The organism is Janthinobacterium sp. GW823-FHT06H09 (assembly GCF_058794735.1).
Window position 1 is genome coordinate 112,720 of sequence record NZ_JBXAHC010000002.1, and the last position, 57,671, is coordinate 170,390.

At 64.0% G+C, this 57,671-nt stretch carries 46 protein-coding genes (2 of these 46 only partly in view); 20 read left to right on the forward strand and 26 right to left on the reverse strand.

The window, feature by feature from the left end:
- Both AC1Q6X_RS03105 and AC1Q6X_RS03110 read right to left on the reverse strand, forming a co-directional pair.
- Positions 1–675: the 5' end (the start) of a hybrid sensor histidine kinase/response regulator gene (locus tag AC1Q6X_RS03105; RefSeq protein ID WP_492495025.1), read on the reverse strand. 861 nt of this gene lie to the left of the window's left edge; only the first 675 of its 1,536 coding nucleotides appear in the window; the start codon lies at positions 673–675; its stop codon lies beyond the left edge, outside the window.
- 11 nt (positions 676–686) lie between these two features.
- The gene (locus AC1Q6X_RS03110) at positions 687–1,517 is read right to left on the reverse strand and encodes an alpha/beta fold hydrolase (RefSeq protein ID WP_492495026.1); all 831 of its coding nucleotides are present in this window, start codon (positions 1,515–1,517) and stop codon (positions 687–689) included.
- Between the two features lie 238 nt (positions 1,518–1,755).
- Between AC1Q6X_RS03110 and AC1Q6X_RS03115 the strand changes: the two genes are divergently transcribed.
- Both AC1Q6X_RS03115 and AC1Q6X_RS03120 read left to right on the forward strand, forming a co-directional pair.
- Positions 1,756–3,003: a PepSY-associated TM helix domain-containing protein gene (locus tag AC1Q6X_RS03115; protein WP_492495028.1), complete on the forward strand. Its 1,248-nt coding sequence runs from the start codon at positions 1,756–1,758 to the stop codon at positions 3,001–3,003.
- 313 nt (positions 3,004–3,316) lie between these two features.
- Positions 3,317–5,647 (forward strand): TonB-dependent receptor, encoded by a 2,331-nt coding sequence (locus AC1Q6X_RS03120; protein ID WP_492495030.1) that lies wholly within the window; start codon positions 3,317–3,319, stop codon positions 5,645–5,647.
- Here the strand turns inward: AC1Q6X_RS03120 and mdcH are convergent.
- From mdcH to mdcA, 9 genes are read right to left on the reverse strand one after another with little or no spacing between them, the layout of a single operon-like run.
- Positions 5,644–6,582: a malonate decarboxylase subunit epsilon gene (gene mdcH / locus AC1Q6X_RS03125; RefSeq protein ID WP_492495032.1), complete on the reverse strand. Its 939-nt coding sequence runs from the start codon at positions 6,580–6,582 to the stop codon at positions 5,644–5,646. The two genes, AC1Q6X_RS03120 and mdcH, sit on opposite strands and share 4 nt — an antisense overlap.
- Positions 6,579–7,187 carry a malonate decarboxylase holo-ACP synthase gene (locus AC1Q6X_RS03130; protein ID WP_492495034.1) on the reverse strand — a complete coding sequence of 203 codons (609 nt, stop codon included), beginning with the start codon at positions 7,185–7,187 and terminating at the stop codon, positions 6,579–6,581. Before AC1Q6X_RS03130 ends, mdcH begins: the two co-directional genes overlap by 4 nt.
- Positions 7,187–7,951, reverse strand: coding sequence for a malonate transporter subunit MadM (gene madM, locus AC1Q6X_RS03135; protein ID WP_099408301.1), 765 nt, complete (start codon positions 7,949–7,951; stop codon positions 7,187–7,189). The genes AC1Q6X_RS03130 and madM overlap by 1 nt, the downstream gene beginning before the upstream one ends.
- Complete coding sequence (gene madL / locus AC1Q6X_RS03140; protein WP_070288196.1) at positions 7,944–8,372, reverse strand: malonate transporter subunit MadL; 429 nt, start codon at positions 8,370–8,372, stop codon at positions 7,944–7,946. Before madL ends, madM begins: the two co-directional genes overlap by 8 nt.
- Before the next feature lie 54 nt (positions 8,373–8,426).
- On the reverse strand, positions 8,427–9,239 hold the full coding sequence (gene mdcE / locus AC1Q6X_RS03145; protein ID WP_492495037.1) for a biotin-independent malonate decarboxylase subunit gamma: 813 nt from the start codon (positions 9,237–9,239) through the stop codon (positions 8,427–8,429).
- Positions 9,236–10,090, reverse strand: a complete 855-nt coding sequence (locus AC1Q6X_RS03150) for a biotin-independent malonate decarboxylase subunit beta (RefSeq protein WP_492495039.1) — start codon at positions 10,088–10,090, stop codon at positions 9,236–9,238. The genes mdcE and AC1Q6X_RS03150 overlap by 4 nt, the downstream gene beginning before the upstream one ends.
- Positions 10,087–10,395, reverse strand: coding sequence for a malonate decarboxylase subunit delta (locus AC1Q6X_RS03155; protein WP_492495040.1), 309 nt, complete (start codon positions 10,393–10,395; stop codon positions 10,087–10,089). The genes AC1Q6X_RS03150 and AC1Q6X_RS03155 overlap by 4 nt, the downstream gene beginning before the upstream one ends.
- Positions 10,382–11,269, reverse strand: a complete 888-nt coding sequence (locus tag AC1Q6X_RS03160) for a triphosphoribosyl-dephospho-CoA synthase (RefSeq protein ID WP_492495042.1) — start codon at positions 11,267–11,269, stop codon at positions 10,382–10,384. Before AC1Q6X_RS03160 ends, AC1Q6X_RS03155 begins: the two co-directional genes overlap by 14 nt.
- Positions 11,269–12,945 carry a malonate decarboxylase subunit alpha gene (mdcA, locus tag AC1Q6X_RS03165; RefSeq protein ID WP_492495044.1) on the reverse strand — a complete coding sequence of 559 codons (1,677 nt, stop codon included), beginning with the start codon at positions 12,943–12,945 and terminating at the stop codon, positions 11,269–11,271. Before mdcA ends, AC1Q6X_RS03160 begins: the two co-directional genes overlap by 1 nt.
- 116 nt (positions 12,946–13,061) lie before the next feature.
- Between mdcA and AC1Q6X_RS03170 the strand changes: the two genes are divergently transcribed.
- Entirely contained in the window at positions 13,062–13,979 is a 918-nt protein-coding gene (locus AC1Q6X_RS03170) for a LysR family transcriptional regulator (protein ID WP_492495046.1), read from the forward strand.
- A 293-nt stretch (positions 13,980–14,272) separates the two neighbouring features.
- On the opposite strand, the gene AC1Q6X_RS03175 is transcribed toward AC1Q6X_RS03170, so the two are convergent.
- The 5 genes from AC1Q6X_RS03175 to AC1Q6X_RS03195 all read right to left on the reverse strand — a co-directional run bounded on the left by AC1Q6X_RS03175 (position 14,273) and on the right by AC1Q6X_RS03195 (position 21,718).
- The gene (locus AC1Q6X_RS03175; protein WP_492495048.1) at positions 14,273–14,785 is read right to left on the reverse strand and encodes a hypothetical protein; all 513 of its coding nucleotides are present in this window, start codon (positions 14,783–14,785) and stop codon (positions 14,273–14,275) included.
- Entirely contained in the window at positions 14,775–15,707 is a 933-nt protein-coding gene (locus tag AC1Q6X_RS03180) for a DUF4747 family protein (protein WP_492495050.1), read from the reverse strand. The genes AC1Q6X_RS03175 and AC1Q6X_RS03180 overlap by 11 nt, the downstream gene beginning before the upstream one ends.
- A 1,146-nt stretch (positions 15,708–16,853) precedes the next feature.
- Positions 16,854–18,674 (reverse strand): glycoside hydrolase family 15 protein, encoded by a 1,821-nt coding sequence (locus tag AC1Q6X_RS03185; RefSeq protein WP_492495052.1) that lies wholly within the window; start codon positions 18,672–18,674, stop codon positions 16,854–16,856.
- Positions 18,675–18,677: 3 nt separating this feature from the next.
- On the reverse strand, positions 18,678–19,442 hold the full coding sequence (gene otsB / locus AC1Q6X_RS03190; RefSeq protein WP_492495054.1) for a trehalose-phosphatase: 765 nt from the start codon (positions 19,440–19,442) through the stop codon (positions 18,678–18,680).
- The gene (locus AC1Q6X_RS03195; protein WP_139142900.1) at positions 19,442–21,718 is read right to left on the reverse strand and encodes an alpha,alpha-trehalose-phosphate synthase (UDP-forming); all 2,277 of its coding nucleotides are present in this window, start codon (positions 21,716–21,718) and stop codon (positions 19,442–19,444) included. Before AC1Q6X_RS03195 ends, otsB begins: the two co-directional genes overlap by 1 nt.
- Positions 21,719–21,978: 260 nt before the next feature.
- Here AC1Q6X_RS03195 and AC1Q6X_RS03200 point away from each other — a divergent pair, with 260 nt between their 5' ends.
- From AC1Q6X_RS03200 to AC1Q6X_RS03215, 4 genes are all read left to right on the forward strand, one after another.
- Positions 21,979–23,094 carry a mechanosensitive ion channel family protein gene (locus AC1Q6X_RS03200; RefSeq protein ID WP_070218622.1) on the forward strand — a complete coding sequence of 372 codons (1,116 nt, stop codon included), beginning with the start codon at positions 21,979–21,981 and terminating at the stop codon, positions 23,092–23,094.
- 49 nt (positions 23,095–23,143) lie between these two features.
- The gene (locus tag AC1Q6X_RS03205) at positions 23,144–24,439 is read left to right on the forward strand and encodes a cation:proton antiporter domain-containing protein (protein WP_070218621.1); all 1,296 of its coding nucleotides are present in this window, start codon (positions 23,144–23,146) and stop codon (positions 24,437–24,439) included.
- Positions 24,440–24,559: 120 nt separating this feature from the next.
- Positions 24,560–25,741 (forward strand): serine hydrolase domain-containing protein, encoded by a 1,182-nt coding sequence (locus AC1Q6X_RS03210; protein WP_492495057.1) that lies wholly within the window; start codon positions 24,560–24,562, stop codon positions 25,739–25,741.
- Positions 25,742–25,832: 91 nt separating this feature from the next.
- Complete coding sequence (locus AC1Q6X_RS03215) at positions 25,833–26,003, forward strand: hypothetical protein (RefSeq protein WP_162995635.1); 171 nt, start codon at positions 25,833–25,835, stop codon at positions 26,001–26,003.
- On the opposite strand, the gene AC1Q6X_RS03220 is transcribed toward AC1Q6X_RS03215, so the two are convergent.
- The gene (locus AC1Q6X_RS03220) at positions 26,000–26,383 is read right to left on the reverse strand and encodes a YkvA family protein (protein WP_046685558.1); all 384 of its coding nucleotides are present in this window, start codon (positions 26,381–26,383) and stop codon (positions 26,000–26,002) included. The genes AC1Q6X_RS03215 and AC1Q6X_RS03220 overlap by 4 nt on opposite strands.
- Before the next feature lie 92 nt (positions 26,384–26,475).
- Between AC1Q6X_RS03220 and AC1Q6X_RS03225 the strand changes: the two genes are divergently transcribed.
- A complete protein-coding gene (locus AC1Q6X_RS03225; RefSeq protein ID WP_492495059.1) occupies positions 26,476–27,573 on the forward strand; it encodes a DNA topoisomerase IB in 1,098 nt (365 codons plus the stop codon).
- Here AC1Q6X_RS03225 and AC1Q6X_RS03230 read toward each other — a convergent pair.
- Positions 27,527–27,793, reverse strand: a complete 267-nt coding sequence (locus tag AC1Q6X_RS03230; protein WP_139142899.1) for a hypothetical protein — start codon at positions 27,791–27,793, stop codon at positions 27,527–27,529. The two genes, AC1Q6X_RS03225 and AC1Q6X_RS03230, sit on opposite strands and share 47 nt — an antisense overlap.
- A 228-nt stretch (positions 27,794–28,021) precedes the next feature.
- On the opposite strand from AC1Q6X_RS03230, the gene AC1Q6X_RS03235 reads away from it, so the two are divergent.
- Positions 28,022–31,396 carry a hypothetical protein gene (locus tag AC1Q6X_RS03235; RefSeq protein ID WP_492495062.1) on the forward strand — a complete coding sequence of 1,125 codons (3,375 nt, stop codon included), beginning with the start codon at positions 28,022–28,024 and terminating at the stop codon, positions 31,394–31,396.
- A 6-nt stretch (positions 31,397–31,402) separates the two neighbouring features.
- Here the strand turns inward: AC1Q6X_RS03235 and AC1Q6X_RS03240 are convergent, their stop codons facing one another.
- The 3 genes from AC1Q6X_RS03240 to dsdA are packed head-to-tail and all read right to left on the reverse strand — an operon-like array spanning position 31,403 to position 34,505.
- Positions 31,403–32,224: a ferritin-like domain-containing protein gene (locus AC1Q6X_RS03240; RefSeq protein WP_492495064.1), complete on the reverse strand. Its 822-nt coding sequence runs from the start codon at positions 32,222–32,224 to the stop codon at positions 31,403–31,405.
- A 41-nt stretch (positions 32,225–32,265) separates the two neighbouring features.
- Positions 32,266–33,165: a DNA-binding transcriptional regulator DsdC gene (gene dsdC / locus AC1Q6X_RS03245; RefSeq protein ID WP_492495066.1), complete on the reverse strand. Its 900-nt coding sequence runs from the start codon at positions 33,163–33,165 to the stop codon at positions 32,266–32,268.
- A gap of 20 nt (positions 33,166–33,185) precedes the next feature.
- The gene (dsdA, locus tag AC1Q6X_RS03250; protein ID WP_492495068.1) at positions 33,186–34,505 is read right to left on the reverse strand and encodes a D-serine ammonia-lyase; all 1,320 of its coding nucleotides are present in this window, start codon (positions 34,503–34,505) and stop codon (positions 33,186–33,188) included.
- 288 nt (positions 34,506–34,793) lie between these two features.
- Between dsdA and AC1Q6X_RS03255 the strand changes: the two genes are divergently transcribed.
- Positions 34,794–34,982: a hypothetical protein gene (locus tag AC1Q6X_RS03255; RefSeq protein ID WP_139142897.1), complete on the forward strand. Its 189-nt coding sequence runs from the start codon at positions 34,794–34,796 to the stop codon at positions 34,980–34,982.
- Between the two features lie 43 nt (positions 34,983–35,025).
- On the opposite strand, the gene AC1Q6X_RS03260 is transcribed toward AC1Q6X_RS03255, so the two are convergent.
- The 4 genes from AC1Q6X_RS03260 to AC1Q6X_RS03275 all read right to left on the reverse strand — a co-directional run bounded on the left by AC1Q6X_RS03260 (position 35,026) and on the right by AC1Q6X_RS03275 (position 40,376).
- The gene (locus AC1Q6X_RS03260; RefSeq protein ID WP_139142896.1) at positions 35,026–35,247 is read right to left on the reverse strand and encodes a hypothetical protein; all 222 of its coding nucleotides are present in this window, start codon (positions 35,245–35,247) and stop codon (positions 35,026–35,028) included.
- A gap of 227 nt (positions 35,248–35,474) precedes the next feature.
- Positions 35,475–37,562 (reverse strand): TonB-dependent receptor, encoded by a 2,088-nt coding sequence (locus AC1Q6X_RS03265; RefSeq protein WP_492495071.1) that lies wholly within the window; start codon positions 37,560–37,562, stop codon positions 35,475–35,477.
- An 89-nt stretch (positions 37,563–37,651) separates the two neighbouring features.
- Positions 37,652–38,047: a DUF2946 domain-containing protein gene (locus tag AC1Q6X_RS03270; RefSeq protein WP_492495073.1), complete on the reverse strand. Its 396-nt coding sequence runs from the start codon at positions 38,045–38,047 to the stop codon at positions 37,652–37,654.
- A 193-nt stretch (positions 38,048–38,240) separates the two neighbouring features.
- Positions 38,241–40,376 carry a TonB-dependent siderophore receptor gene (locus AC1Q6X_RS03275; protein ID WP_492495075.1) on the reverse strand — a complete coding sequence of 712 codons (2,136 nt, stop codon included), beginning with the start codon at positions 40,374–40,376 and terminating at the stop codon, positions 38,241–38,243.
- Between the two features lie 245 nt (positions 40,377–40,621).
- Between AC1Q6X_RS03275 and AC1Q6X_RS03280 the strand changes: the two genes are divergently transcribed.
- Positions 40,622–44,083, forward strand: a complete 3,462-nt coding sequence (locus tag AC1Q6X_RS03280; protein WP_492495077.1) for a DUF748 domain-containing protein — start codon at positions 40,622–40,624, stop codon at positions 44,081–44,083.
- Between the two features lie 21 nt (positions 44,084–44,104).
- A complete protein-coding gene (locus AC1Q6X_RS03285; RefSeq protein WP_492495079.1) occupies positions 44,105–45,196 on the forward strand; it encodes a hypothetical protein in 1,092 nt (363 codons plus the stop codon).
- A gap of 76 nt (positions 45,197–45,272) precedes the next feature.
- Here the strand turns inward: AC1Q6X_RS03285 and AC1Q6X_RS03290 are convergent, their stop codons facing one another.
- Positions 45,273–47,723, reverse strand: coding sequence for a membrane-bound PQQ-dependent dehydrogenase, glucose/quinate/shikimate family (locus AC1Q6X_RS03290; RefSeq protein WP_492495081.1), 2,451 nt, complete (start codon positions 47,721–47,723; stop codon positions 45,273–45,275).
- A gap of 312 nt (positions 47,724–48,035) precedes the next feature.
- Between AC1Q6X_RS03290 and AC1Q6X_RS03295 the strand changes: the two genes are divergently transcribed.
- From AC1Q6X_RS03295 to AC1Q6X_RS03330, 8 genes are all read left to right on the forward strand, one after another.
- A complete protein-coding gene (locus AC1Q6X_RS03295; protein WP_492495083.1) occupies positions 48,036–49,715 on the forward strand; it encodes a methyl-accepting chemotaxis protein in 1,680 nt (559 codons plus the stop codon).
- Between the two features lie 53 nt (positions 49,716–49,768).
- A complete protein-coding gene (locus AC1Q6X_RS03300) occupies positions 49,769–50,398 on the forward strand; it encodes a hypothetical protein (RefSeq protein ID WP_492495085.1) in 630 nt (209 codons plus the stop codon).
- Complete coding sequence (locus tag AC1Q6X_RS03305) at positions 50,395–51,309, forward strand: HDOD domain-containing protein (RefSeq protein WP_070288177.1); 915 nt, start codon at positions 50,395–50,397, stop codon at positions 51,307–51,309. The genes AC1Q6X_RS03300 and AC1Q6X_RS03305 overlap by 4 nt, the downstream gene beginning before the upstream one ends.
- 74 nt (positions 51,310–51,383) lie before the next feature.
- Complete coding sequence (locus AC1Q6X_RS03310; RefSeq protein ID WP_070223600.1) at positions 51,384–52,010, forward strand: response regulator; 627 nt, start codon at positions 51,384–51,386, stop codon at positions 52,008–52,010.
- Between the two features lie 45 nt (positions 52,011–52,055).
- A complete protein-coding gene (locus tag AC1Q6X_RS03315; RefSeq protein WP_492495088.1) occupies positions 52,056–52,418 on the forward strand; it encodes an Hpt domain-containing protein in 363 nt (120 codons plus the stop codon).
- Positions 52,415–54,664: a hybrid sensor histidine kinase/response regulator gene (locus AC1Q6X_RS03320; protein WP_492495090.1), complete on the forward strand. Its 2,250-nt coding sequence runs from the start codon at positions 52,415–52,417 to the stop codon at positions 54,662–54,664. Before AC1Q6X_RS03315 ends, AC1Q6X_RS03320 begins: the two co-directional genes overlap by 4 nt.
- Positions 54,665–54,952: 288 nt before the next feature.
- Positions 54,953–56,650 carry a sensor histidine kinase gene (locus AC1Q6X_RS03325; protein WP_492495092.1) on the forward strand — a complete coding sequence of 566 codons (1,698 nt, stop codon included), beginning with the start codon at positions 54,953–54,955 and terminating at the stop codon, positions 56,648–56,650.
- A 48-nt stretch (positions 56,651–56,698) separates the two neighbouring features.
- On the forward strand, positions 56,699–57,671 hold the beginning of the coding sequence (locus AC1Q6X_RS03330; protein WP_492495094.1) for a response regulator. The gene runs 2,465 nt beyond the window's last position; only the first 973 of its 3,438 coding nucleotides appear in the window; its start codon is at positions 56,699–56,701; its stop codon lies beyond the right edge, outside the window.

The following is a 57,671-nucleotide window of genomic DNA, read 5'->3' on the forward strand; positions in this document are numbered from 1 at the left end:
GGGCGCCAGCTCCACGCTGGCGCGGCGCAATTCCAGGCGCCCCCGCGTGATGCGCGACACTTCCATCAGATCGTCGACCAGGTGCGTCATGTGCCCCACTTGCCGCCCCAGCACGTCGCGGGCCCAGCGCAGCTGCGGATCGTCCAGCTGCGCCAGGCGCAGCACTTCCAGCACGTTGCGGATCGGCGCCAGCGGATTGCGCAACTCGTGCGCCAGGGTCGCCAGGAACTCGTCCTTGCGCCGGTCGGCGGCCGCCAGTTGTTCGTTGAGCTCGCCTGCTTCCTTGCGCGCCAACTGCAGCTGCTGCTCGTATTTGCGGCGGTCGCTGGCGACAAAGACGGCGATCTCGTCATAACGCACGCCCTCGTGCACGCGCCGCACGGCGTTGAACAGCATGGGGATGGATTGCCCGTGGCGCTGGCGCATGTCGAGCAGGATTTCCGACACGCTGCCCTGCACCTGCATCAGCGGCAGCCAGTGCGTCTGATGGAACACGCGCCCGCCGATGGTCAGCAAGTCCTGCAGTTTCTTTTTCCCGAGCAATTCCCCGGCGCCATAACCGAGCCAGCCGCAAAAGGTGGCGTTCGCCTGCACGATGGTCCCGTCGGCCGTGCACAGCAACAAGCCGCAGGCCGCGTGCTGGAACAAGGTACTGGTATCAGGCAAGGAAGGCATCGCGTCCCGCATTACAGGTGCAGGCCGTCGAGAAAGTGGCGGATGGCGTGGTAGCTGGCATCGGGCACGCTCATGTGCGGGCAATGGCCTATATTCTCGACCACGTGCAGGCTGCTGTGCGGCAGCGTTTCGCGCAAGTACACGCCCACGGGCGGCGGCGCGATGAAGTCGTCGCTGCATTGCACGATCAGGGCCGGCGTGCGGTTGTGCGGCAAGCTGGCGCGGTGATCGGACAAAAACGTGGCTTGCGCGAAATGCCGGGCGATGGCGGGGTCGGTGCGGCAAAAGCTGCTTGCCAGGTCCTCGCCCAGCGCCGGCTGGCCGGGTGCACCCATGATGGCCGGCGCCATGCCGGCGGACCAGCCCAGGTAATTGCTGTCCATGGCATCGAGCAAGTCGTCGATATCGGCACGGCTGAAGCCGCCCCGATAGCCGGCCGCCGCATCGTCGACATAGCACGGCGACGGCGCCAGCATGACTTGCGCGGCGAACAGCTCCGGCTCGGCGATGCTGGCCAGCAAGGCGCTCATGGCGCTGACGGAATGGCCCACGCAAATGACGGGGCCGCCGCCGACGGCATGGATGATCTGGCACAAATCGGCGCCATGCGCGTCGAGCCGCGCATAGCGATCGAAATCATAGGCGCCCAGATCCGAAGCGCCGCTGCCGACCAGATCGAACAGCACCGTGCGGTAGCGGGGACGGAACAGCGGCTCCAGGTAGCGCCACATGGTCTGGTCGCAGCCAAAACCGTGCATGAATACCATGGTGGCTGCCGCGCCCGCCTGCGATGCACCGCTGCGTTCGCTTACGCGGACATTGTTCCGATCTTCTATACGCATGCCGCTTCAGCCTTGGATATTTCCATGTGGAATGTAAATTAATTTATTGCTAGCATCTTAACATGCGCGATTTGACCTTGGGCAACACCATTGGCGCTGGACAAACGCCACGTCGCGATGGATAATGAGAACGATTCCCATTATCAAACTACCAGGCGTGTGCCTGGCGTTTTCCTGTGCGCCGCTCTGGCGCCCGCTGGCGGCAACAAGCCGGTTTCATGTTGAAGGTTTGTACCGCATGCGCGCTTTCTGGACTGTCATACACCGCTGGGCCGGCCTGACCATCGCCCTCTTCCTCATCGTCGCGGGACTCACGGGCGCCGTCACCTCGTGGGACCATGAACTCGATGAATGGCTCAACGCCGACATCATGGACACCCCGGGCCGCGGCCCCCTGCAGGCGCCGTTCGCGCTGGCGCACAAGGTGGCGGCCGCCGATTCGCGCGTGGAAGTCAATTACATGACCCTGGGCCTGGAAGAAGGCCATGCGGCCGCCTTCATGGTGCGCCCGCTGACCGATACGGCCACGGGCAAACCGTTCGTGCTCGACTACAACACCGTTTACATCGACCCCGTCACGGCGCAGATCACGGGCACGCGCGATTCGACGGCCATTTCCCTGTCGCGCCGCAGCCTGATGCCGTTCTTGCGCCATCTGCACTACAGCCTGCACGTGCCCGCCTTCTGGGGCACGGACCGCTGGGGTTACTGGCTGATGGGGAGCGTGGCCCTCATCTGGCTGCTCGACAGCATGGTGGCGTTCTATCTGACCACGCCGCGCCGTTTGCGCCAGCGCGCCCCGGACGAGGCGCCGCGCCACCGCGACGCCGCCAGCTGGTGGCAGCGGTGGAAACCGTCGTGGGTGGTGCGCTGGGCGGCCGGCGGCTACAAGCTCAATTTCGATCTGCACCGCGCGGGCGGCCTGTGGGTGTGGGGCGTCATCATCGTCGTCGCGTTCACGTCGTTCTCGCTGAACCTGTACCGCGAAGTGTTTTACCCCGTCATGTCGCTCGTCTCCACCACCACGCCGGGACCGTATGAAACGCAGACGCCGGCGCCGTACGGCAGCTACATCACGCCCGTCATCGGCTTCGAGCAGGCGGTGGACATTGCGAAAAAGCAGGCCGTGCAGCGCGGCATCACGGCGCCCATCGGCGGCATTTATTATGGCGGCAATTATTCGTTCTACAACGTCTCGTTCTTCGACCCGGCCGATGAATTCGGCACGGCCGGCATGGGCTTGTCGAACCTGTACGTCGACGGCATGGACGGCAGCATCATCGGCCAGCACAAGCCATGGGAAGGCACGGCCGCCGACGTCTTCGTGCAACTGCAATTCCCCCTGCACTCGGGCCGCATCCTCGGCTTGCCGGGGCGTATTTTGATGTCCTGCATGGGGCTGATGGTCGCCATGCTGTCCGCGACGGGCATCGTCATCTGGGAAAGAAAGCGCCGCGCACGCCGGCTGCAGGCGAAAAGCCGCTGACACCCACCTCAAGTAGCCACTTCATAAGGGCGCAGGCGGACTGACTCAGCCTGCGCCGCACGCATTGCCACCGGCACGATCATGCGCAACGCGCAACGCCCCTCGCACCTCCGCACTTTGCACCACAGTCGCCGGCACATGCCGGCCGTCTGCGCTGCGCGCTTGCCGTGCGCCAGCCATCCCAAACCCTCAAATGCAGTTTACTTGCATTAGTATGACGTGCCGTCTATTATTGCAACTCGATTGCATCTATGCCATCGCGCTGCGCCTGCATCCCGCGCCAGCACCCCATTCCGCCTTTTTAGAGAGATCCATGCGCCATCACGTATTCGCAGCTGCCATACTGTCCACCGCCCCACTCGCTTATGCGGCAGACGACGTCACCCTGCAAACCATCAAGGTCCGGGCAGACAAGCCTTCAAACATCGACAGCGTCGTTCTGGTCGAGAATACGCAAGCCCAGAACAGGACGCTGGGCGGCATGCTCGAGCATGTCTCGGGCGTGCAAAGCAGCGCCTTCGGGCCGAATGCGGGCGCACCGGTGATCCGCAGCCTGAGCGGCAGCCGCGTGCAGATCCTCGAAGACGGCCAGTCCATCCTCGGCATGAATGCGCTCAGCGGCGACATCAACATCCCGTTCGATCCCCTGTTTGCGCGCAGCGTCACCGTGAACAAATCGTCCGATAGCGTGCGTTTCGGCGGCAATGCGATCGGCGGCAGCGTCGACGTCGATTCCGGCCTCGTTTCCCGCAAGATGGAGAGCACGCGGAAGGATGTGGAACTGGTGCTGCGCAAGGGCTTCAACGATGCCGATGCGCAAGGCTTGCGCGCGAACTTCAACGACGGGCAGCGCTTTTCGACGAATCTGCAGCTGTCATTCCAGAAGATCGGCAATTACGCTATTCCCGGCAACAGCAAGGCCGGCGTGTGCAACAGCCAGCTGTTCCCTGTGAAAGGCGGCGTGAATACGTTTTTGGCCGACAGTTGCCAGAAAGAAGCGCGGATCCAGCAGGTCTACAACAAGGCGTCGCAGCCGTTTATCGACCAGTTCATGAAGGAAAATCCGGACTGGGCGGACGGTGATTTTTCCTTCTACACCAATAATCCGACCTCCGTCTGGCAGCGCAAGACCTACGTCAATCCGGCCAACCCCGCCTACGTGCCGGGCACGCCATCGATGACCCAGAACAAGATCAACAAGGACGTGACGCCCGATTACCACGGCACCCTGGGCAACAGCCACGCCAGCAATGCCCACTTTGGCGTCGGCAGCACCTACTTTTTCGATCGTGGCTACGTGGCCGTCAGCCTCGATGCGAAGGAAAGCGAATATGGCGTGCCGGGCTTTTCCATGGAAAACAAGTCGTTCGGGGCGAACTATGACGAGGGGCTGCCCGTCGGCGTGATCATCAAGCAGGATAAATATGCGCTGGAAGCGCATCTGCGCGACCCCGTCGCGTACATTGAAAGCGCGCAATTGCGCGTGTCCCGCTTGAACAATACGTCGGGAGAACGCCTCGGTGCCGCCAAGGCGAATGACTACCGGTTTGACACGAATCAAGCCGAGCTCCTGCTGGCGCAGCGGCGCGCCGGTCCCTTGAGCGGCTTGCTTGGCCTCAGCTACAAGGCCAGGGATATCACCGGCAGCGGGACGCAACTTTACCTGCCCGACGCCAGCACGCTCAGCCGCGCCCTGTTCGTCAAGCAAAACCTGGAATTCGACTGGGCCACCTTCGATGCGGGCTTTCGCCATGAAAACGTGGAGCACGACATCCGCAAGAGCGGATTCAGGACGTCGAGGAATGCGAGCAACTCCACACTCGAGGACAAGTCGTTCAGCCTGAACAGCTACAGCCTGGGCGCTTCAACCAGGCTTGGCCAGCTGTTCGGCGCAAAGCTGCGCTACTCGGCGTCGGAAAGAGCGCCCGACGTCAATGAGTTGTATGCGAGCAACCGCCACTATTCGATCATGACCCAGGAAGAGGGAAACCAGGACTTGAAGGCCGAGCGCACGCGCAATACCGAACTGACCGCCCTGTTCGCCAATCGCGGCTTCCAGCTGTCCGCGACGGGCTACGTCATGAAATACGAGAACTATCTCTACCTTGGCCATTCGGGCGCCCAGATGGCCAATCGCCTGCCATTAAAATACTGGAAGCAGACGGATACGACGGTCAAGGGATTCGAGATCGATGCCTCACAGACCGTTCAACTCGGCGCCTACGGCAAGCTGAACCTCTCCGCATTTGCCGACTTGGTCAAGAACAAGGCGGACTATCCCGACAAGCTGCGCGCGCACAATGACGGCGCCTACCTGCCCAACATGCCCACCAGCCGCTACGGCGCCAATCTGCAGTGGGAAAACCGGGGCTGGAAGACGCGGTTGTCAGGCACCCGCTACGACAAGCAGAAGTACCTGGGCAAGAGCGTCAGCGAGGAAGTGCCGCTCGACGGCTACACCATGGTGAACTTCCAGGTAAGCCGTGCACTGCAGGTGCCGGATTCGCCGTTTGCCAGCGTCGAGGTGTTCATCAGTGGCAGCAACCTGCTCGACGCGGATGCCAGGCCGCACAATTCCCCGCTGAAATACATCGCGCCCTTGCCGGGCCGTGGCTTCCAAGTTGGCCTGAGCGCCAGGCTTTAAGGCACGCTGCCGTTGCGCTCCCGCCGCACCAGCGCCAGCAGGCTGTCGCCCCGGTTGCCGTCGCAGCAGACGGCCACGCCATCCGTGAAGTCAGGGGACGTCAGGCGCGTCAGCACGCTGCCCGGGGGCATTTCCAGCGCCAGCCGGGCGCCCCGCTCCCACGCCAGGCGCGCGGTAGCGGCCCACTGCACGCGTTGCGCCATGTTGGCGGCCAGGCTGTCGCGGATGCGGGCCGGGTCGAACAGCGCACGCGCCGCACTGCTGCTCAGGTAGACGAGCGACGGCCGGCGCATGGCCACGCCGTCGAAAGCCGCGCGCAAGTCCAGCGCGGCGCCGTCCAGCAGCGGGCAGTGCGACGGCACGCTGACGGCCAGGCGCTTGGCCTTGCCGGCGCCGTGCGCGAGGGCCAGCGCCATCACGGCCTCCAAGGCAGGTTCGCTGCCGGCAATGGCGGTCTGGCGCGGCGCATTCAGGTTGGCGATATACACGGGCGTGGCGGCGCCGTGCACCCGGGCCAGCAAGGGTTCGAGTTGCGCCAGATCCAGGCCGACGATGGCCGCCATGCCGTAACCGGTGGGATACGCCTGCTCCATCAACTGTCCGCGCCGCGCCACTAGGCGCACGGCATCGCCGTAATCGAGCGCGCCGGCGACGACGGCGGCCGCATACTCGCCGATGGAAAAGCCGGCCACCATGTCGGGCGGCGCCCCGCGCGCGGCCAGGGAGCGCGCCATGGCCACGCCCGCGATCAGCAAGCACAGTTGCACGGCCCGCGTCGACGCCAGCGCGCAAGCCGTATCCAGCGTCAAGGGATCGTGGCCCAGCACTTCAGCCGCCTCGGCCAGGGTATCGGCCACCGCCGCGTCGCCGGGCAGCGCGTGCAGCATGCCCGGAGTCTGGGCGCCCTGGCCGGGAAAGGTAAACAGCACGCTCATGCAAGCTCCCATGGCGTGGCCGTCAGCACGGGACCGCGATCCGTCTTCAGCAAGACCCGGCCCCGCCCCGCCGCCCACTCGGCATACGCAAAGCCGCCATGGCCCGTGTCGATCTGCAGGTCCAGCCGGCACGCCGTGACCTTGGCGGCGATGGCGCGCAGGGCCTCGGCCTGCGCGGCGTCCGGCGGCGCGGCCATGCGCAGCACGAGATCGAGATCGCTGTCGGCCCGCAGCACGGGCAAGCCGCTGGCCAGGGCGAAACCCACGCCGCCCGTCGGGCCCCAGGCCCAGCCCGTGGCGTCGAGCAGCGGCGCCACCAGCCGCAATGCGTCCAGCGCGGCGCAGGAAAAATCAGGCAGCGGCATCCTCGCCACCGTTTCCGGCGTCACGCGGCGCACGACGGCGGCAACGTCCACTTCGCACGCCTGCCGCTCGCTGCGCAGCATGCCGCGCACACCGACGGGGATGCGCCCTGGCACGGTGCTGGCGCGCCGCACCACCAGCGGCGCGGCGGCCAGCCACGCGGCATCAAGCCAGGCGGGCAAGGATGCGCCGTCCGACAAGCCGGACACCCACAGCAAATCATGCGCGCGCCAGGCTTCCATCAGGCCACCACCGCCTTGACGGCAAAGAACAGCAGCGAAGGTCCCAGCAGACAGCCCAGGCCCGTGTGAAACGTGGCCACCAGCGCGCCATACGGCACCAGTTTGCGGTCGGTGGCGGCCAGGCCCGCCGACACGCCGCTGACGGTGCCGGCCAGGCCGCCGAAGACCATCGCCGAACGGGGCGTTTTCAGACGCAGGAAGCGCGCCGCGACGGGCGTGCCCACCATCACGAGGATGGCCTTGATGAGGCCTGCCGCGATACTGAGGGCCATGACGTCCGAGCTGGCGCCGATGGCCGCGCCCGTGACGGGGCCTACGATGTAGGTGACGGCGCCGGCGCCGATGGTGGTCATGCTGACGGCGTCCGAATAGCCAAACGCGTAAGCGACGCCGGCGCCGACGAGAAACGGCAGCACCACGCCCAGCAGCAGCGCCACGAGGCCGATCAGGCCCGCCTTGCGCGCCTCGGTCGCCTGCACTTCGAAGGCGGTGGCGACGATGGCGAAGTCGCGCAGCATGGCGCCGCCCATCAGGCCGATGCCGCCGAACAGCGACAAATCGGCCAGGCCCTTGTGGCCGCCGCTATGCACGCCGCCCCAGTAAGCGAGCCCCAGGCCGATCACGATGGCGATGGCCGAGCCGTGCACGCGGCCGAAGGTCAGGTATTTCGACAGCGCCATCGAGACCAGCATGATCAGGCCGACAAAGGCGAAGGCCGTCACCAGGCCATTGTGGATGGCGGCTTTTTCAAAGATTTCAAGCATGACGGTGCTCCTTCATCAACATCGAGTCGGCTTGCACGCGGTCAGCTTCAGCGGCAGCGATGGCAGCAGGGCTTTCCGAGCGGTTAATCAACGAAATCACGGCGCCGCAAACGAGCACGGAACCGATGGCGGCCAGCACGGCCACCGGCCCGCCGCGCAGCGCCGCGACCACGTCCTGCTGCGCCGCCATGGCCACCACCACGGGAATATACATGGCGCCCCAGTATTCGACGCCCCGCTCCGTCATCTGCGGCAGCCATGCGCGGCGCTGCATATAGAGCCGGGCGCAGATCAGCAGCAGCATGGCGATACCCACGCCACCCACGTTGGTCTTGACGCCCATCAGCTGCCCGAGCAGGTCGCCCAGGAAGATGCCGAGCAAATGGCACAGGGCCAGCAGTGCGGTTCCGTAAATGATCATGATTGTCTCCGTTATTGGAATAGGAATGACTTGGTGTCTTCTCTGTTATTTCACTTACCACTGCTGCCGTAGCACCTCCCTGACTTTTGCCGACGCATGGCGGTGCGGCGCACCCAGGCGGCTGGAAAGATCCCTTTCCGGATCGGCGCGGATGTCGGCCAGCGCCGCCTGCAGGCTGCCCTGCACCTGCGCCAGATCAAGCTCCGACGGCGCGTCCGGCTGTGCCACCTGCAAGGTTTGCCACAGCAGGCCCAGGGTCGCGTAATTCTTGACGTCATAAGCCATCGGTGGAATCGTCGCGGCCAGCGCTTCGAGCGCTGCCACCGTGCGCAAGGTGATGCGCGCGGCCGAGGCCTTGCCCATCGCATGCACCATCACTTGCGGATCGTCGAGCGCGATCAGGCGGTTGGCCTGGTAGCCGTGCGCCAGGAACGCGCCCGACATGGCCTTGCCGACGATCAGGCCGATGACGGGATGGCCGGCCAGGCGCGCCTCGGCGTAAGCCCCCGCCGCGCCGGCCAGCGCCTGGTGGATGCCGTAGGCTTCTTCGCGCCGGCCATACGCCTGGCTGGTCACGTCGATGACGGCAACAAACGGCCGCTTGACGGCCAGGTCGCGGTCTTCAACAACCACCTGCTGCACGGCGCGCGCCAGCTGCCACGCCTCGACCAGGCCGATTTCTCCCGTGCGGGCGCGCGTAAAACGGTTGTCCGGGTCGGGCAGCACGGCCAGATAGCGCGCCGGTGCGCCCGCCAGCGGCGCATCGACCACGCGCACGGAAGGCGGATAGCCGTCCAGCGGCGCGGCGTTGTGCGTCAGGGCCGCCAGCCAGACGGCGCCGCGGCTCGTATCGGTGATGGCGTTCATGCTGCGGCTCCTTTGCTGTAGATCAAACGCACGGCTTCCGGCGTGGCTTGCACGGCCGCGTCGACATCGGCCAGGCGCGCCAGGTAGCTTTCCGCCTGGTCGCTGCGGTGCCGGGCCGGCACGCCGCGTGCAAACAATTCGGCCACGGTGGCGCGCATCTGCGCCGTGTCGTCCGCCACATAGGCGTCGGCCAGGCCGCTGTGAAAGCGCTGTTCACCGCCCGTCAGGCTCCAGATGAATGGCTTGTTGCGCGAGTCGAATTCGTCCACGCCCGCCTCCTGCTCGATCACGGCGGGACCGTTGAGACCCAGGCGCGCCTCGCGCGTCACGACAACATAGCTGCACAAACCCGCCGCGATCGACATGCCGCCGTAGCAGCCGACGGTACCGGCCGTGATGCCGATCACGGGCTGGTAGCGGCGCAGGTCGACGATGGCGGCGTGGATGTCGGCAATGGCCGCCAGGCCCAGATTGGCTTCCTGCAGGCGCACGCCGCCCGTCTCGAACAGGATCACGGCACGCGTCGGCACGCCCTGGCGGTTGTCGCGCGCCGCCAGTTCCAGCGCCCCGGCGATCTTCGCGCCGCCCACCTCGCCCATGCTGCCGCCCTGGTAGGCGCCTTCGATGGCCAGCACCACGGCCGGCTGGCCGTCGAACAGGCCCTTGGCCACCACCACGCCGTCGTCCGCCTGGGCCGTGACGCCCTGCCGCGGCAGCCACGGCGACGCGATGCCGCAGAACGGGTCGAGCAGTTCGCGCATGCTGCCCGCATCCAGCAAGGCTTTGGCGCGGCTGCGCGCCCCCCGTTCGATGAAGCTGTCGCGCTCAAGCAGTTGTTGTAATGTGCTCATGCCGCCCTCCCCGCTTGCAATTCTTCGTAGGCTTGCTCGATGCGCATGCGCACCACGCCCGGCGTGGCGCCGCAGTCGTTGATGACAATGCGTGCCGCCGGCAGCGGCTCGCCGCCGAACACGCGCAGCAAGAGCGCGTCCCAGACGGCGCCCTTGCCGTCGACGGACGTGTTGACGACGATGCGGGTCACGCCATCGTCGGCGGGCTGCAGCAGCACTTCCAGGTCGCCCGAACCGACGACGCCGGCCAGCGCGCGCCCCGATGCCGGCTGCCCGGCGGGGAATGTATAGTCACGCGTCTCCATGCGCTTCTCCTTCTTGTAATCTGTCCAGGAACAGGGTCGCCGCCAGCAGATCGGCCGCGCCGCCCGGCGACACGCCGCGCGCCAGCGCCGCCGCTTCCAGCGCCAGCAGCGCCTGCGTTCCGGCATTGGTAGCCGCGCCGCCGGCCGCCAGCACCCGCGCCGCTCCCGCCTGCAGGTCCAGCAAGGCCGCCTCGCCCCCGCGCGACAGCACGCAGGTGTCGTCCAGCTGGCTGATAATCGCCAGCAAGGCATTCAGGCGCGCTGTCGTCTCGTTGTCGCCGCGCGCCCGCGAGGCGCGCAGCTGCGCCAGTCCGCCCCCCGTCACGAGGGGAAAGCCGGCGCGGGCCTGGCCGCGCGCCCCGTCCACTTGGTACTGGCGGCACGCCAGCTCGCCCTTGTTGCCGGTGGCGACAGGCGCGCCACGATCGTGCAAACGGGCCAGCGCGCCGGCCCGCGCCGCCACGGCGTGCGGCGCCAGCGACGCGCCGCGCGCGCCCTGCTGCGCCGCCGCCGTCGCCAGCAGGCCCAGCGCCCAGATGGCGCCCCGGTGCGTGTTCACGCCGCCCGTGGCCGCCAGCATCAGCGCTTCGCCTTCGCGGCCGAGGGCGCCGATGCGCTGGCGCAGGCCATCGTCATCGTCGCTTTCCCAAGCCGCTTGGGCCATGGCGGAAAACACGGGTTCCAGCACGCAGGCCGAATGGCACATCAGGGCCCAGTTCAAGTCCGTGTGCGCGCCCCGGCTGCGCAAATCGACCAGGCCCGGTTTCGGCGTCAGGGTCACTTCGTCGAGCAGCGCCTGCAGCACCTGCCGCCCCAGCGCGGCGGCGCGTTCCCGCACCGGCGTCATTGTCATCGTCGTCATCATTGCGGTCATTACCAGCTCCTGAATTTGGCGGGGGGTTGATACAGGCCGTCCGACCACTCGACCAGGTCGGCGATGCTTTTCGCCGCCAGCAGCGAGCGGTTCGCCGCGCCGCGCTGCACGCCGATATCCTCGGGCAGCGCGATCAGGCCGTCGGCGCGCAATGCCGCCGTCGTTTTCGGGTCGTGGCGCAGGCCGATTGGCGTCACGCCCGCCACGGCCGCCAGCATGGCCTTGCGCTCGTCGAGCGAACGGGCCTTGTACAGGTAGGCGATGCCCTCTTCCGTCAGCACATGGGTGACGTCGTCGCCATAGATCATCACGGGCGCCAGCGGCATGCCACTGGCTTGGCCCACGGCCACGGCGTCGAGCGATTCGACGATGGTCGGCTGGCCGCCGTCCTGGAACGTCTCGACCATCTGCACCACCAGCTTCTTGCCGCGCGCCAGCGGGTCGTCCGTCTCGATCAGGTCCAGCCAGGCCGGCGTCGGGTGGCGCCGGCCGTGCGGGTCGTGGCCCATGTTGGGTGCGCCGCCGAAGCCGGCCAGGCGGCCGTTCGTGACGGTCGAGGAATTGCCCAGGCCATCCATCTGCAAAGTCGCGCCGATGAACAGGTCGACCGCGTACTGGCCCGCCAGCTGGCACAGGGCGCGATTCGAGCGCATCGAGCCGTCGCGGCCCGTGAAAAACACGTCGGGCCGCGCGGCCGCATAGCCTTCCATGCCCAGTTCCGCGCCGAAGCAGTGCACGCTCTCGACCCAGCCCGTTTCGATGGCGGGGATCAGGGTGGGATGGGGGTTGAGCACCCAGTTGCGGCAAATCTTGCCCTTCAAGCCCAGCTGCTCGCCATACGTGGGCAAGATCAGCTCGATGGCGGCCGTATTGAAGCCGATGCCGTGATTGAGCGACTGCACCTGGTGTTTTTCATACACGCCGCGGATCGCCATCATGGCCATCAGCACGTGCACGGGCTTGATCACGCGCGGGTCGCGGGTAAACAAAGGCTCGATGAAGAACGGTTTATCGGACTGCACGACGAAATCGATCCACGAGCCGGGCACGTCGACGCGCGGCAAGTCGCTGACGTCGTCCACGATCTGGTTCACCTGGGCGATGACGATGCCGTCGCGGAAGGCGGCCGATTCGACCAGGGTGGGCGTGTCCTCCGTGCTGGGGCCCGTGTACAGATTGCCCTGGCGGTCGGCCATGTAGCCGGCCACCATGACAACGTTGGGCGTGAGGTCGACGAACAGGCGCGCATACAGCTCGATATACGTATGGATGGCGCCCACTTCCAGCAAGCCATCCTGCAGGAACTGGGCGATGCGCAGGCTTTGCGTGCCGGCGAAGGAAAAGTCCAGCTTGCGGGCGATACCGCGCTCGAACAGGTCCAGGTGCTCGGGCAGGCTGACGCTGGGCATGATCAGGTGCAGATGGTGGATCCTGTCGGGGTTGACCTGGGTCAACATCCGGGCGAGGAAATCGGCCTGCTTCTGGTTATTGCCTTCGAGGACGACGCGGTCGCCCGGCGCAAGCAGCGCTTCGAGCACGGCGACCATGTCGCCCTGTTGCAGCACGGGGCCGTTCGCGTATTGGCGCACGGCTTCCAGGCGGCGGCGTTTCTCGGTGCGCCGCGTGTCCCATTGTTTTTGCCGCTGCGCTGGCGCTGCTGTGGCGGTTGACATCATGCCTCCGGAATGAGCTATCGAATCCAGACGATAGAACGAAAGCGCCAGCGCGACAATCAACCTGCTACCATGTTCATTACTCTGAAGTTAATGAACTGCCGTAAAAAAGGGTAGCGATGGCCATCAACGAAGAAATTACCCTGAAAAAGCTGGAAGTTTTTCTCAGCTTCATGGAATTGAACAACCTGGCGCGGGTGGCCGATGCGCTGGGCCAGAGCACGGTCAGCGTGCACCGCGCCCTGCACTCGCTGGAAGACGGCTTGCGCTGCCCCCTGTTCAAGCGCGAAGGGCGCAGCCTGATCCCGCTGCATACGGCCTACACCTTTGCCGAATCGGCGCGGCGCGCGCTGGCCGAATGCGAGGAAGGCGTGCGCAAGGTGCGCGAAATGGCGGGCATCAATCCCGTGCGGCTGAAGATCGGTTCGCTGTACTCATTGACCCTGCACTGCATCCCGCAGCTGGTGATCGCCCTGAAGCTGCGCCGGCCGGGCCTGGACATCGACCTGACCCTGGGCTCGAACCGCGACCTGCTGCAAAGCCTGGCCGACGGCCGCCTGGACGCCATCATCATCGGCGTGCAGGAAGACGAACAACATGCGGGCCTGGTGGCCGTGCCCCTGTTCCAGGACGACATCTACCTGGCCGCGCCGCTCGCCTCGCCCTATGCGGGGTCGGCCTCGGTGGACTTGCAGCAGTTGCGCAACGACAAATTCGTCACCCTCAGCGAAGGTTTCGTCACCTCGCAAAGCTTCAACCACGCGTTTGAGCTGGCGGGCTTCGTGCCGGACACCGCGATGCGCGTGGGCGACATCTTCTCGCTGATCAACCTGGTCAGCGGCGGCATCGGCTACAGCCTGCTGCCCGGCCGCGTGCGCGCCTTCAGCTCGCGCATCGAACTGCTGCCCCTGGACGCGCGCTACGGCTCGCACCAGCAAATCACCCTGCTGATGCAGAGCAGCCGCGAGCGTGACCCCAATTTGCTGGCGCTGGCGGCGGAGTGCAGGTTGTATGGGCGCAGGGAGCCAGCCAAATGAGTTGCTGTGCGAGGTCAAATCGCTGATGAAGGGTTTGGAACTGCATTCACCATTATTCCATCTGCATACTTAGGCGCGCGTCTTAACCCCAAAGCGAAGCAAGCATGGCAGTTGCCGTCTCCCCGTAGCCGGCAGGATCGCGCAGTGACTGAGCAACTTATTCGGTATAGTTACAGCCGAGGTCGTGTCAGAATGCCGGACCTGACACCGTCGCCACCCCGTCGCCACCTGACAACTAAGAAAACGAAATATATTTACCTACCTCGTCTATGGCCAAACGGCAATAGATATGTTTACTTTCTATTGTTGGCAATTAGCGTCCTATATTCTACTGCGATGACAAATCCAGCCATTTGAAAAATTATAGATATAACAATAACAGAAAACAATGAAAATCTCAAAGACAAGAGAATTAACTCAATATTAAATGAATAAAAAATATAGTAAATTTTAGGCAAGTACAACATCATCGACTTTACTATTCTCTCCAAGACGCATAACGCAATTACAAGCCCTGCATTTAAAAGAATTTCTTTCTTTAAGTCAGCAATTTTATTTTGCACACCGATATATTTTTCACGAATAACCTCATTCCTCAAATCCGTCAATTCTTTAGACATATTATCAACGTAAGTAAACATCCCAAATGATAGTGCCAGCATTACTGGAACCATAAATATCGAAACACCTGCAATCTCATCAAGCAAAGATATTATTTTTCCTTGAAACTTAGAGGAAATTAAATAACAAAAAACATATGGAAGTAAAAAAATGGAAAATATTTTTAATATTTTTTTAATTTTCACGATAATTTTCAACTTCAAAATATAACTCGGCAACAATCGCTGCATCCGAAATGTCGGAATTTACAGGTCCGCCAGTGATCAAATCCAACTGCGTGTCTTGCTCTCCATTCCGCTCAGAAGGAAGTAACAACTCAATAACATCTACATTATCTGTACTGGTATATGTCTTTTTCCCTCCATGTGTTCCCTCTGTAGTAATAGCCCACGATCCCTCCCCCTCCTCGATATACTCCAGATAATTTGCAACTGGCTTGTTGGGAACATGGAGTTCACCAGAATCATTTTTTAATGTGATATTCACTTGATCTTGAGAAAATAGCTCCTTGAGGGCAGCAAGTGCTTCTCTTGCCTTTAAGTTAGTATCCAAAATATTAGGTGAAATTAAATTCAATTCCAGTTTGTATATTTTCTCATGATCCGACACTATCTTCCAAAAATGTTCTTTTCTGGTGCAACCCTCAACAAAAATTCTATGATTATATATACCTAATATTTTCTCTCTGAGTCCGCCCTGAATGGCACGCATAATTTGTTCAGGGGTTCCGAAACGATAGTCTTTTCTTACAAATATATATTGATCCTTAATATCAAATATTGTCAAGATAGGAAACCAATCATCTTCTTCAGTCTCCACAATGTCGCCTGGCACTTTTTTTCCGACATGAGCCAATTTTAACTTAGCAACTTTTCCTAGGTAAAATCTGGAAACAGGAAATTTATAAAAATCTGTAGGCTTTACCAAAGAAAAACCAACAAAACTATATACAACACCATTTACTTGAAACTCACGATCAATTTCAATCGCAGGTAAAATAGCTGCCCCTTTTGGCACTGGAATACTCGCCACCTCAATTACCTTTTGTTTCTCTTCAACTAAAGAGTATCTAAGAACTAGAAATTCCTTGTCTTCACCCATAGCCATTCAAAATTCTCCAAAATATTTTAAAGAACTGCAATAAAAACATCTAATAAAAAAATTAATTTTAAATTCACACAAATTATCATTGAGAAAACTCCTATTCAAGCAAGAAAATTTTTCCAATAAAAACTCAAGAATTAAAAAATTTTATACGTTGCAAATCTCAAAAAGGAAGGCTCCATTAATAAATTAATATTTATCACAAAAATCACCAGAGAAACACAATTAAATTTAAAGTATTTCACAAATTTAGAAAATTAAAAATAATATTGATTGTAATTTTTATTACTTAGCAGTATGTGAAAATAAAAAGACAAGGTAGCACAAACACGTTGAAATATACAAATTATGATAAATATTTTTCAAAAATATGTGCATTTTAATTGAAAAATTAAGCTAAAAGTGACTTTCCCCCGAACTATATAACCAATCGCTGATAGTAACAATACAGCTCGGTGACAGTTAAAAAAACCTCACAACAATTCTTGTGCCTACACGTCTTTGACGTTTGAGAGCAGTTCGTATACGGATACAGAGAGTCAAGCTGGCATAAGCAGGTCAAGATGGCGCTTCGGCGAGGCTATCCTAGCGATGTCAGCAATGAAGGGGAACACCTGATCGCACCGATGCGACCTAGCGAGCGAATGCAGGATGACCCGTAAAATGGATTTGCGTCCGGTGATCAATGCGCTGCACTACCTGATGCGCTCCAGATACGAATAGTACATGCTGGCGATTGATTTCCCACCCTAGCAGATAGTCTATTATTGGTTGAGGCAGCTCTGCGTACCACCGTCGGTAATTGATAGGCTACAAGGAACTCTTGGAGTTCACGCTAAAAATGGTGCCGCGCATGGAAAGACTGCACGGTTTTGAACCCATATTGCGGGGCGTCGAACGCAACTTCACCTGATTGATCCGTTATCAACGACTGGGGCGCGATTATGAACAACGTATAGATATTTGCCATAGAGCACGATCTACTTGGCGATGAGTTCGCGGCTACCGCACCGCCTACATTTCCGCTAGGTTATTAAATCGTCGCTAAATGAGCGGGGACTTTAACACCGTGATGAAGCGACGATAGACGCATTTGTGCGCCTGCGTCGGGCGGCAATTCGTCCCTCTTGGGATTTCGGTCTGAATACTCTAAACAGCACTATCCCAAGGCGCCGACAACCTGACCGCGCAGTTGATGAGACCCACCATCGAATAAGTCTGCGGAAAATTCCCCCACATCTCCCCCGTCACCGGATGCGTGTCTTCCGACAACAGGCCCAGGTGGTTGCGCGCCAGCAGCATGGTTTCGAAGATCTTGCGCGCCTCGTCTTTCCTGCCGATGCGCGCCAGGGCGTCGATGCGCCAGAAGGTGCAGATGTTGAAGGCTGTTTCCGGCTTGCCGAAGTCGTCGGGCGCTTCGTAGCGGCGCATGTAGGGGCCGTCGCACAGCGATGCTTCCAGCGCGTCGACGGTGGCGATGAAACGCGGGTCCATGGGGTCGATGAAGTTGACTTCCGCCATCAGCAGGACGGAAGCGTCGAGGTCGCGCCCGCCCAGACTTTCCGCGAAGGCCTGGCGCTCCTCGCTCCACGCTTCGCGCAGTAATCTCTCGCGTATCAGCACGGCGCGGCTGTTCCAGTGGTCGGCCCGGTCGTCCAAGCCCAGCTTGTGCGCGACTTTCGCCAGGCGGTCGCAGGCGGCCCAGCTCATCAGCATGGACGAGGTGTGGACCCTGGCGCGCGTGCGCAGCTCCCACATGCCCGCGTCCGGTTCCGCATGCAGCCGGAACGCCTGGTCGCCCACGGCTTCCAGCGCGGCAAACTCGGCTTTTCCGGCCCGGTGGAACAATCGGTGGTCGAGGAAGGCCTGCGCCGCACCTAATACAATGTTGCCGTAGACGTCGTGCTGGAAGTGTTCCTGCGCCTGGTTGCCCACGCGTACGGGGCCGTTGCCCCGATAGCCGGGCAAGTGGTCGAGTATCGATTCGGGCAGCTGCTCTTCCAGGCCGATGCCGTACAGGGGCTGGATGTGGCCACCTTTCGAGCGGGCGACGATATTCGTCAGCCAGCGCAGATACTCTTCCATCGTGCCCACCTCGGACAGGCTGTTCAATGCCCGCACGACGAAGAAGGCGTCGCGCAGCCAGCAGTAACGGTAATCCCAGTTGCGGCTGCTGCCCGGCGCTTCGGGGATGCTGGTGGTCATGGCGGCGATGATGGCGCCCGTGTCTTCATATAAAGACAGTTTCAAGGTGATGGCGGCGCGGATGACCACGTCCTGCCATTCCAGCGGCACGGCCAGGCGGCGCGTGTAGGTGCGCCAATAGTTGATGGTTTCCTTTTCGAAGATGCGCGCCGTCTCGTCGATGCCGCCGGCCAGGGTTTCATCGGGCCCCAGCAGGAAGTTGGCCGTGCCGCCCAGCACGAAATACGTTTCACTCAATACATAATTGAGCGACACATCGGTGTTCAGGCGCAAGGTCTGTTCCGGTCCCACGTAGCGGATGTGGTGGCTGCCCTGCGTGATCTGCGGCGCCAGCCGGCCCCAGTCGTAGCGGGGGCGCAGTCGTACGCGGATGCGCACGGCGTGGTCGAGCGGGCGGACGCGGCGGATCAGCATCAGCGGGCGGAACATGCGGTCGCGGCTGAGGAAACGAGGCGCGAAATCCGTGATTTCCACGCCGCGCCCCTGCGTGTCGTACAGCCGCGTGCGCAGTACGGCCGTGTTCGGCTCATAGAATTGCTCGCTGCGCGCAAAGTTCTCGATGTCGATGGCCCACACGCTGCCGTTTTCCGTGTCGTCCAGCAAGCGGTTGAAGACGGGATCGCCGTCGAAACGGGGCAGGCAGGACCAGACGACCTGCCCCGCCTGGTCGATCAGGGCGTTGAAGGCGCAATTGCCTACCACGCCGCAATTCAGGGACGCTTGCGCGGACGGTTGGCTGGCGCGGGTGTCATGGGATGTCGTCATGGGCTACTCCTTCGATGTCGGGGATACGGCAGCGGCCAGCAGCGCAGTGCGCAAGGCGCCGGGGCTGGCCAGGCGCAAGGTGGCGGCGCTGGGGCCGCTGCCCACTTTGACGCCCTGCCCGCCTGCTTGTTGCACAAAGGCAAAGCCTGCCTCGTCGGTGGTGTCGTCGCCCGCGAACACGGGCCGGCGGCCGGCGAAGGGGCTTTCCTGCATGAAGGCGGCGATGGCGCCGCCCTTGTCGGTGGCGGCCGGCTTGGCTTCCAGGACCATTTTGCCATGCAACAGCAATACCCCCGGGCACGCTTGCACGGCGGCCGTCATTTCCTTCAGGCACAATTGCTCAAGGTGTGGTGCCAGGCGGTAATGCAGGGCCACGGCGCCCCGCTTCTGCTCCACCAGCAAACCGGGGTGAATCGCCGCCAGCGCCTGCGTGCGCGCCAGCACGGGCGCCACGTCGGGCGTGGCCGCCACGTGCAACGCGCCATCGGCGCCGCGCCGCTCCACGCCGTGCACGCCGGCAACAGGCAAGACCAGGGGCGCCAGCATGGCGTCGATCTGCGCCACGGGACGGCCGGAAATGAGGGCCAGCGCGCCGCCATGGCGCTCGGCCAGCAGCGCCAGCGCTTCGATGACGCCGGTCGCCACGCGCACGCCGTCGGGCGTGGGCGCCAGGTCGACCAGGGTGCCGTCGAAGTCGAGGAAGACGGCTGTTCCGGGCGCACTCAGCAGCTGTAACAGGACTGCGCTATCGTCAGGGATATCGGCCATCACATCCCCTTGCGCCGCTTGATGCGGCTGTGGGCGTCGATCTTGGTCATGACCTTGTCGCGCTGGCGCAAACGGGCCGCATCCAGCAGCATGCGCCCGGCCCAGCGGTAGACATTGAAATGTTTGACTCTCGCCCGCATGCTTTTCATGCGCTCGCGCTGTTCCACGGGCGGCATCACGAGGGCGCGGTACAGGGCGTCGGCGCCCTGCTCGATATGATACGGGTTGATGATCAGCGCTTCGTGCAGCTCGCGCGCGGCGCCCGTGAATTGCGACAGCACCAGCACGCCCAGTTCGTCGTCGCGCGCGGCGATGAATTCCTTGGCCACCAGATTCATGCCGTCATGCAAGCTCGTCACCATGCACACTTCCGAGGCGCGGAAATAGCGCTGCAGATCGTCCTGGCCATGGTGTTCAGCTTTCAGCAGGATGGGCACGTAGTCGCCGCTGCCGAAGCGGCGGTTGATGCGCTCGACCATCTTGCGCACCCTGGCGTCAAAACTTTGATATTCGTCAAGCGAAGCGCGGCTGGGGGCGGCGATCTGCACGAACGTAAAATTGCCGACCATGCCGGGCTGCTGTTCCAGCATGCGCTCGACGGCCTGGAAGCGCTCGACGATGCCTTTCGTATAGTCAAGGCGGTCCACGCCGATACCCAGCAAGTGGTCAGGCGCCACGCCCAGTTCGGCACGGATTTGCGCGCGGCACGCGGCCACATCGGGCTGCGCCGGGTCATCCTCGGGCCAGGCGATCGAGATCGGGTAATCCTCGACTTGCGTCATCTCGCCGCCATACGAAATGGTCGACGCTTCCGGCTCGATGCGGGTTTCCAGGTAGCGGTCCACCGTTTCGAGGAAATTCTTGCGGTGGAATGGCGTATGGAAACCCAGGATCGTGCTGCCCAGCAAGCCATCGAGGATTTCCTCGCGCCATGGGCAAATGCCGAACGATTCCGAGTTCGGCCAGGGGATATGCCAGAACGTAATAATCGTCGCCTTCGGCAAGGCTTCGCGCACCATGCGCGGCAGCAAGGCGAAGTGATAGTCCTGCACCAGCACGACGGGATTGTCCGTCTTCGCCTCGGCGATCACGGCATCGGCGAAGCGGCGGTTGACCTTCACATACTGCTCCCAGTCGGACGAGCGGAACACGGGACGCACGTGGGCGATATGGCACAGCGGCCACATGCCCTCATTGGCGAAACCATAATAGTAGCCCTGCTCTTCCTCTTCCGTCAGCCACACGCGGCGCAAGGTATAGCTGGGATTATCAGGCGGCACGGGTACGTGGTCGAGCTTGTCGACCGTCTCGCGGTCGGCGGAACCGGCGCCATGCGCGATCCACGTGCCGGAGCACGCCCGCATCACGGCTTCCACGGCCGTCACCAGGCCGCTGGCCGGGCGCTGCACGCGGATATCGCCGCTGCCGTCATCGGCTTTCGTGTGGATATACGGTTCGCGGTTCGACACGACCAGCACCTGGTCGCCCTGCAAGTCCGCTTCCAGCAGCGCGCGCAGCTTGTCCGGCGTCCAGTCGGACGACCAGCCGTTATCGCCCTGGCGTTCCAGATGGTATTCCTGCAGCAATTCGCGCAAGTCGCCGATCAGCGGCTGCATTTCCGGCGGCGGCGCGGGCGCGGCGGCGGGCGCCGTGGCGGCGGCCACTGCACCATTGCTTTTCGGCAGCAACTCGCCCCGCAAGATATCCTTCACGGCCGACAGCCAGCCGCGCCAGCTCAGGTGGGCGACGAACACGGTCATCAGGGAAATGAGCACGGCCAGCACGGCCAGGAAGGCAAAGATGAAACGCTTGGTATCGGTATTGCGGCGCTCGACAAAGCTCATGTCCTGCACCAGCACCAGGCGGCCCAGTTGCGATGCGTCCTGCATGACGGGGGTTTCGCTCAGGTGGACTTGCCCTTGCGGCAATTGCGCCAGGGATTTGTACAGGCCGCCCGTCGATGGCGTGCTCCAGCAGCCGATGGAAGTTGGGTATTGCGCGGACTGGTACAGCAAGTGCCCCCCGTTGTCGCAAAAGCCGATGGCGATCAGGCGTTCATCGCGCGTGGCACCCTGGAACAGTTCGCCGATGCGCGCGGCGTCTTGCGCAGGCAGGTATTCGGTGAGCGAGGGGCGGAGGGTTCCAGCGAGCAATTCAGCCCGGCTGTCGAGGTCGCGCACATACCAGCGCAGGGTAATGTTATCGAGCAGCGGTACCACGATATAGGCAAACAGTCCCAGCACGAGGGCAAGCGGCAGGATGAAGCGCAAGGACATTCGGAGTGATCGTACTATCATCGGTTTCCTTTGCAAAAACAAAAAGCATGGCAAGTATGACTATGTTTCCAATGCGGCGACGCCCGCTTGCTTTCCGTATTGAAACGTCAACGAGGCATGGCGCAGCGCAGCAATTTCTTCCAGTATCCGCCTTGACCGAAGTCTTATCCGTACGGCAACGCACGCCCCCGCGACGTCATCTGCCCGTAAAATACCCGCTTCCGACATCCATTTCACTTATCAATAAGGAGTTTTCGCCTATGGATCTCAGCACGTTTCACTCGCTGATGGGAGGCCCGCTGCGCTCGGCGCTGACCGTGCTCGTTTCCGCCCTGCTCGTCACCCTCGTCGCCATCGGCGTGCACCGGGCCGGCATCGGCTTGCTGAAAAGACTGGCCCATGGCCACGCGCTGGCCAGCAACGTGGCGCGCGTGGCCTTCCGCGCCAGCCAGCTGTGCCTGATCGTCTTCGGCCTGCGCATGGTGCTGGCCAGCGCGCCCGACGACACGCCCGGCCTCGTCGCGATGTCGCACCTGGCCAGCGTGGCGCTGATCATCGCGCTGACCTGGCTGGCCATGCAATGCATCGAGTCGCTCAGCATCACGATTTCCCAGATCAATCCCGTCGACGCGGCCGACAACCTGCGCGCGCGGCGCCGGATCACGCAAGCACGCGTGCTCACGCGCAGCGCGCATGCCATCGTCGTCCTGCTGGGCGTGTCCTTCGTGCTGCTGACCTTGCCCGGCGCAAGGCAGATCGGCGCCAGCCTGCTGGCCTCGGCCGGCGTGGCGGGCCTGGTGGCAGGTATTGCCGCCCGGCCAGTGCTCGGCAATTTCATTGCAGGGCTGCAAATTGCGTTTTCGCAACCGATCCGCATCGACGATGTGCTGATCGTCAATGGCGAATGGGGCACGGTGGAGGAAATCAAGGGCACCTACGTGGTCGTGCGCGTGTGGGACGAACGCCGGCTGATCGTGCCGCTGCAATGGTTCATCGAAAATCCGTTCGAGAACTGGACGCATACCTCCTCCGACATCCTCGGCACAGTGTTCCTGTGGCTCGATTTCAGCATCCCGATCGAGCCCCTGCGGGCGGAACTGACGCGCATCTGCGCATCCGCCAAGCAATGGGACGGCCGCGTCTGCACCGTGCAGGCGACGGATTCGAACGAGCGGGCCGTGCGCGTGCGTTTCCTGATCAGCGCGGTGGATTCAGGCACGGCGTTTGAATTGCGCTGCCTCGTGCGCGAGCAGATGCTGGCCTTTATCACGACCAATTATCCGCACAGCCTGCCCCGCTTGCGCTCCACGCTCGACCCCATCGAGCTGCACGCCATGCAGGCGCAGAACGATACGGTGCAGTTGTACAAGGCATAACAAAACCTGCGGCGCGCTGCCCCGGCCCATGCGCCGCTAGAATAGGAGCATGAGCACCACCGCCTGGTTCATCCTGATCGGTTGCCTGATGCTGGCGCGTGGCCTGGGCGCCGACGGCATCGCGCGCCTGCCATTGACCTCGGCCATGGCTTACCTGGGCGTGGGCCTGCTGCTGGGCCCCCTGTTCCTCGGCCTGTTCTCGTTCGACCTGGTGCAACAGGCGCCCCTGCTGGAAACCCTGACGGAAATCGCCGTCCTCATCTCCCTGTTTTCCGCCGGCGTCAAAATGCCCGTGCCCTTCAGCCTGGCGCGCTGGCTGCCCTCGCTGCGCCTGGCGTGGCTGTCGATGGCCATCTCCGTGGCCCTCGTGGCGGCCTTTGCCTGCCTGCTGCTGGGCCTGCCATTGGGCGCGGGCATCCTGCTGGGCGCCATCCTCGCACCCACCGACCCTGTGCTGGCCACCGACGTGCAGCTGCGCCATGCGGGCGACAGCGAGCAATTGCGCTTCATGCTGACCAGCGAGGCGGGCATGAACGATGGCAGCGGTTTTCCTTTCGTCATGCTGGGCCTGGGCTTGCTGGGCTTGCATGAACTGGGGCCGCATGGCGCCACCTGGCTATGGCGCGATTTACTCTGGGCCAGCGCGGGCGCCATCGCCCTGGGCGCGGCCGGCGGCGCGCTGCTGGCCTGGCTGGGCTGGCAGCTGCGCGCCAAGGAGCCGAAGCATGAAGTGCTCGATGACCTGGCGGCCCTGGGTCTGATCGCCCTCGTCTACGGCGTCTCCACCTGGCTGCACGCGTGGGGCTTCCTGGCCGTCTTCTTTGCCGGCGTGGCCTTGCGCCAGACGGAACTGCGGCTGGCCGGCGCGCCGAAAGACCGGCAAGGCTTGCTGCAGGCGGAAGAAACCCATGCCGTGTCCGCCGCCAAACCGCACGACAGCGAGGTGACGCTGACCGTCAGCGGCGAAGCCCTCGTCTTCAAGGAACATCTGGAACGCCTGTCCGAACTGACCCTGGTGCTGTTGCTGGGCGGCGCCGTCACGGCCGCCGCCTGGAGCTGGCGGGCGTGGAGCGTGGCGCTGTTCCTGTTGCTGATGGCGCGTCCGGCCAGCGTGATGCTCGGCTTGCTGGCTTCCGGCACCAGCGTGCGGCTGCGGGGGCTGGCCGCCTGGTTCGGCGTGCGCGGCATCGGCTCGCTGTACTACCTCAGCTATGCCATCGCGCATGGCTTGCCGCGCGGCCTGGCGCGCGAACTGGCCGACATCACCCTCGTCGTCGTCATCGTCTCCATCGTCGTGCACGGTCTGACGGTCAAGCCTTTGCTGGAACGCTACTGGCGCAAATAACTGGCCAAACAAGCACCCGCCGCTCCCTTTGTCATTGCTGCAAAGCAATGATTTGTCAATTGCCCCTATGGCGGACGGAAATATTGTTAAGATAATTAAAAATGGCAAAAGAGAGAATCAATGAAACGACGAAGCATGCTGGGACTGGGCGTCTCACTGGCCCTGCTGCAAACGGGCTGCGCCACCGATCCGGCCAGGCTGGCGTGGGAAACGGAATTTGACGGCTTCATGCGCGATGGCCTGGCCCGCACGGAAACGCCGGGCATGAGCGTGGCCGTGGTGCGCGGCGAACAAACCGTCTTCGCGCGCGGCTATGGCTGGGCCGACATCCAGGCCGGCAAGAAGGCCGATGCGAACACGGTGTTCCATGTCGCCTCCGTCAGCAAACTCGTCACGGCCACGGCCGTCATGATGCTGCTGGAACAGGGCGCCTTCCAGCTCGACGACAAGGTGGCGGCCTACCTGGACTTTCCGCTCATGCATCCAAAGTTTCCCGACGTGCCCATCACCTTTCGTCATTTGCTCAGCCACACCTCGGGCATTTCCGACGCCGTGTACGACAAGACGACGGCGTTTGCCGTCCAGGGCGACCCGCGCTTGCCCCTGCGCGACTTCGTCAAGGGCTATCTGTCGCGCGGCGGCGCCTGGTATGACGCGGATGTGTCGTTTGCCGCCCGGCCCGGCACGGAATGGCGCTACAGCAATGTCGGCATCGCCCTGCTCGGCTATCTGGTCGGCCGTTTGAACCCCGATGGCCTCGACGCCTACACGCGCGAGCACCTGTTCGAACCGCTGGGCATGGACAGCACGGCCTGGAACTTGGCCGGCTTGCCGCGGCGCGCCGTCGTCGCCCAGCCGTACGCGCACAAGGAGCCGGGCCTGCAAGCGCTGCCGCCCGTCGGCTATCCGGACTGGCCGGCCGGCCTGCTGCGCAGCTCGGCGCAGGACTTTGCCCGTTTCCTGGCCATTTTCAGCAATGGCGGCCGGGTCGATGGCCACCGCTACCTGCAAGACGCGACGCTGCAACTGTTTTTCGCCCCGCAAGCGGCCCCCGTCCTACCCGCCGATTCATCCGTGCAGCAAGCGCTGGTATGGCTGCTGCGCGACGTCGACGGCCGGGCGCTGGCCACGCACAGCGGCGGCGACCCGGGGGCCGCGTCCGTCGTCTGCGTCGACCGGGCCAGCAAGACGGCCGTGCTGGCCTTCGCCAACGTCAGCGCCGACAAGGAGTTTCGTTCATTCCAGAAAGAAGTCGTGCTGCGCCTGCTCGCGCACGGGGCCGGCGGCGCGCCAGCGAGGTAGGCATGGCGCTTGTGTGAACGGGCGCACGGTAGCGCCTGGGCAAGAACGTATGCTGTGCTGGTCAAACTTGACCATCAACGAGGAGACCAGCATGACGAACCGCATCGGCAACAAGGACGTGGCGCAGCAGCGCAGCAAGAGTGAAAAAGCCCGCATCAAGGCGCAGAACATCGCCGCCGAGGCGGTGAAGAAGGCTGAAGCCAGGGCCAGGTACCGCAACGCCGTCAAAGGCCAGCCGGGTCTGCCCGCTGCCGGCGGTTAGGCGCCGAACCAGCCGCGCAGTTTCTCGGCGGCCCGTTCCTTGACCTCGGCCGTGATGTAGGTGGCGACGGTGGCGACGGCCGCCGCCAGCACCGCCAGGTCATCCGCATAGCCGACCACGGGCGTGATGTCGGGAATCGCATCGATGGGTGAAATGAAATAGCCGAGCGCGCCGTAAATGGCCGTCTTGGCCCACAGCGGGGTGTTCGGCTGCTGGGCCGCGTAGTACAGCCACAGGGCTTTTTCGATGACTTCGCGCCCCGCCGTCTTGGCGAACTTGACGACCTTGTCCCAGAAGCTGTCATCCGTGTATTTCTTTTCATACTGCTTGTCGGCCTGGGGGGCGTGGTCTTCTTCCAGATTCTTTTTTCTGCCAAACATCTGCTGCTCCTGTCTGCCGCGCACGGCGTTACGAATGCGCACCTTAGCATAATGGCGCGCCGGGTGGGCGGCCTGCAAGGTAAGCTATCGTCATGGAAATATCTGCCACCACCACGGCCCGCGCCGCCGGCCTGCGTTACACGGGCGACCATCAGAACGGCATCGCCCGATCGGGCAAGCCCGGCAAGTTCCGCTACCGCGACGCGGACGGCCAGATCGTACGCGATAGCGCCGCCTTGACGCGCATCAAGGCGCTGGCCATCCCGCCCGCCTGGACGGACGTGTGGATCTGCCCGCACGCGAATGGCCATTTGCAGGCGACGGGACGCGATGCGCGGGGCCGCAAGCAGTACCGCTACCATGCGCGCTGGCGCCAGGTGCGCGACGAAGTGAAATATGAGCGCATGCTCAGCTTTGGCCGCGCCCTGCCCGCCATCCGCGCCGCCGTCGCGCGCGGCATGCAGCTGCCGGGCTTGCCACGTGAAAAAGTGCTGGCCACCATCGTGCACCTGCTGGAATTGACGATGATGCGCATCGGCAACGAAGAATATGCGCGCACGAACAAATCGTTCGGCCTGACCACCCTGCGCACGCGCCACGTGCAGGTCGACGGCAGCGCCGTGGCCTTTCACTTCAAGGGCAAGAGCGGCGTGCGCCACGATATCCGCCTGAGCGACCGCAAGCTGGCCACGGTGCTGCGGCGCATGCGCGAGTTGCCGGGCCAGGAACTGTTTCAATACATCGATGACGCTGGCGCTCGCCACGGCGTCGATTCGGGCGACGTCAACGATTACCTGCGCGAGGTGACGGGCGAAGACTACACGGCCAAGGATTTCCGCACCTGGTCCGGCACCCTGCTGGCCGCGCTGGCCCTGCAGGCGTTCGAGCAGGTCGATTCCGATGCGCAAGCGAAGAAAAATATCGTGCAGGCAATCGAGTCCGTGGCGAAAAAACTGGGCAATACGCCGACGATCTGCCGCAAGTGCTATGTGCACCCGGCCGTGCTGGAATCGTATCTGGAGGGCAGTTTATTGGAAGGCATGCGCGCGCGGGCGCAGGAGCAATTACGGGAAGAACTGCCGGCGCTGGCGCCGGAGGAAGCGGCCGTGCTGGCTTTGCTGCAGCAGCGCCTGCAGAGTGCGGTCAAGCCTGGCGCGCGGGCTGGCGCTGGCACTGGGCCGACAGCGTGAGGGCATCGCTGCGGCACACGGGCAAGGCGCCATGCCCCGCTTCGCGCGCCACGGGGGCCGGCGCGGCATCGCCGTTCTGCGCCTCGCCCGCATTCATCAAAGTGGCCGCCAGGGTCGAAAAGGTGAACAGGCAGATCAGCAGGAATGGCTTGTTCACGTGAAGGGACTGGCCTGGCTTTTGCATCGCATACTCCGTCGGACTGGTTGGCTGTTGCAGCATGGACACGATCATCGCGTGTTTCCACAAGGCATACAATCAGACGGTTTCGACAAGACGGGTAGGACAGCGCTGACAGACTCAGCCATAAATGCCGATGTCGGCAAATTTGACACCTGCTCCGGCCCGTCCGAGACTAGCCCTTGTTTTTGCAGCATAATCCAGACAGGAACGTTTCCTGCTTGACCTCTCGCCTGGGCACGCTTGGCGCCAGTCAACGGGGGAACGATCATGAGCTTTATCAAACAAGTGCTGCTGGCGCTGCTGCTATGCGCAATGTCGGCCGCGCACGCCACCAGCATCGGCTACACGGCAACGTCGCTGGGCGGCACGCAGTGGCGCTACGACTACACGGTCAGCAATACCACCCTGGCCGTGCCCATCGAGGAATTCACCTTGTTCTTCAGCGTGGGCACCTACGCCAACCTGCAGAGCGTCTCCACGGCGCCGGGCTGGGACGTGCTGCTGGTGCAGCCCGATCCCGCCATTCCCGCCAGCGGCTACCTCGACGCGCTGGCGCTGGCCGGCGGCATCGCCCCCGGCGCCACGGCCACGGGCTTTTCCGTCACCTTCGATTACCTGGGCGCGGGCAGTCCCGGCACCCAGCCGTTTTCCATCCTCGACCCCGTCTCCTTCATCGAACTGGAGGCAGGCATCACGCAGCCGGCCGCCGTGCCCCTGCCCTCCACGCCATGGCTGCTGCTGGCCGGCGTGCTGGGCTTGGCGTGCCTGCGGCGCCGGCAGCTGGCGTGTGCCGCGCTGGCCACAGGCCTGGCGCTCGGCCTGTGCGCCTGCGGCGGCCCCAACGATCCCACGCAGTCGCCCGCGCCGAAGGTCATGCTGGCGGCAGCGGCAGCCACAGTCCAGGCCGCCGGCGACTTTGAAGTGACGATGCTCGATAAAGTGGCTGAACAGCGCGTCAGCCGCACGGTCTGGGACTACACTTACCGCGTGCACATCCGCAACAATGGCAGCGAGGCGGCCGGCAATGTGCAAGCCGTGCTGGCCAGCGCGCCAGAAGGCAGCACCATCATCGATGGCGACGTGCAGGCCGGCAGCATCGGCGCGGGCGCCACCGTCACGCCCGCTGACACCATCACCCTGCGCATCGAGCGCAGCATCGCCTTCCAGAGCGCCGGCCTGGCCTGGACTTTCAGCGCCAGCACCGGCATCGCGCTCGACCCCGTGCGGCCCGCGCAAGTGGTCGTGCTGCCGCTGTCCGGGCTGGGCTTTCCCGACGGCGCCGACAGCGTCAAGGCCAGCGGCGCCGTCACGGACGTGCTGCTGCAGGAAGGCAGCCTGCGCTTTTCCACGCCGGGCGACACGGGTGTCGACCAGCATGCGCAATTTTCCCTCAGCAAGGGCGGCAAGGTCACCATCCTGGATCTGCTGATCCAGACCGAACTGCCGACGGCCGTGGAAACCTATGTGGAGCCGAACGACGACGGCAGCGTGCCCGCTGCGGCGCCCGTGCTGGCCATCACTGGGCTGGGGCCGAACAACCGCCTGCAGCCGGGCGGCATGGCGTTCCGCCTCGTGGGCGCGCCGCCGCTGGCCCTGCAGGACGACAGCGACGGCCTGCTGTCGATGCCGGACGGCGCGGCCATCAGCCTCAAGAGCTACTGGACGTTCGATGCGGCCAGCGGCACCTTCAGCATCGGCGCCACGGCCATGCAGCAACTGCTGGCATCCTTGCCCAACGGCAGCTACGACCTGAACCTCAATTTCGTCTCGCAGGATGGCGAGTTCACGGCCAGCTATGCCTTGATCGTCATCAAGTCCGGCATCGTGCTGCAAGGACAGCTGCGCACGCCCGCGGGCGGCAATGCCACGGGACTGGCCGGCAAGAAAATGTTATTGGCCGGCTACAACAACCGCCAGCGCCAGGTGGCCGTGGTCGACGCCACAGGCGCCTTCCACTTCGATGGCGTGCTGCCCGACACCTACCAGCTGACCTTGAACGACCTCGTCCATCCGAACGTGGTCAGCGTCAGCGCCGTCGTTTTCAACAGCAGCAGCAACGTCAATGTCGACATCGTCTATCCGTATGCGGCGAGCCCGGCCTTGCGCGCCGAGGCGAAGACCTATACCGCCGGCAGCGTCACGCAGGATGGCGCCGCGCCGCCCGCGCGCGAGGTGCCCGCCAGCCATCGCGCCGCGGGCGACGTCACGCCGCAGGATGACGCGGACAGCAAGACCTTCACGGCCACGGCGGCCGCGCAAAACCAGACCATCAGCTCGCCCATCGCCTTCACGGTGCCCAAGGACACGAAAAACGTGGGCGTGAAAATCACCGTCAGCACGGCCGAGTATCCCGTCTACACGACGGCGCAAAGCCAGTACAACGATACCTGGTCCTATTCCGTGACGGGGCTGCCCGGGGTCAACCTGGCCGCCGCGGGCGCCGTCAACCAGAGCCACTTTACGCAGGGCACCATCGTCAGGACCGAGTGCGTCGATGTCAGCAAGCAAACCAAGGATGGGGCATTGACCCTGGGCGGCAATGTCAGCGCCACGAATATCGGCGACAGCGCTCTGGCCACCGTGACGACGGTGGAACTGAGCCTCGCGTGCAAGGGCTTGAAGGTGACGCTGGCAAAATTCCTTTCGCCCAACAAGGATGCCCACCCCGTGTTGCAGCCGATCAAGTTGACGGGCAATCTGGCGGGACCGTATGTATCCGTGTCGCAAGGAAACGCCACGGCCACGCACACCTTGCCGCTGGAATTGCACTACACGCCGGCGGCGGCGACGATTACGGAAGTGAACATCGGCATTGCGTCCGGCGGCGGCGACCCCGCCTTCAGCACGCAGAATTTATTGTCCCAGACCAATACCAAGACTGCCGGCACCGTGAAATTTCCCAGCCTGGTACTGCCCGCCTTTGCCGGCGCCAAGCTCGACAAGAAGGCCGTCGTCACGGTGCGCCTGAAGGGCCGCATCGACAATACCGATGCCAGCTCCGACCCGGCCGAAGGGGGACAAGTGGCGTTCAAGGGCGACACGGCCTATATCCCCCTGTACCTGGCCAACGACGAGGCGGCGCTGGCGGCGCGGCGCTACGGCACGCGCGATCCTGGCGGCGATTCGTGGGCCACGCGCCTGGCCATCGCCTGGCTGGCGGGCAAGGCTTACCGTTTCGACGACATCAGCGGCCAGCACGTGACGCAGACGGCAACGGGCCGGTCCATCCTCGGCCACAGCGGCCACAGCGACGGCCAGCAGATCGACCTGCGCTACGCGGACGGCGCCGGCGGTTATACGGACGCGCTGGGCGGCCAGAACGACGGCGCCGCCATTCACCAGCTGATCAACGACGCAAAAGCGGAAGTGGTGGCCAACCCCGCGCAAAAGCCGAAACTGGCGGCGCTGCTGGCGTGGATCGCGGCGAACCGGGCCATGCTGGCCCAGGAAGCGGCGCCGGTCAGCACGCGCATCATCTACATCGGCCCCAGCTTCATCAAGCTGGCCCTCGTTGACGGGCGTTTTTCCGCCGCACCGGCCGACAAGATCCCCGGCGCGGGCGCCTGGACCAAGCCGGCAAAAGTGCACATCGAGACGGGACACCTGAGCCACTGGCACATCAGTATCACGGCCCATCCGTAGGCAAGGTCAGGCGGGCAGATCGGACAATTCCAGCTCCGAAAACCCCGCCCGCCGCCGCGCTTCCAGGTTGAACGGGCCGCGCAGGGTGGGCGCTTCATAGCGCAGCGCCAGCTCGGCATACGTCGCGCGCAGCTCCAGGCCGCGCTGCCCGCACAGATAGCCGTACCAGCGGTTGCCGATCTCGACGTGCCCCACTTCGTCGCGCAGGATGATGTCGAGGATGGCGGCGGCGGCCAGATCTCCCGCCTGCGCCAGCTTGGCGCGCAGCGGCGGAATCGCATCGAGGCCCCGCGCTTCCAGGGTGCGCGGCACCAGCGCCATGCGCGCCAGCACGTCGCCGCGCGTCTTGTCGACCATTTCCCACAGGCTGTCGTGGCCGGGGAAGTCGCCATACGTGTGGCCCAAGACCTGCAGGTGCGCCTGCAGCATGGCAAAGTGCGTCGCTTCCTCTTTCGCCACGCGCAGCCAGTCCGTGTAGTATTCAGCCGGCAGGTCCGGGAAGCGCCACAGGGCATCGAGCGCCAAATTCATCGCGTTGAATTCGATATGCGCGAGCGCGTGCACCAGCATGGCGCGCCCTTCCGGCGTGATCATCGAACGCCGCCCCACCAGGCGCGGCGGCACCAGTTCCGGACGCTCGGGCCGGCCCGGCACGGCGCCCGTGGGCGCCAAGTCCGCCTGCGCATCGAGTGCCAGCGGCGCCGCGGCCATGGCGGCCACCATCGCCACCTTGGTCGCCGGGTCCGGTTCCAGCAGGCAGGCCAGCGCAGTGCTGCGTAACTCGCGCAATTGCGCCGGCGCGGTCGAAGTCGATGGGGATGGCTGCATGGGCATACTTTCGTGCGCGTTTCAATGAGGGGCGCAGTGTATCAAATTGCCTGCCCCAGCAGCCAATCGAACAAGGCCTGCACCCTCGCCGGCAGCGGCCGAGCGGCATGCACGAGGTAATACGCCTGCGGGCTGGGCAAGTTGAAAGGGCCGAACGGCAAGACCAGCTGACCGCTGGCCAGCCACGGCTGCACCAGCTGGCGCCGGCCCATGGCCACGCCAGCGTGGTGGATGGCCGCCTGCGCGCACAGGTCGGCGCGGTCGAAGCGCAGGCTGCGCGCCGGCAAGGTCACCTCCGGCGCCTGCCCGTCCAGCCACAACCGCCACTCGGCGTCGGGCGCGCAGGCGGGCCAGGCCAGGGTGTCGTGCAGCAGCGTCGCGCTGGACAGCTGATGCGGCGCGTCAAACAAGCCGTGTTCGCGCGCATAGCGCGGGCTGCACACGGGCGCCAGCCATTCCTCCATCAGCTTGCGCGATGCCAGACCGGGAAAGTGGCCGTCGCCGTAATGCAGGGCCAGGTCGACCTGGCCGGCGCGAAAGTCCACGCTTTCATTGCCCACGCGCAAGTCGATCGACACGTCCGGATACTGTGCAGCGAAGCCTGCCAGGCGCGGCACCAGCCAGCACTGGGCGATGGACGGGCGCGCATGCACGGTGATGCTGCCCGCCAGCGCATCGCCGCCGGCCAGCGCCGCCTGCAGGCCGTCCCAGCCGATTTGCAGGGCGGCAAAGATGCGCTCGCCGTCGGCCGTCAGTTTGACTTGCCGCGTCAGGCGCTGGAACAGCCGCAAGCCCAGGCTGCTTTCCAGCCGCGCGATGCGGTGGCTGACGGCGCTGGGCGTGAGCGCCAGTTCCTGCGCGGCCAGCGCGAAGCTGGCATGGCGCGCCGCCACGAGAAAGGTGTGCAGGTTGGCGAACTGGCTGGCCGTCAGCGTGGACATGCGCGGCATGCCGGGCGGCATCACGCGGATCCGGCCGCCAGCAAGGCGCGGCCGCGCGCCACGTAGGCAGCCATTTCCTGCTCGGGCACCATGCTGCCGCCCGTACCCCACACGAGGTGGGTGGCCGTTTCCAGCTGCGCCTGGTATTGCGGCGCGGCCAGCACGGCAGGGATGCCCGCGAAACCGGCCACGGCGGACGGTTCCAGGCGCAAGCCTTGCGTTTGTTCCAGCGTCGCCAGCAAGCGGTACAGTTCTTCGTCGGTGACGGTGGCGTAGCCGTCGATCAGCCGCTGCATGGCGCGCCCGACGAAGCCGGACGGGCGTCCCACGGCCAGGCCATCGGCGGCCGTCAGGTTGTCGATGCCGATTTCCTGCACGCTGATTCCCTCGTGCAAGCCCGTGTGCACGCCCAGCAGCATGCACGGCGAGTGGGTCGGCTCGACGAAGACGCAGTGAACAAAATCGCCAAAGGCCAGCTTCAAGCCGAAGGCCACGCCGCCGGGACCGCCGCCCACGCCGCACGGCAGGTAGACGAACAGGGGGTGATGCGCATCGACCGCGACGCCGGCCGCTTGGAACTGGGCTTGCAGGCGCTGGCCCGCCACCGCATAGCCGAGGAACAGATCGTGCGAATTTTCATCGTCGACGAAGTGGCAGGTGGGGTCGTTCTCCGCCTGCTGGCGCCCCGCTTCCACGGCCACGCTGTAGTCGGTCGCGTACTCGACGACGGTGACGCCGTGGCTGCGCAATTTATCCTTCTTCCATTGCCGCGCATCGGCCGACATGTGCACGGTGGCGCGAAAGCCCAGACGCGCGCTCATGATGCCGATCGACAAACCCAGGTTGCCCGTGGAGCCGACGGCGATCGCATACTGGCCAAAGAAGGCGCGCACGGCGTCGCTGGCCAGCACGCTGTAGTCATCGCCCTCCTTCAGCAAGCCCGCGTCCAGCGCCAGCATTTCCGCATGTTTCAACACTTCATGGATGCCGCCGCGCGCCTTGATCGAGCCGGAAATGGGCAAATGGCTGTCCTGCTTGAGCCACAGCTGACCGCTCGTCATGTCTAAGGCCGCCTGCATGGCGGGCAGCGGCACGACGGGCGACTCGATGACGCCGCCGCTGGCCTGCGTTTCCGGAAACGCCTTGGCCAGGTACGGCGCGAAGCGCGCCAGGCGCGCGCTGGCATCGGCCACGTCGTCCGCCGTCAAGCCCACATCCTTCAAACCCTCGGCCGCCGGGGCGATGCGGGGATTGAACCAGCTCAAGGGCTGCAAGGCCATCAGTTCTGTAAGCAGGGGAAATTTTTCGCGCAGCGCGGCGATGGCGGGAGTGGGCAGCATGGCAACCTCGTGTAGGAACAAGCCATGATTAGAGCGCATCCGGGCGCCGCTGGCAAACGATGGTTGATCAGGCAATGCATGAGAGAATGTCATCTATCCCGCATTCATCCCCAGGCACTAACCTTGGCCCATAGCTAAATTTAATTCTTGAAGGCACTATCGATTAAAGAAAAATTTCCACAAAGTCACAAAAATAAGTTATCTTAAAGGCAAATAAAGGAGACATTTTTTCTCTTTTCTACCGAGGCAAAAATGCGCTCCAAGAATGACAAAGTTACTGCTACGAATATGGATATCCTCGACTGCGCAAGGCAGGACGATTTGACGGCCCAAAAGGTCGAGGTCGGCATTATTTTCCAGGAAATGCTCGATACCGCCACGGCCGCCGCCTACCTGGCCAAGAACAAGGTGCCGATCGCCACCGCGCTGCGCGTGCTGACGGGCTCACGGCGAAAAAAGAGCGGAGGCGGAAGTTGATGGCTCTGCGGCCGGTGAGCGGGGAATGGTCTGCCTGAACAGCTCAGGACTTCAAGGGAGGAGGCGCCACTTCATACCAAACCCGTATCCCTCGCTCAACCTTGGCTAACGCCGTCCAGCCTCGCGTTTCCGTGATGGTTTCGATGTTGACCGGACGAACGCCGGTTTTTAACAGCCATTCATTGGCCAATACCAGCGACCGGTCCATGCCATCGGAAAGCGGACTGCCCGCAGTGGTCGAACGAAAATCTTTAAATGCGATCATGGACACCTTTATATTAAGTCAGCTTCATTTCAGCAGATAAAGCCTTCAGCCTCCGCTATCGCACCCATGTGCGCCAAACGCCTGAAGCAGGCGCCAGAGAGCATAACAAATTACCGTCGAGAAACATGCGCACATTGTCACGACCACATGGCGCTCGCCGATGCGGCGTTGCCAGCGTGCGCCTTCCCCCCGCATCGGCGGCAGGAAGACGCACGCTGATAGCAGGCTTAAAACTTCAGCTGCAGCCCCAGGTCAATCGACCGTCCCTCGGCCGGCAAGGCTTGCAGCGCCCCGCCGTTCGCTTTCAGTCCAGACAGATACACGCCGCCGAGCGGGTCCGCATACGCGCGGTTGAACAGGTTGCTCACGCCGGCGCTCAGGCTGGCCATCTTGTTCAATGCCACGCTGCTGCGCAGGTTGACGAGCGCATTGCCGCCCGTTTCCGGTTCGAAGCGGCGGGCATCGACCTTGTCCTTGCGGGCCACGATCTTCGTTTCGATGCGGCTGCTCCAGGCGCCCAGCTTGTGCTCGACGGCCAGCAAGGCGTTGAACGGCATCATGCGGTACAGGTCGCCGCCATCGCTGCGCTTGCCCCGCGTGTAAGCCGCATTGCCCGTCGCCATGAAGCGGCCCCAGCGGGCGCTGTCGGCCAGCGGCAGCTGCCAGGCCACATTCGCGCCGTACAATTTGGCGTCGTGGTTGGCAAAGCGCAGCAAGTTACCGTTCGCGCCCATTTTCATATACGGGTGGAAAGACGCCAGCACGTCGACGTCGATGTAATTGTCGACCTTGCTGTAATAGGGATTGACGCGCAGGAACCAGCCCTCCTCGCCGCCGCCATGCCAGTCGGCCGTGAACGCCGCCGTGTACGCCGTCTCGGGTTTCAGGTCGATATCGCCCACATAGCCGTTGCCGTCGCCAAACCAGTTGGTCATGGTCATGGCCATCGAGCCGCGGCCCCACGAGTAGCGCTCGTACAGGTTGGGCGAGCGCACCTTGCGCGCCAGCGCGAATGCATAGCTGCTGGCAAGGTCCGGCGTGAACGTCGCTTGCGCGGAGGCATCGATATTCGTGTCGCGCTGGCTGCGGCTGCGCGCATTGAAGGCCTTGGCGGCCATCACGTCCGGCATGTTCATCATATTGGTGCCGTACGATTGCACGTCGCCCGACTCCATGCGCACGGATTCGCCGCGCACGCCCAGCACGCTCGTCCAGCGCGCATCGTGGCGCGTTTCCAGCTCGCCGAACAGCACGGCGCGGTCGCGCTTGCCGTCATTGATGTTCAGGTAGGTGCGCGGTCCCATCATCATGGAACCGGGCACGGCCGGCCAGTAATCGTCGAGGCGGAAACCGTGCCACTCCTGACCCAGGCGCAACTCGCCAGCCCCTGTCGGCAGACTGGCCATCAGCGCATAACCGGTGTTGCGGCCATGCGTAATCATCGGCATCGTGCCCTTGCGCTCGGGCGTGAAAAAGCCCATTTCGTGGTCCGTCTGCTGCCAGTAGGCGCGCGCGTCCAGCACGCCCCAGGCAAATGTGCCCTGGTAAGCGAGGTTGGCGAACTGGCCATGGTTGTCCGTCATGTCCATGTACTGGTTGGGAAAACCCTGGTACGGGATGTGCTGCACGCCGGCGCGCAAGGTCAGCTGCTGACCATCGCCCTTCGCCGCCAGCACGATGGCCTGGTTGATGCTTTCAAACATGCTGGCCAGCACTTTATTGCCGTGGCCGTCTTCATAGCTGTGGCCGCGCGTGTAAGCGCCGCTGTAGCCGATGCTGAGCACGTCGCTGGCGGCCGTGGCATGCACGCTGGTCGCCACGCTGTTGTTGACGCTGCGCCCCGACACGGCAAAGCTGCCTTGCGTGAGCAGGCCCGCGCCCGGCCGGGCGAAGACGGGCGCGTTCGATTGCACCTCGATGGTGCCGCCGATGCTGTCGCCGCCCGCGCTGACGGGGGTCACGCCCGCGATCAGGCGGATGCGCTGCACCTGTTGCGGATCAATGTACGACAACGGCGCATTCATATGATTGGCGCAGGCCGACGTCAGTTCCATGCCGTCGATGCGAATCTTGAGGCGGTCATCGGCAAAGCCATTAACCACTGGCAAGCCGGCCACGCCGCCGCCGGCCGCCACGCTGTAGCCGGGCGTGCTGGAGAGCATCAGCGCCGTGTCGGCGGCGGGACGGTAGCCGTCGCCTATGGCCGTGACGATGACTTTCATTTCCGGCAAAACGGTGGTGCCTGCTTCATTGTACGTTTGCGCCACGGCGGGCATGGCGATGGCGAGGGAAATCAAGAACGGTAAATGTTTCATGGTGCTGCTTTCAGATTCTGTATAGGTAAGATGAACAGGCGCAAGCGCACGGCACGCGCGGCGCAAGGCAGTTCAGGGAAAGGGACAGATCAGAAAGCGGCGGGAGGCCCACGGGGCTGGACGGGCGTCCAGGCGAACAATGGCGTGGCGGATTGGTAGAACAGTTCGGGCAGCAAGCCCGTGAGGAGCTCGCCGGAAGCGAGCACGAGGGTGGTGGGCGGTATCGACAAGGTATCCGCATGCATGCTGCAGCAGGGGCAGTCGCCCATGCGCATGCTGCCCTTGGACGTATCAGGCGCGTCAGTGGACAATGTTGCGGGCAACATGTTCATGCCGCCCGCCACCGAGCAGATTTCCAGGCTGGGCACGGCCATGCCGCTGGCGACCGTCAGCGCGCGCGACACCGTAGGGGCGAGCGTGGCCAGGAAGATGGCGATACACGCGATCCACAGGACGATGCCGGCCTTGCCTTTGCTGATGAACATGGCAACATTGTATCAGGGCAAGGCCCCTGCGCACAGGGTGCAAGTCAAACCTTGCTTACAACGCCTAACAAAACCGTAGCGAGCGGAAGGGAGCTGTGGCTGAGAAGCGGAACTGTGCTTGGCACGGGGCCGCCGAGGCAGTGAGCATCGCAGGCCGCAGATCACGACGCGCAGTAGGTTTTGATAGGCGTTCTTACAAATCCACCTTCATCGACAGCTTGATGGCGCGCGGCGCGCCCGACGCCAGCCGCGTGCCCGCGCCGGCCCAGTAGCGCTTGTCGGCCGCATTTTCCACGTTCAGCTGCCACACGACGGCCTTGTCCATCACGCGGCTCGCATAGCGGGCGCCCGCGCTGAACAGGCTCACGCCGCCGAGGAAGGCCTGGTTCAGGTCGTTGACGGGACGGGCGCTGTTGTAATACGCGCCGCCGTTGACGGACAGGCCAGGCACGGCGTCAAACGCGTAAGCGAGGAAGGCGCTGGCCGTGCGTTTCGACGCGTTTTCCGGCGCCTTGCCATTGTAGTCGGCGTTGATGTGCGCAAAGCTTGGGTCGAGGAACTGGGCCGACGTTTGCCACGACAGCTGGCGCGTCAGTTTGCCTTGCGTCGAGAGTTCCAGGCCACGGTAGCGCTGTTCGCCGTCCGACGTGAAGACGTTGCTGCTATTCGTGTAATAGCCGGGGCGCGTGATGTCGAACAGCGCGGCGGACAGCAAGGTGCCGCCCGGCGTCAGCCAGCGCGCACCGAGCTCCTTCTGCTTGCTCACGCCGGGCGCCATCTTGACGCCCTGATTGGCTGTGCCCGTCGGGCCCGTTTCACCCTCTTCCAGACCCCGCGCCGTGGACGCGTAAAACGACAGTTCGGGCGTGGCCTTGTAGATCAATGAGGCCATCGGCGTCGTCTTGCTGACGTCGTAGTGGCTGGCACCCTGGTCGCTCTGATAACTGCTGCGGCGCACGCCGATGACGCTTTGCCATTGCGGGCTGAAGACCATGCGGTCGAGCGCGTACAAGCCCGTGTCGCGCGTCTCGAGCGCAGCCGTCGTCGGCGCCGTCGGCTTGGGACCGAACACGACATTCGTCACGGGCACGGGCTTGTACAGGTTTTGCGACGCGATCGTGTAGTTGCTCTGGTAGATAGGATCTTGCGACTTGTCCGTGCGCGAGGCGCCCAGGGTCAGTTCATGGGCAATCAAACCCGTATTAAAGTTGCCGGCCAGTTCCGCGCGCAGCAAGTCCGACGCCGTCACGCTGTGCTGGATATTGCCCGTGATGCGGCCCGCGCCCGTGGCCAGGGCCGCCGCGTTATTCAGGCGGAAGATCGCCAGGCGGCGGTCGCGCGCCGTTTCCGAGTGGCCCGCCTCCACCGTCAAGGCCCAGCCATCCGTGATGGCGTAGTCGGCGCGCAATTGCGCGTTTTTCGTCTGCGCCTCGAAATTCGACCAGTCGGGGCCGATCAAGTTGCGCGGATCGACGGCGCGCGGCAGGTTGATCACGCCTTTCACGGCGGTGGGCAAGGCCACGCCCGCCTGCTCCGTCACCTTGCGGCGGTCGTATTCCAGGTCGGCTTTCAACAGCAGTGTATTTGTCACCCGCCAGTCCAGCGCCGTGGAGAGAAAGCTGCGGTTGCCATTGCCGACATGATCGAGGTAGGAACCCAGGGTGCCGCCGGCCGCGTTGATGCGCACGCCGAATTCCTGCTGCGCGCCGAAACGGCGGCCCACGTCGACATTCGCCACGGCACTGCCCCGGTCATCGAGGCTCAGGCCCATGCTGGTGACGGGCTTGCTGCCCGCCCGCTTGGTGACGAAGTTGACGACGCCGGCCGGCGACGTAAAACCGTAGTACAGGGCCGAGGCGCCCTTCAGCACTTCCACCCGTTCCTTGTTTTCCATGGGCACTTGCGAGAAATTCATGATGGGCATGGAACCGTTGAGGCGGTAATTCGTGCGGTTTTCCACGGCGATGCCGCGTATCACCAGCTGATCCCAGGTTTCGCCGCCATTTTGCTGGCGCGTCACGCCCGCCGTATTGCGCACGGCATCGTACAGGCCGGACACGGCTTGCTGCTCCAGCAATTCGCGCGTGATCACGTTGACGGTCGACGGCACGTCCATGATGTTGGCGCCGCGAAAGCTGCCCGCCTCCGTCGTGACGGGCACCAGGCCTTGCGCGCGGGCGCCCGTCACTTGCACGGCTTGCATGACTTTCTCATCGCCAGCCGTCAGATCGTCCTGGCCGCTGGCGGCATGGGCCGCATGGGAAGCGAAGGCCAGCGACAGGGCCGCGGCGACTGGAAGTAAGCGGGTGCGGGGAGAGACGACAGGCATGACATCGGGCTTTCAATGAGAAAATATGTACGGATGGAAACTTACGGTTAGCGCGCATGATACCGATAATGAGAATCATTATCAAGTAAGGGTGGGTTTGTGTGAGTTTTACAGGAGAAACAAGGCCACCCTGGCGCCTGTTATCACTTGAACACGTTTGGATTTTGCAGACGAGGCCGCAAAGAGGCATACTGACAGTCACGGCGTGCAGGATGTGCCGCCCAACAAGATCAAAAGGTAAGTTCGTGAACACAATCGACAACAAAAGCGTGCAGACGAAAACATTTCGCTGGAAACGCTGGCAGCGCTGGGCCGTCGGCACCGGCTGCGTCCTGGCCGCCTACAGCGCGGCCGGTTTCTGGCTGGTACCCTACGTCATCAAAAACCAGCTGCCCAAATTTGCAGAAAAAGAACTGGCGCGCCAGGCCAGCATCGCCGACGTGCGCTTCAACCCGTTCACCTTGCGCCTGGAAGCGGACCAGATCGCTTTCAAGGAAGCGGCCAGCGCGGGTGGCCAGAGCGGCGCGCCGCTGCTGTCCATCGGCGCGCTGGCCGTGCAACTCGAATGGAAATCCATCGTGCGCCGCGCCTGGAGCCTGGCGGAAATCCGCATCACGGCGCCGCAGGCGCAGTTGACCATCACGCCGGACGGCAAGTTCAACCTGGCCGAAGTGCTGGCCACCTGGCAACGCAATCATCCGGACAAGAGCGACGGCGGCATGCCGCGCCTCGTCATCGGCCACTTTGCGCTGGAGCAAGGCAAAGTGGACTGGCAAGACCAGAAGGCCGGTTATGCGGACAACTTCACGCCGATCAACTTTACACTCGACAATATCTCCACCCTGCCCGATGCCAACGGCAGCTACAGCCTCAGCGCCGACGCGGCGCGCGGCGGCAAGCTGCACTGGCGCGGCACGGCCTCGCTGAGCCCGATCCGGGGCGAAGGCGAGTTGATACTGAACGACGCTTCCCTGCCCGGCCTGGCCGCGTATTTGAAGGCGTACACGCGGGCGACGGTCACCAGCGGCAAGCTGTCGGCCCGCCTGCCCTACGCCTTTTCCTATGCCGACGGCACGCTGCAAGCGACCGTCAAGGGCGCGGGCCTGGCCTTGCGCGACCTGGCGCTGGTGCAAGACGGCAAGGGCGCGCCATTTACATCGCTGGACACCCTGGGCATCGCCGGCGTGAACGTGGATCTGGCGCGCCAGAACGTCACGGTGGATAAAATCAACTTGTACGGCGGCAAGGTGGCCGTGCGGCGCGACAGCAAGGGCGAGATCGACGTGGCGAACCTGATGCTGCCGGGCAATCCCGCACCTGCAGCACCGGCCGCCGCGCCAGCCAAACCTGGCAAGTGGAAGGTGGATTTAAAACAGCTGGCGCTGGCCAATGTGGACGTCTCCGCCATCGATGAAACCGTCACGCCTACCCTGCAATTGAGCGCGAAACAGTTGCAACTGCAGCTGCAGCTGGGCTTGCAACAAGGGCCAGCGGGCATGGCCACCGTGATCGACGGCGCCAATTTCAGCCTGGCCGACCTGGCCATGCAACGGGGCACGCAAACCCCGTTCAAGCTGGCCCAGCTGGGCTTTACGGAAGGCAAGATCGTCCTGGCGGCGCGTAGCGTGCACCTGGGCGCCGTGACGGCCAGCGGTGCGCAGATTGACCTGGCGCGCAACCGCCAGGGAGAGTTTGCGATTGCGCAAAAACTGCCCGTGTTTTCCTCCGGCAAGGCCGACGCAGGCAAGGAAATCCCTTCCGCGCCGTGGTCCACGACGGTAGACAAGGTGGAACTGAGCAAATTCGGCGCCCGTTTCGAAGACGCGGGCACGGGCATCAAGGGCACGCTGCAGGATGCCAGCCTGTCGCTGCACAAGGTCAGCAACGACATGAAGCAGGCGCTGCCGTTCGAGCTGGGCGTGGGCCTGCGCGAAGGCGGCTTGCTCACGGCCAACGGCAAGTTCGTGCCGGGCACGGGCGCCGTCGATGCGCAACTGAACCTGAAACAGCTGACCCTGGCACCCGTGCAACCGCTGCTGGCGCAGCATCTGAAACTGAAGCTGGCGGGCGGCACTCTCTCCGGCAGCGGGCGCCTGACGACGGGCGGCGGCGCGCCGAAGGCACCGAAAGTGCGCTATGAGGGCGGCGTGGATATCGCCGGCCTCGTGCTCAATGAAACGGATGGCAAGCGTTTTGCGTCATGGAAAAGCGTGCGTGCCGACAAGCTGACAGCGAGCGTGGGCCCGGATTTTGTCGACATCCCCGAGCTGCGCGTGGTCGAACCGAATGCGCAGCTGATCATCGAAAACGACCGCAGCCTCAATGCCCAGCGCCTGCTGGTGAAGGCGCCCGAGCCGGCCACGGCACCCGCTCCTGCTACCGCCACCGCGCCTGCGGCCGACGCAGGTTTCCCCGTGCGCGTACGCCGCGTGCGCCTGCAGAATGCCAAGCTGGACTTTGCCGACCTGAGCCTGCGGCCACAGTTTGCGGCGAAAATCTATGAATTGAACGGCGTCGTCACGGGCCTGTCGACCAAGCGCGATGCGCGCAGCCAGATCGAACTGGACGGCCGCATCGACGAATTCGGCCTGGCGCGCGTGCGCGGACAATTAAATCCCTTCGCCCCGACCGACAACACGGACTTGAACGTGGTCTTCAAGAACGTCGACATGGTATCCGCCTCGCCGTACACGATGAAATTCGCCGGCTATAAAGTGGCGGAAGGCAAGATTTCGCTGGACTTGCAATACAAGGTGCGCAACCGCCAGCTCGACGGCACCAACCAGATCGTGCTCGACAAGCTGACCCTGGGCGAACGCATCGACAGTCCGGACGCCCTGAAGCTGCCGCTGGAATTGGCGCTGGCCATCCTCAAGGATAGCGACGGGCGCATCGACCTGGGATTGCCCGTGTCGGGCGACATGAACGACCCGCAATTCAGCTATGGCGCGCTGATCTGGAAAGCCGTGGGCAATGTGCTGACGAAAATCGTCACGGCGCCGTTCCGCGCGCTGGGCAACTTGCTGGGCATCAGCGCCGACAAGCTGGAATCGATCGACTTCGATGCGGGCAGCGCCGTGCTGCTGCCGCCCGAGCGGGAAAAACTCAAGCAGGTGGCGCAGATCCTCGCCAAGCGCGAACAGCTGAAGCTGGCCGTGCCGGGCCAGTACAGCGACACGGACGGAGCCGCCCTGCGCGCCCAGGCCGTGCGCCGCGCCGTCACCGCCAAGGCCGGCATCAAGCTGGAAGCGGGCGAAGAACCGGGGCCGTTGAACCTGGGCGAACGCAAGGTACGGGGCGCCCTGCGCGACCTGTATGGCGAACGTTTCGGCAAGGCCGAGCTGGACAGGCAGAAAAAGGCGGCGGAGTCTGCCGCACCTGCCCCAGCGGCGGCCTCCGCCAGCGCTTCCGCGCCGGCGGCGGCCAAGATCCCCGTCTTCCAACGCCTGGGCAAGCTGATCGAGGGCGAGCCGCAAGTGGCCGACACGGGCGCGTTCTACAACGGCTTGCGCGAACAGCTGGAAGCCAAGCAGCCCCTGCCTGCCGATGCCTTGAATAAACTGGGTGCCCAGCGCAGCGCGGCGATTGTGGCCGCCCTGCAGCAGGACGGCACGCCGGCGGCCAGGGTCAGCGCGGGCGCGCCGGAAAAAACGGAGGCTGCGCCGGGCAAGCTGGTGGGGCTGAAGCTGGGATTGGCGGCACAATAAAATATGGAAACCATCTGACGCATGAAAAACCTCGACAAGGTAGCACCCTATACATCGTCTGTCGCGCAAGGCGACTGGGGCACAATGACAACGTTACTTGCTGAAACAGCAATATCGGCCAAAGACAGCATCTCCTTTGCTGACAAGACGCTGCTGGCTAATTACGTCTACAAAAAAAATGGCACCTACAAGCTGATATATACGACTGTCGCGATGGATGGCAGTATTGAAAACTACGCCGAGGATGACGGCATTTTGCCGACACTGTTCCTGAGTCCGGATCAGGAAAATTATGTCTCCGTCATCCCCTATCATCCTGATAAAGAACTGGAAATCAGCATTCCCGTCTTTCATCGTGAGGGTGTGGAATTACCAAAGGGTAACCGTCCATTTACAGGAAACTTCATTGGAACGACGGACTCGTATTCGATATTTCACGATGTGCCTTTTGAAGATAACAAGCCGGACAAAATCCTGGCCATCGAGTTTATCAATGGAAAACTGAAGAAGAAACACAATGTCAAGATTCCATTACCCGCAAATAACCGAATTTCCATTTGCGACAAGACAATTCATTTGCTGGCCAATGACGGCAGCATTCTCCTGCACCGGGAGATCGATGAAAAAGGCAACGTCCTGCGCTCGCGGGAAATCGACGCGAAGGATATCGATGTTTTACAGATACTGAGCTCATCGTTCGACAAGGATTCTTATCTGCTGGCGCAAGACAACGATAAAATCATTCTCGAAAAAATAGATGCGGCTGGGGCAAGCGAAATCATTGCATTGGTGGACTTTGCCGATCCACTGTTCAATACATGGCAACCAGTCGACATCGCTGACGACACTTTTGTCACGCGTTTCAATACCGAGTTTGGAAACGGCTGGCTGACCACGAAAAATGATAAGTTATTGGAAATATTCTATAGCAAAGGCGAGCAAGGCTACAGGAACTTGCTGACAAACGCGCTTTTGCCCATACCCCGTGACAAATTGGTCATTTCCAGCATCAACAAGACCACGGAGCATGCTTATGCGGTCGTGTTCTACCCGATGGGCGACGATACAGCGGAGAATGCCGAACTCATCGTCTTGAATCGCCGCGTGCCATAGCGTCGGGCACCTCAATGGCAGCGCATCGGCGGCATGGCCAGTCCATGCCGCCGATGCGCTTCACTTACTTATCCTCTTACTTCGCTTTCCCCGCCTCCTTCACCGCCTCATCCGGCAAGGCAAACGCCACCAGGCTGTCGCCCATCTTCGTGCCCAGCGAACCGTGGCCGCCGGCCATCACCACCACGTACTGCTTGCCCGTCTTGTCGGAGACATAACTCATCGGCGTGGCCTGGCCGCCGGCCGGCAAGCGGGCTTTCCATACAGTTTTGCCGTTGCGCACGTCGTAGCCGCGGATGTAATAGTCGAGCGTGCTGCTGAGGAAAGCCACGCCGCCGCCCGTCGTGCTGATGCCACCCAGGCTGGGCACGCCCAGCGGCAAGGCGATGGGCACGGGGGCACTGTCGCGCGTGGTGCCGTTTTTGTGCATCCACACTTTTTTCATGGTGCGCAGGTCGACGGCGGCGATATAGCCCCACGGCGGCGCCTGGCACGGGAAGCCCAGCGGCGACAGGAAGGGCTTGATTTCCACGGCAAACGGCACGCCCGTCTGCGGCTGCAAGCCCATTTCCGTGCCCGTGCCGCCCGGCGCATTGGCTTGCGCGCGCGGCACCAGGCGCTCGAGGAAGCCCATGTAGTCGGGGTTCACCAGCAGCAGCTGGCGCACGGGATCGACGGCCGCCCCGCCCCACTCGAAGATGCCCAGCGGGCCGGGCGAAATGATGGCACCCTTGATCTTGCCTTCGGCCACCGTCTGCGGCGTGAACGGCCCTTCGTAGCGGTGCTGGCGGAAGATGATGCGGCACGCGAGCTGGTCGAACGGTGTCGTGCCCCACATGTCCGTTTCGCTGATGTGCTTCTCGGGCAGGAACGTGAGCGCCGAGAACGGCTGCGTGGGCGAGAGGCGGTCGCCAGGGGCCGCGTTGGCGGTCAGCACGGGTTTTTCCGGCGCCGGCACGACCAGGCTGCCGTCGCGCCGGTCGATCACATAGATGTCGCCCCGTTTCGTCGTGGCGACCACGGACGGCACCTTGCCTTTCGGCGTATCGATGTCGACCAGGGTCGGCTGGCCGCCGATATCCATGTCCCAGATATCGTGGTGCACGGTCTGGTAGACCCAGCGCACCTTGCCTGTCGCCAGGTCCAGCGCGACGATGGCGCTATTGTATTTCTCGCCATGCGGATTGCGGTTACCGCCCCACGTGTCGGGCGTTTCATTGCCCATCGGGATGTACACCATGCCCAGCTTTTCATCGACGCTGGAGACGCCCCAGGAATTCGGTGAATTGTTGGTGTAGGTCTTGCCATCGGCAATCGGCGCCGTGTCGTCGGGGTTCGAGGCATCCCAGTTCCACATCAGCTTGCCAGTGACGGGGTCGTAGCCGCGAATCACGCCCGACGGCTCTTCCGTGGAAAAATTGTCGGTCACGCTGGCGGCCATCACCACCACGTTTTGCGCCACGGCCGGCGGCGAGGTAGGCATCAAAAAGCCCCGCTTCTTCATGCCCATGCCGTGGTACAGGCCGATCACGCCGTTTTCGCCAAAGCTTTTGCACGCTGCGCCCGTATCGGCATTGACGGCGATCAGGGTCGCATCCATGGTCGGCGCGAAGATGCGGCGCGGACACTCCATGCCGGCCGCCTCGGGCGCAGGGTCGCCCTTGGCGCGGCCCGCGTTGACGTCCCAGTAGGCCACGCCGCGGCAGATCATGTGCTGGTAGCTCGACGCGTCGCGGTTGATCTTCGGATCGTGGCGCCACAGCTCCTTGCCCGTGTCCGGATCGAGCGCGATGACGATGTTATGCGGCGTGCACAGGTACAACATGCCGTTCACTTTCAGCGGCGTGACTTCGTTGGCGATCTCGCCCGGGTCGTTCGGTCCCTTGAAGTCGCCCGTGTGGTACACCCACGCCTGTTTCAGCTGCGCCGCGTTGGCCGGCGTGATCTGCGCGGCCGGCGCATAGCGGTCGCCATAGCCGGAACGGCCATACGCGGCCCAGTCATTGGGCGCCACGCCCGGCGCGAAATCGCCTTGCGGCGCGGCCGCCATGTTCTCGGCCGGCACTTCGCCATGCAAGGTGTAATAGTCCTGGAACAGGGAAAAGATACCCACGGCGGCCGTCAGCACCACGGCCGCCGTCAGGGCGCTCTTGCCCGCGTCGCGCGGTTTGGCCCCGGCCGTCAAGGGCGGATCGAGGCGGCGGTCGACGAACGGCAGCAGCAGCCAGACGGCGGCGGCGAACCAGATATCGAGGCGCGGCAGCAATTGCCACCAGTCGAACTTCACTTCGATGACGGACCAGATCAGGGTACCGAACAGCAGCAGCGCGAGAAACAGCTGGGCGCTGCGCCGCCCCTTCCACACGAGCGCGCCCGCGACGAGCATGCCGATGCCGGCCACCACGTAATACCAGGAACCGCCGAGGCTGACGAGCCAGGCGCCGCCGCCGGCAAGCGCCAGGCCCAGCAAGATGAAGATGACTGCGGTGATGACAAGCAAGGGTCCAGGCCGGGCAGAGGCAGTCATGATGCTCCTTTACAAGAGTCAGTCGGCGGCACGCGATTGCGCACCGTATTTGATTGCAATCAAGCAAATTGCATTTTTTCACCAATCGGCAAAGCGTGCCACACGCGAGAACGGGCGCCGCGTGCCGTGTGGCTTTTTATACACGAGCTGACCGTCGAGCCAGCTACAGCAGTACGATTTTGATGAAAATCATTAAATAAAATAAATTAACAACAAATTTCTCGAATAAAACGAATTTTTATCGTAAAATGAAAAAAACAGCGAAACCAACCACTTTTTCTTGCATTTCACTTCACTGGAGCGGCGCCCATCATGACCATCGCTAAACGGCTGTACGCATTGATTCTTTCCGTCGTCCTCGGACTGGCCGCTCTGGCGGGTTTTGGCATCTACCAGATGGACCGCGTGTACACGGCGGCCAGCTATGCCACCGTCAACACAGTGCCCAGCCTGCTGACCTTGAACCAGGCTTTCGTGCCGTTCGCGCAGATGCGCACGGCCGTCTGGCAGCACATGGCCAGCAAGGATGCGGCCGGGCGCGACAAGCTCGAAGCGGGCATCAGGGAAGCGCGCGCGGCGGTGGGCAAGGCGCTCGACCAGTATGAAAAAGACGATGTCACCGACGAGCAGGACCGCGCGCTGCTGGCCGCCGACCGTGCCGTGCTGGCGCGCTACGACACGGTGCGCGACAAGGTGCTGGCGCTGTCGAAGGCGGGCGAAGTGGACGCGGCACGCGACTTGCTGATGGAAAACCAGCCCATCATCAAGGAACTGGTCGACGCCCTCGCCGCCCACCACCGCTACAACGAAAACGTGTCCGCCAAGGGCGCGGCCGATGGCGCCGCCGCCGCCGCCAACGCGCGCTGGATTTCCATCGGCCTGGCCCTGGCCGTGACGGCGCTGGTGGCCGGCATGGGTCTGCTGCTGGCGCGGCGCATCGCCGCTTCGCTGGCCAGCGCCATCGACGTGGCCCGCACCATCGCGGGCGGCGACCTCAGCGTGCAAGTGAACACCGCGTCAAACGACGAGGTGGGCCAGCTGATGAAGGCCATGGCGGACATGAGCGCGAGCCTGGTACGCATCGTGGCCGAAGTGCGTTCCGGCACGGACAGCATCAGCACGGCATCGGGCCAGATCGCGGCCGGCAACCTGGACCTGTCGGCGCGCACGGAGCAGCAGGCCGGCTCGCTGGAAGAAACCGCCTCGGCCATGGAAGAACTGACGGCCACCGTGCGGCAAAACGCGGACAACGCCCGCCAGGCCAAGCAAATGGCCGTCAGCGCCTCGGACAAGGCGCAGCGGGGCGGAGCAGTCATGGACGACGTGATACGCACCATGGAAGCGATCGACAGCTCGTCCAACAAGATCGCCGACATCATCAGCGTCATCGACGGCATCGCCTTCCAGACCAATATCCTGGCCCTGAATGCGGCCGTGGAAGCGGCACGCGCCGGGGAACAAGGGCGCGGCTTTGCCGTCGTGGCCACGGAAGTGCGCAACCTGGCGCACCGTTCGGCGGCCGCCGCCAAGGAAATCAAGGTACTGATCGGCGATTCCGTGGAACAGGTCGAACAAGGCGGCAAGCTGGTGCGGCAGGCCGGCGCGGCCATGACGGAAGTGGTCGACACGGCACGCGGCGTCACCGACATCGTCAGCGAAATCTCGGCCGCCAGCGCGGAACAAAGCACGGGCATCGAGGAAATCAACCGCGCCGTCACGCAGATGGATGAAGCCACGCAGCAGAATGCTGCCCTGGTCGAGGAAGCGGCGGCCGCATCGCAATCGCTGCAGGAGCAGGCGGCCAGGCTCGCTGGCGTGGTGGGCGCCTTCAAGCTGGCGCCAGGACAGGCCGGCGCGGCGCCGCAAGCGCCAGCCGCGCGGCGGCCCGCACAGCACAAGGCGGCGCTCAAGCTGGTCGCCACGCGGCCCGCAGGCCAGGCCAGAGCCGCGGCACCGGCCACCGCCGACGCGGGCGACTGGGACGTCTTTTAGGTCCGCCATCACGCAGCATCACTTGCCTAGATAGCATTCATTGGAGCACAGTCATGAACACCCTCTTCGCCATCCCCCCCTTCCTTCGCTGCGAAGACCTGTCGCTGATGCGCACGGCGCTGGCCCTGGCCGGCCTGGTGTTGCTGCTGGCCGCCCTGCTCTGGCGCCGTACCCGCGGGCGCCAGGCCGGCCGCGCGGCACCGGCCGATCTGCATGCACTGTTGCAGATGCGCAAAATGGTCCCGCCGGCCAAGGTGGCGGACAGCACACCGCCACCACCAGCGTCCAGGGCGCCGGACACGCCGCCGTTCGACGCGGCCCGGCTGGACGCCATGTTCGGCTACGACCGGCGCCTGCAGGGCGAGATTCTGGCCCTGTTCGTGGCCGAGACGCGCGACCGCCTGGCCGGCATCGCCCATGCGCTGCGCTGCGAACGGACCGCGCCGGCGCGCGTGCTGGCGCAGGAAATCCTCGACGGCAGCCAGTCCATGGGCCTGCTCCCGCTGCAGGCGCTGGCGCGCCAGGCCGTGCACGCGGGATTTTCCAACGATATCGGCGCGCTGCGCCGCCTGCATGCGGAACTGCTGATGGCGCTCGACGCGCTGTCGCAGGCCGTCACGGTCCTGCAGACGGCGGGCGCGGCGCAAGCCGATGACCGCAGCGGCGTCGGGAGCCGGCCATGAGCGCGCATATCGACCTGGCGCACCTGCCCGGCGGCGCCATCCTGCCTTCGCCCGCCGGGCGTTGCCACTGGCTGGCAAACTTGTGCGAGCAGCAGGTATCGCTCGATGAGCTGGCGGAACAACTGGGCTGCGATCCCGCCCTGACGGGCAAGGTCATCGGCCTGGCGAATGCGGGCGTACCGCCGGGCGAGCGCACGCATGCGGCGGTCAGCGCGGCGATGCTGGCCGCGATCGGCCTGCCCTCCCTGCGCCAGGCATTCGCCGCGCCGGCCCTGCCGGCGGCCACGTGCGCGCACTTCGACGCGCAGCGCTACTGGTCGCACGCGCTGGCCATGGCGTGCGCCGCCCGCGTGGCCGGCGACGCGCTGCAGCTGGCGCCGGCCGATGAGCTGTACAGTTGCGGCTTGCTGGCCAACTGCGGCCAGCTGGCCCTGGCCACCTGGCATCCGCAGGAATATGGAGAACTGCTGGGCCAGTACGGCAATGGCGCCAGGGCCCGGCTGCTGTGCGCGGAGTCGCAGCGCTTCGGCCGCCACCAGTTGGCGCTGTCGGCCATGCTCATGCGGGGCTGGGGCATGCCGGACATCCTGTGCGACGCCGTGCGCTGCCATGCCGCGCCGCCCGGCTTCGGGCGGGCCGGGCGCATGACGGACCTGGCCTGGCTGCTGAAGCTGGCCAGTGGCTTCGCCGACCTGATATTGCGCAACGGCGCGGGGCCGCGCGGACCGGTCCTGGCCGCCGCGCGGGTACTGGGCCTGGACAGAAACGACATGGAAACCCTGCTGCGCCACAGCAGCGCCGAGTGCAGCGAACGGCGCGATCTCCTGGAACCGCAGACGCATATTGCCCCCGGCCGCACGCGCACGCGAGTCCGGCCCGCCGCACGCGAAGTTTTTAGTGAATTCATATAATTCGTTGAAATTGATTTTTTGAGCCCGATTGCGTATCATTCCCTTCAACTACATCCGCGACCATAAAGCCCATCATGCACACTGCAGACGTTTGCACTACCCAAAAGGCCGCTGAAATCCTCGGCATCTCGGTCACCTCGGTGCAGCAACTGGTCGAGGCCGGCGTGATCGAAGCCTGGAAGACCAAGGGCGGCCACCGGCGCATTCCCCTCGCGGCCGTCGAAGCCTACAAGGGCAATCCCGGCCAGCCGGGCCAGGACCAGCGCGCGGCACGGGCCAACCGCCCCGTCCCATCGGGCCGTCCACCGTCCATCCTCGTGATCGAGGACAATCCCATCGAACGCGCGCTGTATGAAAAACAGATCGGTTCATGGGGCTTGCAGGCGGACTTGCGCTTTTGCGAGAACGGCTACCAGGCGCTGATGGAAATCGCCCGCGATCAGCCCGACATCCTGCTGGCCGACATCGTCATGGAAGGCATCGACGGCTACGAAGTGATCCGTACCATCCTGGCCGACCCGTTGCTGGCGGACATGCACATCGCCATGCTGTCGAGCCTGACGCAGGAAGAGCTGGGAGAACGGGGCGGCGTGCCGCCCGGCGTGGTGTTCTTTGCCAAGCCCGTCAATTACGACGAACTGCGCGGCTATCTGCGCGCCTGCTGCGCCGGCCATGCGCGGCGCAACAGCCTGGCCGCCTAGCGCGTCACCTTCCCGCCACCGCTTTCCCCTCGCCACGGAGCCGTCATGCCAGCCTATCGCCACATCGATCCTGCCGTGCTGTTCCACGCCACCGGCCACGACCTGGAGATGTTCCGCGCCCTGTCGCAGACCTACCTCGACACGTCGCCGGCCATGTTTGCGCGCGTCGAGCAGGCCGTGCGCGGCGGCGCGGCGCAAGCCATCGTGCATAGCTGCCATACCTTGCGCGGCACCGTGGCCCTGCTGGGCGCCGGCGCCCTGGTGGCGCGCCTGGCGGCACTCGAGCAGCTGGTGCGCCATCAAGGTGCGGCGGCAGCGGACTGGCTGACCGAAACGGCGGCGCTGCTCGGCGCGGTGGAGCAGGAGGTTCGCCGCAGCATGCTTGAATACACGGGCACGCAGGAATGAACGCGCGCCAGGCCGTCCTGCGCCTGGTGCACCGCTACCGGCCGCGCACCATGACGACCGTCGTGGGCCTGGTGCTGGTGGGCCTGCTGGCGCTGCGCATTGCCGTCTCCGGCGTGCTGCTGCACCGCGAAGCCGTCGATGACTGGAAACAGGACCTGTCGAACCTGTCGCTGCTGCTGGCGGAAAACACGGCGCAGAGCATGACGGCGGCCCGGTTGGTGCTCGACAGCGTCAGCAACGAGATCGAGGCCGCCGCCCCCGCGGACGCGCAGGCGCTGGCCGCCGCCGTCGGTACCCAGGCCATGCACCAGACGCTGCGGCACAAGATCGGCGGCGTGCCGCAAGTGGACGTCGTATCGATCGTCGGCAGCGACGCCAGCGTGCTGGCCTTCAGCCGCGCCTTTCCCGCGCCGTCCATCCGCCTCGGCGAGCGCGATTACTTCGAGTATCACCGGCGCCACCCGAACGGCGGCATGCACGTCAGCGCGCCCGTGCAAAACAAGGGCAATGGCGCCTGGACCTTCTATATCAGCCGGCGCATCAGCGGACCGGACGGCCGCTTCCTGGGCGTGGTGCTGGTCGGCCTGTCATGCGACTTCTTCAGCAAATTCTTCCAGAGCACCAGCATCGGCGAACACACGGCCTTTTCCCTGTACCGCAGCGACTACACGCTGCTGGCCCGCTGGCCGGCCGTGCCCGAGATGATGGGCAAGCGCAACCTGACGGGCAGCACCTACCGCCTGCTGGAACAGGGCAAGAGCGATGGCGTGCTGCAGGTGGACACGCCGCGCGCGGCTGACCAGGGACGCACGGTCGACCGCCTGGCCGGCATCCGGCTGGTGCGCGACTATCCGCTGGCCGTCAACGTGACCGTCACGGACGCGGTGTATCTGGCGGCCTGGCGGCGCATGCTGCGCACCATGGGCGGGGCGGCCGTGGTCAGCCTGCTCGTGCTGGCCGGGGCCATCGCGCTGATCCTGGCCCTGCTGCGGCGCCAGGAGCGCGACGCGGCCATGGCGCTGGCGCTGCAAACGCGCGCGGAAGCGGCGAATGCCGCCAAGTCGCGCTTCCTGGCCGTCATGAGCCACGAGATCCGCACGCCGATGGCGGGCATCGCCGGCATGGCCGAACTGCTGCAGGACACCGCGCTCGATGCGTCGCAGCGGCAGCATGCGCAGCGCATCGGCGATGGCGTGCAGCACCTGATGCGCATCCTGAACGATATCCTCGACCTGTCCAAGATCGAGGCAGGCCAGATGGGCATCGAGCTGCGCGACTTCGACCCGCGCCTGCTGCTCGACGACGTGCTGGCGCTGCACCGCCCGCAGGCCGATAGCAAACAGCTGTTCCTGGTCAGCGAAATCGGCAACAGCGTGCCGCCGCTGATCTGCTCGGACCGCACGCGCCTCGCGCAAATCCTCGGCAACCTGCTCAGCAATGCCATCAAGTTCACGCCCTCCGGCACGGTGACAGTGCGCCTGCACCTGGAACCGGCCACGCCGGACGGCGCCAGCGCCTGCCTCGTCGCCATGGTCAGCGACCAGGGCATCGGCATGACGGGGCAGCAGCTGAGCCGCATCTTCGAGCCGTTTTGCCAGGCCGACGACAGCATCAGCGGCGCCTATGGCGGCACGGGGCTGGGCCTGACCATCTGCAAGCACCTGGTGGCACTGCTGGGCGGCGAGATTTTCTGCAGCAGCGCGCCCGGCGCCGGTTCCCGCTTCACCGTGCGCATCCCCTGCATGCCGGCGCAGGCGCCGGAGCCGGAGCCGGAACCAGCGCTAGTGCCGCCATCGGAACCGGCCGCCCCGCCCGCCACAGCCTCGGAAGGGGGCGCGCGCATCCTGCTGGTCGAGGACACGGCGCTGAACCGCCAGCTGGTGTGCCTGCAGCTGGGCGCGCGCGGCTACCGCATCGACACGGCGGAAAACGGCGAGCTGGGCTTGCGGGCGCTGGCCGAGCAGCAGTACGACCTGGTCCTGATGGACTGCATGATGCCCGTCATGGACGGCTACCAGGCGTGCCGGGCCCTGCGCGCCCGCGAAGCGGCCAGCGGCGCGCCGCGCCTGCCCGTCATCGCCCTCACGGCCGGCGTCACCGAGGACGACCGTCAGCGCTGCATGGCGGCCGGCATGGACGATTATCTGTCCAAGCCGTTTACGGCCGCCCAGCTGCGCGAAATGGTCGACCGCTGGCTGACGCGCCAGGCGGCGATACGCGAAGTAACCCCCAATAAATTATTGTAATTTCTGACTTCCATAACCGGCGCTGTGCTGTGTTGCCCGCAGCTAGCAGTGCTCGCACTGCGTCACTGCAGGCGCCTTGCACAGCATCCGGTTCTGTTCGTCATAAATTCACAATAATTTCCCGAGGATTACTTAGCCGCCCGGGCCGCGCACAAAACAACACTTTTCCTCGATAAATCATTTTAATCGTTAAAATCAATTATATTCGCTATAATTGATAAAACGACGCGCCAGCGACGCCGGGCATCCTCGCACAACGGCACAACTGGCGGACCTTGCGGAGGCGGCATGCGGCAGCACAGATACTGGAAGGCCATGGCCTGGGAGCGTTGGGAGCGTTGGGATACGCGCACCCTGCTGTCGCTCTTCATGGCCGTGCTGCTGGCGGGCTTGTGGGGCATCACCATGCTGCAACTGCGGCACGCCTACGACGCCGCCGTCGCCGGCGCCGGGCGCGATGCGCGCAGCATGGCGCGCGTCTTTGACGAACACGCAATCCGCACGATCGAGGCGGCGGATCAGGCGGTCACGTATTTGCGCAGCCGCTACCAGGCGCTGGGCAGCCGCCTCGACATCGTGGCCGATCTGCGGCAAGGCCTCAATCCCGGCCCCCTGTACAACCTGTTTACCATCGTCGACGAACAGGGCGACATGGTGCTGTCGAGCCGCCCTTTTCAGCCCACCAACCTGGCCGACCGAGAGCACATCCGGGTACACATGCAGCGCGACAGCGGCGAACTGTATATCAGCAAGCCGGTGCTGGGCCGCGTGTCGAAAAAATGGTCGATCCAGATGACGCGCCGCATCAACCATGCCGATGGCCGCTTCAAGGGCGTGGTGGTGGTCTCGATGGACCCGTATTACTTTACCCGCCTGTACGACGAAGTCGACCTGGGCGACAACAGCTCCACCGAACTGGTCGGCAACGACGGCGTGGTGCGCGCGCGCCGGGTCGGCGCCGTCGACACCATCGGCCAGGATATCGGCGGCAGCAAGGTATTTTCTCTGATGCAAGGTAAAACGCGGGGCGGCTTCACCGAACGCAGTCCCGTCGACGGCGTCCTACGCTTTTACGCGTTCGAAAAACTAGCCGGCTACCCGCTGTACATGCTGGTCGGGCTGGACCGCGACACGGTATTGGCCGACTACGTCTCGCGCCGCGACCAGGCCTTGCTGATGGCGGCCATCACGAGCGCCCTGATCGTGCTGTCGTGGGCCGCGCTGGTGCTGCTGATCGGCCGCCTGGTCGACAGCCGCGCCAGGGCCATCGCCGCCAGCGAGGCGAAGTCGCGCTTCCTGTCGAACATGTCGCATGAATTGCGCACGCCCCTGAACGGCATCCTCGGCTTTTCCGAGCTGCTGCTGGAGCAGCTGCGCCAGCCGGAACAGGCCGCCTACGCGCAGACGATACAGGACAGCGGCCGCCAGTTGCTGGCCATGGTCGAGGCGGCGATGGAATTGAGCGCGCTCGAACAAGACCAGGTAAGGCTGCAGTCCAGCGCCGCGCCATTGGACCAGCTGCTGGAACTGGCGCTGGCGCCGCACCGGCCGCGCGCGGCCCACAAGGGCTTGCAGCTGGCCGCGCACGTGGCACCCGCCACGCCGCCGAGCATCGATTGCGACCGCGTGCGCCTCGTGCGCGTGCTCGATATCCTGCTCGATAACGCCATCCGCTACACGGCTGCGGGCCGGGTCGACGTGCACGTCATGCACAGCGGCGCGGACCTGCAGATCGAAGTGCGCGATACGGGTATCGGCATCGCGCAGGCGCAGCAGGGCGTCATCTTCGACAAATTCTCGCAGGCGGACGACTCGCCGAGCCGCGCCCATGACGGCGCAGGCATGGGCCTGGCCATCGCGCGCCAGCTCGCCGTGCTGATGGGCGGCAGCATCGGCGTGGCATCCGCGCCGGGCCAGGGTGCCGTCTTCCGCCTGCACCTGCCCCTGTCCCTTGGGGGCAAATTGGCCACACTATCACATGCATAGTTGTGCGCAAAAGTTGTTCTCAATCCATATCGGGTATAGCATCGCCACATGACCTATCACACAGATGCGGCGGCGGTGCGCAGACAATGGATCGAATGGCTGTTCTTGCTCCTCGGGCTGCTCATCGTCGCTGCCGCCCTCGCCTATGCGCATCTGGCCGAGGCGGCGCGCCACGACGCGGCCGAACGCGAGCGCCTGAGCGTGCTGACGGCGCTGCTGGCAAAAAATATCGAAGTCGACCTGGAGGCAACCAACCTGGTGCTGGGCGGCGTGATCCGCGACTATCTGGCCGCCGGCACGGCACCGGACGCCGGGCAAGCGCTGCCCCGACGCCTGGCCGCGCTGGTCGACGCCATGCCTGGCGTGCGCACCATGCTGGTCATCGATGCGCAAGGCAAGCCGGTCGCCACCAACATCGCGGAACTGGCGGACCAGGATTTTTCGCGCCGCGGCTACTTCCAGACGGCGCGCGACGCCCCCGATGCGCGCATGCTGTACATCTCGGCGCCCTTCCATACCTTCAAGGGCGACCTGGTCATCACGGCGTCGCGCATGGTGCAGGACAAGCAAGGCCGCTTTGCCGGCGTGGTGGTGGCCACCTTCGCCCCAGAATACTTCACGGCCAAGTTCCGCACCGCCATGTACGCGCCCGACGTCTGGGCCGTGGTCCTGCATGGCGACGGCCGGCAGTTCCTGAATTACCCGGCCAGGACTGCCAATGGCGCCAATATGGACGTCCCCGGCAGCTTCCTGCGGCGCTTGCGCGACAGCGGCTTTCAGGCGGGCGTCCTGAGCGGCGTCGACATTGCCGGCGCCCCCGCCGCCCCCCGCGTCATGGCCATGGCGACCATCGCCCCGCCGGCCCTGCACATGGACCGCGCCCTCATCATCGGCCTGAGCCGCGAAGAAGCGGCCATCGCCGCCCCGCTGCAACGCCAGGCGCTCGGCTACGTCCTTTCCTTTGCCGTGCTGGCGCTGGCCGCGGCCAGCCTGCTGTTCTGGAGCCAGCGGCGGCGCCGGC

Coding starts and splice junctions, on each gene's coding strand:
- AC1Q6X_RS03220 (WP_046685558.1), bottom strand. CDS start 26,383: ATGTTTGGCAGAAAAAAGAATCTGGAAGAAGACCACGCCCCCCAGGCC.
- AC1Q6X_RS03310 (WP_070223600.1), top strand. CDS start 51,384: ATGCACACTGCAGACGTTTGCACTACCCAAAAGGCCGCTGAAATCCTC.
- AC1Q6X_RS03120 (WP_492495030.1), top strand. CDS start 3,317: ATGCGCCATCACGTATTCGCAGCTGCCATACTGTCCACCGCCCCACTC.
- AC1Q6X_RS03260 (WP_139142896.1), bottom strand. CDS start 35,247: ATGATCGCATTTAAAGATTTTCGTTCGACCACTGCGGGCAGTCCGCTT.
- AC1Q6X_RS03130 (WP_492495034.1), bottom strand. CDS start 7,187: ATGGAAGCCTGGCGCGCGCATGATTTGCTGTGGGTGTCCGGCTTGTCG.
- AC1Q6X_RS03270 (WP_492495073.1), bottom strand. CDS start 38,047: ATGTTCATCAGCAAAGGCAAGGCCGGCATCGTCCTGTGGATCGCGTGT.
- AC1Q6X_RS03160 (WP_492495042.1), bottom strand. CDS start 11,269: ATGACCGCAATGATGACGACGATGACAATGACGCCGGTGCGGGAACGC.
- AC1Q6X_RS03205 (WP_070218621.1), top strand. CDS start 23,144: ATGAGCACCACCGCCTGGTTCATCCTGATCGGTTGCCTGATGCTGGCG.
- AC1Q6X_RS03170 (WP_492495046.1), top strand. CDS start 13,062: ATGGCCATCAACGAAGAAATTACCCTGAAAAAGCTGGAAGTTTTTCTC.
- AC1Q6X_RS03240 (WP_492495064.1), bottom strand. CDS start 32,224: ATGCAGCCATCCCCATCGACTTCGACCGCGCCGGCGCAATTGCGCGAG.
- AC1Q6X_RS03200 (WP_070218622.1), top strand. CDS start 21,979: ATGGATCTCAGCACGTTTCACTCGCTGATGGGAGGCCCGCTGCGCTCG.
- AC1Q6X_RS03110 (WP_492495026.1), bottom strand. CDS start 1,517: ATGCGTATAGAAGATCGGAACAATGTCCGCGTAAGCGAACGCAGCGGT.
- dsdC (WP_492495066.1), bottom strand. CDS start 33,165: ATGTCCACGCTGACGGCCAGCCAGTTCGCCAACCTGCACACCTTTCTC.
- dsdA (WP_492495068.1), bottom strand. CDS start 34,505: ATGCTGCCCACTCCCGCCATCGCCGCGCTGCGCGAAAAATTTCCCCTG.
- AC1Q6X_RS03195 (WP_139142900.1), bottom strand. CDS start 21,718: ATGTCCTTGCGCTTCATCCTGCCGCTTGCCCTCGTGCTGGGACTGTTT.
- AC1Q6X_RS03305 (WP_070288177.1), top strand. CDS start 50,395: ATGAGCGCGCATATCGACCTGGCGCACCTGCCCGGCGGCGCCATCCTG.
- AC1Q6X_RS03225 (WP_492495059.1), top strand. CDS start 26,476: ATGGAAATATCTGCCACCACCACGGCCCGCGCCGCCGGCCTGCGTTAC.
- AC1Q6X_RS03255 (WP_139142897.1), top strand. CDS start 34,794: ATGGATATCCTCGACTGCGCAAGGCAGGACGATTTGACGGCCCAAAAG.
- AC1Q6X_RS03285 (WP_492495079.1), top strand. CDS start 44,105: ATGAAAAACCTCGACAAGGTAGCACCCTATACATCGTCTGTCGCGCAA.
- otsB (WP_492495054.1), bottom strand. CDS start 19,442: ATGGCCGATATCCCTGACGATAGCGCAGTCCTGTTACAGCTGCTGAGT.
- AC1Q6X_RS03300 (WP_492495085.1), top strand. CDS start 49,769: ATGAACACCCTCTTCGCCATCCCCCCCTTCCTTCGCTGCGAAGACCTG.
- AC1Q6X_RS03315 (WP_492495088.1), top strand. CDS start 52,056: ATGCCAGCCTATCGCCACATCGATCCTGCCGTGCTGTTCCACGCCACC.
- mdcE (WP_492495037.1), bottom strand. CDS start 9,239: ATGAACGCCATCACCGATACGAGCCGCGGCGCCGTCTGGCTGGCGGCC.
- AC1Q6X_RS03265 (WP_492495071.1), bottom strand. CDS start 37,562: ATGAAACATTTACCGTTCTTGATTTCCCTCGCCATCGCCATGCCCGCC.
- AC1Q6X_RS03210 (WP_492495057.1), top strand. CDS start 24,560: ATGAAACGACGAAGCATGCTGGGACTGGGCGTCTCACTGGCCCTGCTG.
- AC1Q6X_RS03180 (WP_492495050.1), bottom strand. CDS start 15,707: ATGGCTATGGGTGAAGACAAGGAATTTCTAGTTCTTAGATACTCTTTA.
- madM (WP_099408301.1), bottom strand. CDS start 7,951: ATGCTTGAAATCTTTGAAAAAGCCGCCATCCACAATGGCCTGGTGACG.
- AC1Q6X_RS03155 (WP_492495040.1), bottom strand. CDS start 10,395: ATGGAGACGCGTGACTATACATTCCCCGCCGGGCAGCCGGCATCGGGG.
- AC1Q6X_RS03150 (WP_492495039.1), bottom strand. CDS start 10,090: ATGAGCACATTACAACAACTGCTTGAGCGCGACAGCTTCATCGAACGG.
- mdcH (WP_492495032.1), bottom strand. CDS start 6,582: ATGAGCGTGCTGTTTACCTTTCCCGGCCAGGGCGCCCAGACTCCGGGC.
- AC1Q6X_RS03325 (WP_492495092.1), top strand. CDS start 54,953: ATGCGGCAGCACAGATACTGGAAGGCCATGGCCTGGGAGCGTTGGGAG.
- AC1Q6X_RS03235 (WP_492495062.1), top strand. CDS start 28,022: ATGAGCTTTATCAAACAAGTGCTGCTGGCGCTGCTGCTATGCGCAATG.
- AC1Q6X_RS03290 (WP_492495081.1), bottom strand. CDS start 47,723: ATGACTGCCTCTGCCCGGCCTGGACCCTTGCTTGTCATCACCGCAGTC.
- AC1Q6X_RS03275 (WP_492495075.1), bottom strand. CDS start 40,376: ATGCCTGTCGTCTCTCCCCGCACCCGCTTACTTCCAGTCGCCGCGGCC.
- AC1Q6X_RS03320 (WP_492495090.1), top strand. CDS start 52,415: ATGAACGCGCGCCAGGCCGTCCTGCGCCTGGTGCACCGCTACCGGCCG.
- mdcA (WP_492495044.1), bottom strand. CDS start 12,945: ATGATGTCAACCGCCACAGCAGCGCCAGCGCAGCGGCAAAAACAATGG.
- madL (WP_070288196.1), bottom strand. CDS start 8,372: ATGATCATTTACGGAACCGCACTGCTGGCCCTGTGCCATTTGCTCGGC.
- AC1Q6X_RS03215 (WP_162995635.1), top strand. CDS start 25,833: ATGACGAACCGCATCGGCAACAAGGACGTGGCGCAGCAGCGCAGCAAG.
- AC1Q6X_RS03295 (WP_492495083.1), top strand. CDS start 48,036: ATGACCATCGCTAAACGGCTGTACGCATTGATTCTTTCCGTCGTCCTC.
- AC1Q6X_RS03115 (WP_492495028.1), top strand. CDS start 1,756: ATGCGCGCTTTCTGGACTGTCATACACCGCTGGGCCGGCCTGACCATC.
- AC1Q6X_RS03230 (WP_139142899.1), bottom strand. CDS start 27,793: ATGCTGCAACAGCCAACCAGTCCGACGGAGTATGCGATGCAAAAGCCA.
- AC1Q6X_RS03185 (WP_492495052.1), bottom strand. CDS start 18,674: ATGACGACATCCCATGACACCCGCGCCAGCCAACCGTCCGCGCAAGCG.